The sequence below is a fragment of the Mycobacterium talmoniae genome, assembly GCF_001854525.1.
Lineage (GTDB): Bacteria > Actinomycetota > Actinomycetes > Mycobacteriales > Mycobacteriaceae > Mycobacterium > Mycobacterium talmoniae.
In genome coordinates, this window is sequence record NZ_MLQM01000012.1 from 1 (window position 1) to 53139 (window position 53139).

At 69.8% G+C, this 53139-nt stretch carries 49 protein-coding genes and 2 pseudogenes; 19 read left to right on the plus strand and 32 right to left on the minus strand.

Going from position 1 to position 53139, the window contains the following annotated elements; genetic code table 11:
* A partial coding sequence (gene pks2 / locus BKN37_RS04265; RefSeq protein ID WP_071022063.1) for a sulfolipid-1 biosynthesis phthioceranic/hydroxyphthioceranic acid synthase occupies positions 1-4728 on the minus strand: 4728 nt, incomplete at its 3' end.
* A 271-nt stretch (positions 4729-4999) separates the two neighbouring features.
* On the opposite strand from pks2, the gene BKN37_RS04270 reads away from it, so the two are divergent.
* The 3 genes from BKN37_RS04270 (at position 5000) to BKN37_RS04280 (ending at position 6662) form a co-directional block, all read left to right on the plus strand.
* Positions 5000-5371, plus strand: coding sequence for a hypothetical protein (locus BKN37_RS04270; protein WP_071022067.1), 372 nt, complete (start codon positions 5000-5002; stop codon positions 5369-5371).
* 74 nt (positions 5372-5445) lie between these two features.
* On the plus strand, positions 5446-6186 hold the full coding sequence (locus BKN37_RS04275) for a hypothetical protein (RefSeq protein ID WP_071022071.1): 741 nt from the start codon (positions 5446-5448) through the stop codon (positions 6184-6186).
* 137 nt (positions 6187-6323) lie between these two features.
* Complete coding sequence (locus BKN37_RS04280; RefSeq protein ID WP_423212757.1) at positions 6324-6662, plus strand: hemophore-related protein; 339 nt, start codon at positions 6324-6326, stop codon at positions 6660-6662.
* Positions 6663-6679: 17 nt separating this feature from the next.
* Here BKN37_RS04280 and lipL read toward each other — a convergent pair whose 3' ends face one another.
* The 4 genes from lipL to mutA are packed head-to-tail and all read right to left on the minus strand — an operon-like array spanning position 6680 to position 13138.
* Entirely contained in the window at positions 6680-7948 is a 1269-nt protein-coding gene (lipL, locus tag BKN37_RS04285; protein ID WP_071022074.1) for an esterase/beta-lactamase LipL, read from the minus strand.
* A 52-nt stretch (positions 7949-8000) separates the two neighbouring features.
* Complete coding sequence (gene meaB / locus BKN37_RS04290) at positions 8001-8987, minus strand: methylmalonyl Co-A mutase-associated GTPase MeaB (RefSeq protein WP_071022078.1); 987 nt, start codon at positions 8985-8987, stop codon at positions 8001-8003.
* Positions 8988-11270 carry a methylmalonyl-CoA mutase gene (gene scpA, locus BKN37_RS04295; protein WP_071022083.1) on the minus strand — a complete coding sequence of 761 codons (2283 nt, stop codon included), beginning with the start codon at positions 11268-11270 and terminating at the stop codon, positions 8988-8990.
* A 5-nt stretch (positions 11271-11275) separates the two neighbouring features.
* Entirely contained in the window at positions 11276-13138 is a 1863-nt protein-coding gene (mutA, locus tag BKN37_RS04300) for a methylmalonyl-CoA mutase small subunit (RefSeq protein WP_071022086.1), read from the minus strand.
* Positions 13139-13303: 165 nt separating this feature from the next.
* Between mutA and BKN37_RS04305 the strand changes: the two genes are divergently transcribed.
* The 8 genes from BKN37_RS04305 (at position 13304) to BKN37_RS04340 (ending at position 19015) form a co-directional block, all read left to right on the plus strand.
* On the plus strand, positions 13304-14050 hold the full coding sequence (locus tag BKN37_RS04305; protein WP_071022091.1) for a TVP38/TMEM64 family protein: 747 nt from the start codon (positions 13304-13306) through the stop codon (positions 14048-14050).
* 198 nt (positions 14051-14248) lie between these two features.
* Complete coding sequence (locus tag BKN37_RS04310; protein ID WP_242657074.1) at positions 14249-14533, plus strand: FeoA family protein; 285 nt, start codon at positions 14249-14251, stop codon at positions 14531-14533.
* On the plus strand, positions 14530-16440 hold the full coding sequence (gene feoB, locus BKN37_RS04315; protein WP_071022095.1) for a ferrous iron transporter B: 1911 nt from the start codon (positions 14530-14532) through the stop codon (positions 16438-16440). Before BKN37_RS04310 ends, feoB begins: the two co-directional genes overlap by 4 nt.
* Complete coding sequence (locus BKN37_RS04320) at positions 16437-17003, plus strand: NifU family protein (protein ID WP_071022098.1); 567 nt, start codon at positions 16437-16439, stop codon at positions 17001-17003. Before feoB ends, BKN37_RS04320 begins: the two co-directional genes overlap by 4 nt.
* A gap of 141 nt (positions 17004-17144) precedes the next feature.
* Positions 17145-17765, plus strand: a complete 621-nt coding sequence (locus BKN37_RS04325) for a TetR/AcrR family transcriptional regulator (RefSeq protein ID WP_071022102.1) — start codon at positions 17145-17147, stop codon at positions 17763-17765.
* Between the two features lie 15 nt (positions 17766-17780).
* Entirely contained in the window at positions 17781-18257 is a 477-nt protein-coding gene (locus BKN37_RS04330; RefSeq protein WP_071022105.1) for a nitroreductase family deazaflavin-dependent oxidoreductase, read from the plus strand.
* A complete protein-coding gene (locus BKN37_RS04335) occupies positions 18254-18814 on the plus strand; it encodes a hypothetical protein (protein ID WP_071022109.1) in 561 nt (186 codons plus the stop codon). Before BKN37_RS04330 ends, BKN37_RS04335 begins: the two co-directional genes overlap by 4 nt.
* 48 nt (positions 18815-18862) lie before the next feature.
* On the plus strand, positions 18863-19015 hold the full coding sequence (locus tag BKN37_RS04340) for a zinc transporter permease (RefSeq protein ID WP_071022112.1): 153 nt from the start codon (positions 18863-18865) through the stop codon (positions 19013-19015).
* 22 nt (positions 19016-19037) lie between these two features.
* Here the strand turns inward: BKN37_RS04340 and BKN37_RS04345 are convergent, their stop codons facing one another.
* The 4 genes from BKN37_RS04345 to BKN37_RS04360 all read right to left on the minus strand — a co-directional run bounded on the left by BKN37_RS04345 (position 19038) and on the right by BKN37_RS04360 (position 22127).
* Complete coding sequence (locus tag BKN37_RS04345) at positions 19038-20003, minus strand: NAD(P)H-dependent flavin oxidoreductase (RefSeq protein ID WP_071022117.1); 966 nt, start codon at positions 20001-20003, stop codon at positions 19038-19040.
* Positions 20000-20359: a DoxX family protein gene (locus BKN37_RS04350; RefSeq protein ID WP_071022120.1), complete on the minus strand. Its 360-nt coding sequence runs from the start codon at positions 20357-20359 to the stop codon at positions 20000-20002. The genes BKN37_RS04345 and BKN37_RS04350 overlap by 4 nt, the downstream gene beginning before the upstream one ends.
* A gap of 96 nt (positions 20360-20455) precedes the next feature.
* Positions 20456-21667, minus strand: a complete 1212-nt coding sequence (locus BKN37_RS04355) for an SPFH domain-containing protein (RefSeq protein WP_071022123.1) — start codon at positions 21665-21667, stop codon at positions 20456-20458.
* A gap of 25 nt (positions 21668-21692) precedes the next feature.
* A complete protein-coding gene (locus BKN37_RS04360) occupies positions 21693-22127 on the minus strand; it encodes an NfeD family protein (protein WP_071022126.1) in 435 nt (144 codons plus the stop codon).
* A gap of 58 nt (positions 22128-22185) precedes the next feature.
* On the opposite strand from BKN37_RS04360, the gene BKN37_RS04365 reads away from it, so the two are divergent.
* Positions 22186-23028: a hypothetical protein gene (locus BKN37_RS04365; RefSeq protein WP_071022129.1), complete on the plus strand. Its 843-nt coding sequence runs from the start codon at positions 22186-22188 to the stop codon at positions 23026-23028.
* On the opposite strand, the gene BKN37_RS04370 is transcribed toward BKN37_RS04365, so the two are convergent.
* The 9 genes from BKN37_RS04370 to BKN37_RS04410 all read right to left on the minus strand — a co-directional run bounded on the left by BKN37_RS04370 (position 23025) and on the right by BKN37_RS04410 (position 31924).
* Positions 23025-24038 carry a ferrochelatase gene (locus BKN37_RS04370; RefSeq protein WP_071022132.1) on the minus strand — a complete coding sequence of 338 codons (1014 nt, stop codon included), beginning with the start codon at positions 24036-24038 and terminating at the stop codon, positions 23025-23027. The two genes, BKN37_RS04365 and BKN37_RS04370, sit on opposite strands and share 4 nt — an antisense overlap.
* A complete protein-coding gene (gene inhA, locus BKN37_RS04375) occupies positions 24039-24848 on the minus strand; it encodes an NADH-dependent enoyl-ACP reductase InhA (protein ID WP_071022136.1) in 810 nt (269 codons plus the stop codon).
* Positions 24849-24863: 15 nt separating this feature from the next.
* Positions 24864-25616: a 3-oxoacyl-ACP reductase FabG1 gene (gene fabG1, locus BKN37_RS04380; protein ID WP_165618289.1), complete on the minus strand. Its 753-nt coding sequence runs from the start codon at positions 25614-25616 to the stop codon at positions 24864-24866.
* 66 nt (positions 25617-25682) lie between these two features.
* Complete coding sequence (locus BKN37_RS04385) at positions 25683-26690, minus strand: VWA domain-containing protein (protein ID WP_071022143.1); 1008 nt, start codon at positions 26688-26690, stop codon at positions 25683-25685.
* 104 nt (positions 26691-26794) lie between these two features.
* Complete coding sequence (locus BKN37_RS04390) at positions 26795-27706, minus strand: DUF58 domain-containing protein (RefSeq protein WP_071022233.1); 912 nt, start codon at positions 27704-27706, stop codon at positions 26795-26797.
* A gap of 47 nt (positions 27707-27753) precedes the next feature.
* Complete coding sequence (moxR1, locus tag BKN37_RS04395) at positions 27754-28848, minus strand: chaperone MoxR1 (RefSeq protein WP_071022147.1); 1095 nt, start codon at positions 28846-28848, stop codon at positions 27754-27756.
* A 154-nt stretch (positions 28849-29002) separates the two neighbouring features.
* Positions 29003-29707, minus strand: a complete 705-nt coding sequence (ripB, locus tag BKN37_RS04400; RefSeq protein WP_071022150.1) for an NlpC/P60 family peptidoglycan endopeptidase RipB — start codon at positions 29705-29707, stop codon at positions 29003-29005.
* An 11-nt stretch (positions 29708-29718) separates the two neighbouring features.
* Complete coding sequence (gene ripA, locus BKN37_RS04405; RefSeq protein ID WP_071022153.1) at positions 29719-31134, minus strand: NlpC/P60 family peptidoglycan endopeptidase RipA; 1416 nt, start codon at positions 31132-31134, stop codon at positions 29719-29721.
* A 232-nt stretch (positions 31135-31366) separates the two neighbouring features.
* The gene (locus tag BKN37_RS04410) at positions 31367-31924 is read right to left on the minus strand and encodes an Rv1476 family membrane protein (RefSeq protein WP_071022156.1); all 558 of its coding nucleotides are present in this window, start codon (positions 31922-31924) and stop codon (positions 31367-31369) included.
* Positions 31925-32344: 420 nt separating this feature from the next.
* On the opposite strand from BKN37_RS04410, the gene acnA reads away from it, so the two are divergent.
* Together acnA and BKN37_RS04420 are read left to right on the plus strand one after the other, a co-directional pair.
* A complete protein-coding gene (gene acnA, locus BKN37_RS04415; protein WP_071022160.1) occupies positions 32345-35152 on the plus strand; it encodes an aconitate hydratase AcnA in 2808 nt (935 codons plus the stop codon).
* Between the two features lie 13 nt (positions 35153-35165).
* Complete coding sequence (locus BKN37_RS04420; RefSeq protein ID WP_071022164.1) at positions 35166-35729, plus strand: TetR/AcrR family transcriptional regulator; 564 nt, start codon at positions 35166-35168, stop codon at positions 35727-35729.
* A 118-nt stretch (positions 35730-35847) separates the two neighbouring features.
* Here the strand turns inward: BKN37_RS04420 and BKN37_RS04425 are convergent, their stop codons facing one another.
* The 12 genes and pseudogenes from BKN37_RS04425 to BKN37_RS04480 form a co-directional block, all read right to left on the minus strand.
* Positions 35848-36039: a helix-turn-helix domain-containing protein gene (locus tag BKN37_RS04425; RefSeq protein WP_071022167.1), complete on the minus strand. Its 192-nt coding sequence runs from the start codon at positions 36037-36039 to the stop codon at positions 35848-35850.
* A gap of 133 nt (positions 36040-36172) precedes the next feature.
* On the minus strand, positions 36173-37801 hold the full coding sequence (locus BKN37_RS04430; RefSeq protein ID WP_071022172.1) for an ABC-F family ATP-binding cassette domain-containing protein: 1629 nt from the start codon (positions 37799-37801) through the stop codon (positions 36173-36175).
* 19 nt (positions 37802-37820) lie between these two features.
* The gene (locus tag BKN37_RS04435; RefSeq protein ID WP_071022176.1) at positions 37821-38642 is read right to left on the minus strand and encodes an enoyl-CoA hydratase; all 822 of its coding nucleotides are present in this window, start codon (positions 38640-38642) and stop codon (positions 37821-37823) included.
* A gap of 27 nt (positions 38643-38669) precedes the next feature.
* The gene (gene trxA / locus BKN37_RS04440) at positions 38670-39035 is read right to left on the minus strand and encodes a thioredoxin (protein ID WP_071022236.1); all 366 of its coding nucleotides are present in this window, start codon (positions 39033-39035) and stop codon (positions 38670-38672) included.
* Positions 39036-39154: 119 nt separating this feature from the next.
* Positions 39155-39967 (minus strand): MBL fold metallo-hydrolase, encoded by an 813-nt coding sequence (locus tag BKN37_RS04445; protein ID WP_071022180.1) that lies wholly within the window; start codon positions 39965-39967, stop codon positions 39155-39157.
* A 35-nt stretch (positions 39968-40002) separates the two neighbouring features.
* Entirely contained in the window at positions 40003-40350 is a 348-nt protein-coding gene (locus BKN37_RS04450) for a metal-sulfur cluster assembly factor (protein WP_071022184.1), read from the minus strand.
* A pseudogene (gene sufU, locus BKN37_RS04455) lies at positions 40328-40820 on the minus strand (Fe-S cluster assembly sulfur transfer protein SufU); the annotation flags it as partial. The gene BKN37_RS04450 and the pseudogene sufU, both read right to left, overlap by 23 nt.
* Positions 40817-42055, minus strand: coding sequence for a cysteine desulfurase (locus BKN37_RS04460; protein WP_071022194.1), 1239 nt, complete (start codon positions 42053-42055; stop codon positions 40817-40819). The pseudogene sufU and the gene BKN37_RS04460, both read right to left, overlap by 4 nt.
* Before the next feature lie 2 nt (positions 42056-42057).
* Complete coding sequence (sufC, locus tag BKN37_RS04465; RefSeq protein WP_071022197.1) at positions 42058-42840, minus strand: Fe-S cluster assembly ATPase SufC; 783 nt, start codon at positions 42838-42840, stop codon at positions 42058-42060.
* Complete coding sequence (gene sufD / locus BKN37_RS04470; protein ID WP_071022200.1) at positions 42837-44033, minus strand: Fe-S cluster assembly protein SufD; 1197 nt, start codon at positions 44031-44033, stop codon at positions 42837-42839. Before sufD ends, sufC begins: the two co-directional genes overlap by 4 nt.
* A complete protein-coding gene (sufB, locus tag BKN37_RS04475; protein WP_071022204.1) occupies positions 44030-45475 on the minus strand; it encodes a Fe-S cluster assembly protein SufB in 1446 nt (481 codons plus the stop codon). Before sufB ends, sufD begins: the two co-directional genes overlap by 4 nt.
* Before the next feature lie 66 nt (positions 45476-45541).
* Positions 45542-46309: a helix-turn-helix transcriptional regulator gene (locus tag BKN37_RS04480; RefSeq protein ID WP_095406996.1), complete on the minus strand. Its 768-nt coding sequence runs from the start codon at positions 46307-46309 to the stop codon at positions 45542-45544.
* A gap of 55 nt (positions 46310-46364) precedes the next feature.
* On the opposite strand from BKN37_RS04480, the gene mptB reads away from it, so the two are divergent.
* The 4 genes from mptB to BKN37_RS04500 all read left to right on the plus strand — a co-directional run bounded on the left by mptB (position 46365) and on the right by BKN37_RS04500 (position 50904).
* Entirely contained in the window at positions 46365-48104 is a 1740-nt protein-coding gene (mptB, locus tag BKN37_RS04485) for a polyprenol phosphomannose-dependent alpha 1,6 mannosyltransferase MptB (protein WP_071022210.1), read from the plus strand.
* Positions 48101-49045, plus strand: a complete 945-nt coding sequence (locus tag BKN37_RS04490) for an ABC transporter ATP-binding protein (protein WP_071022213.1) — start codon at positions 48101-48103, stop codon at positions 49043-49045. Before mptB ends, BKN37_RS04490 begins: the two co-directional genes overlap by 4 nt.
* A complete protein-coding gene (locus BKN37_RS04495) occupies positions 49042-49821 on the plus strand; it encodes an ABC transporter permease (RefSeq protein WP_071022216.1) in 780 nt (259 codons plus the stop codon). The genes BKN37_RS04490 and BKN37_RS04495 overlap by 4 nt, the downstream gene beginning before the upstream one ends.
* Positions 49822-49980: 159 nt before the next feature.
* The gene (locus tag BKN37_RS04500) at positions 49981-50904 is read left to right on the plus strand and encodes a COX15/CtaA family protein (protein WP_242657077.1); all 924 of its coding nucleotides are present in this window, start codon (positions 49981-49983) and stop codon (positions 50902-50904) included.
* On the opposite strand, the gene BKN37_RS29040 is transcribed toward BKN37_RS04500, so the two are convergent.
* Positions 50860-51579, minus strand: a complete 720-nt coding sequence (locus BKN37_RS29040; protein ID WP_071022224.1) for a hypothetical protein — start codon at positions 51577-51579, stop codon at positions 50860-50862. The genes BKN37_RS04500 and BKN37_RS29040 overlap by 45 nt on opposite strands.
* A 71-nt stretch (positions 51580-51650) precedes the next feature.
* Between BKN37_RS29040 and BKN37_RS04510 the strand changes: the two genes are divergently transcribed.
* A complete protein-coding gene (locus BKN37_RS04510; RefSeq protein WP_071022239.1) occupies positions 51651-52628 on the plus strand; it encodes a quinone oxidoreductase family protein in 978 nt (325 codons plus the stop codon).
* 382 nt (positions 52629-53010) lie between these two features.
* On the opposite strand, the pseudogene BKN37_RS04515 reads toward BKN37_RS04510, so the two are convergent.
* A pseudogene (locus BKN37_RS04515) lies at positions 53011-53139 on the minus strand (WXG100 family type VII secretion target); the annotation flags it as partial.

A 53139-nucleotide genomic window follows, 5' to 3' on the forward strand; every position in this document is an offset into this window, starting at 1 on the left:
GTCAATACCCATGTTGCGCAGCAGGTCCCGCCGCTGCGGGCTACCCGCGGTGGCGTAGATCTCCGCCCCCGCCGCGCGGGCGATCGCGATGGCCGCCTGCCCCACCCCGCCGGTCGCGGAGTGGATCAACACCTTGTCGCGCGCGGAGATCCGGGCCAAGTCGTGCAGGCCGTACCACGCGGTGGCGTGCGCGCTGGGCACGGCGGCCGCCCGGTCTTCGGGTATCCCGTCGGGCAGCCGGACCGCCAAGTTCGCGTCACAGGTGACAAACGTGCTCCAGGCGCCGGTCGCGCAGATGCCGGCCACCCGGTCCCCGACCTGGTGATCGGTGATTCCCGGCCCGACCGCCGTCACCACGCCGGCGAAGTCGGCACCCAGCTGCGGCAGCCGCCCCTCGAAGCTCGGATACCGGCCGTAGGCGACCAGCACGTCGGCGAAGTTGAGGTTGGAGGCGGTGACCGCGACCTCGATCTGGCCCGGTCCCGGCGGCACCCGGGTGAACGCGGTGCATTCCAGGGATTGCAGGTCCCCCGGGGTGCGCACCTGCAGTCGCATCCCGTCACGCTGGTGGTCGACGACGGTGGTGTGCCGCTCGTCGGGACGTAAGGGGCTCAGGTTCAGCCGCGCGACAAACCAGCGGTCGCCCCGCCAGGCGGTCTCGTCCTCGTCCGATCCGGACAGCAATTGCGCCACCAGTTGCGCGGTGTCAAGGGCGTCATCGCCGTCGATCTGGGTGGCGCGCAGCGCCGGATGCTCGATCCCGATCACCCGCATCAGCCCGCGTAGCCCGGCCTGCTCCAGGTTGGCCACGTCACCGGCCAGCACGGTCTGGGTGTTGCGGGTCAGCACGAACAGCCGCGCCGGCCCGCCAGGGGTTTCCGCGACCTCGCGGGCGATGTGGGTCAGCTGGCTCACGGCCAGCTGACCCCGAACCGGGGTCGTGTCCTCGGCGGCGCTGTCGTCCGGTGCGGTCACGACCACCACACCGGTGAACGCGGTCGTGGCAAGTTCGCGCCGCAGCCGGTCGGCGGCCGCGGCGTGGTCAGCGCGCTGCGGCCAAACCATCGTGGTGACCTCGGCGTCATTGCGTTTCAACTCGTCGGCCACCGAGGTGGCCACCAGGTCCGCACTGTCGGAGCTGCCGATCACCAGCCAGGCCCCCGCGTCGGCGCCGCTGGCCTGGGGCGGCTCCTGCTGCCGCCAGTCCACCGTCAGCAGCCGCTCGTTGAGCACCCGAGCCCGGCGCCCGCTGGCCGAGGCGCCGCTGCCCAGCCGCAGCCCGGTCACCGTCAGCAGGACCGCCCCGGTCGCATCCAAGACCTCGAGGTCGGCGTCGACTTCGGTGGGGCTGATGCTGGTCAGCCTGGCGTAGCAGTAGTGGGCGTTGCGGGTGGAGGCCACGGCCCGCAGCCGACCCACCCCCAGCGGCAACAACAACTCGCCGGAGCTGTCGCCGCTCAGCTCGGGGTGCGCCGCGACGGCCTGAAAGCAGGCGTCCAACAGCCCGGGGTGGACCGTGTAGGCGCGTTGCTGTGACCGGATGGAGCCGGGCAGGGCGACCTCGGCCAGCACGGTGTCCGCGGCAGCGTCGGGGGTGTGGGCGGCGACCAGGCCGGCGAACGCGGGGGCGTACCCGATCCCGCGCTGGGCGAAGAACCCACGCATCTCGGCGCCGTCGACCCGATGGGGGTGGGCGGCAAGCAGTTCCGCGATGTCGTAGGGCGGTGGCGGGCCGTCGTCGTCGACCGGGTGCAGCACCGCGGCGGCGCGCCGGGTCACGACGCTGTCCTGATGGGTCTCGACGGCGAAGTCGACGACACCCGTAGCCGTCACCGCGGCGGTGGCCGAAACCGGCGTTCGGTCCTCCAGCAAGAGCATCTGGTCAAAGGTGATGTCCCGCACCTCGGCTGGTTCACCGAACACGGTGCGCGCCGCTGTCAGCGCCATCTCGCAGTAGGCCGCCGCGGGCAGCGCGGCCACCTGGTGCACCTGGTGGTCGGCCAGCCACGGCTGCGCGGTCGTGCCGACATCGGTTTGCCACACGTGCCGTTCCGGCTCCTCCGGCAGGTGCACATGGGCACCGAGCAGCGGATGGACGGCGACGATGGCGCCGCCGTGCGCGTGCTCGGGATCGTCCGGGATCAGCATCAGCGGGACATGGGTCCAGGTCGGCAGCGGCGCGTCCACCAGCCGCCCGGCGGGATACAGCGCGGCGAAGTCCACCGCCGCCCCGGCGCTGTGTAGGTCGGCCACAAAGCCGCGCAGCCCGTCCGGCAGCTCCACCCCGCGCCGCATGCTGGCCAGTGCGGCCAGCCGGAGGTCGAGCGCCTGGGCCGTCTGGTCGACGGCGTGGGTCAGCAGCGGGTGCGGCGCCAGCTCCCCGAACACATGGTGGCCGTCTTCCATCGCCGCCTGCACGGCCGCCGAAAACCGCACCGTGTGGCGCAGGTTGTCGACCCAGTAGTAGGCGTCGAAGTCGGCCGGGTCGCGCGGGTCGTACAGGGTGGCCGAGTAGTACGGCACCGTTGGCTCCGTCGGCGCGAGATCGGCCAGCGCGTCGGTGAGCTCGTCGAGAATCGGGTCGACCTGCGGCGAGTGGGACGCGACGTCCACGGCGACCTCGCGCGCCATCAGCCCGCGCTGCTCCCACTCCGCGACCAAAGCGCGGATCGACTCCGTCGCACCGCCGACGACCGTCGACTGCGGCGACGCGACGACCGAGAGCACGACGTCGGTCACGCCGCGGGCAGCCAGTTCCGAAAGAACCTGCTGCGCAGGCAGTTCCACCGATGCCATGGCGCCGGATCCGGCGATGCCGGCCATCAGCCGGGAGCGGCGGCAGATCACCGCCACCCCGTCGGCCAGCGTCAGCGCCTCGGCGACGACCGCCGCGGCGACCTCGCCCATCGAATGCCCGATGACCGCTCCCGGCGTGACGCCGTAGGACTTCAGCGTTGCCGCCAACGCGACCTGCATGGCGAACACCGTGGGCTGCACCCGATCGATCCCGGTGACGGTTTCGGGTGCCGACATCGCCGCGGTGACCGAGAAACCGGACTCCGCGGCGATCAGCGGCTCCAGCGCGGCCACGGTCGCGGCGAACACCGGTTCGCCGGCCAGCAGCTGTGCTCCCATCCCGGCCCACTGCGAGCCCTGACCGGAAAACACCCAGACCGGGCCCCGGTCGCCGTGGGCCACCGCGTCCTGATAGGGGGTGTCACCGTCCGCGACCTCGCGCAGCGCCGCGACCAGCTGCGGGGCGTCGCCGGCGAGCACCACGGTGCGGACCGGGCGGTGCGCCCGCCGACGCGCCAGCGTGTAGGCCAGGTCTTCGATCACCAGCTCGTCGGCGCGGCTGTCCACCCAGTCGGCCAACCGGCGCGCGGTGCGGCGCAGCTCGTCGGCGGAGGTGGAGGACAGCGGGAACAGCAGCGACTCGGCGGCCCGGGTGGGGCCCGGCCGCTCTTGTTCGGCGGTGGGCGCCTGCTCCAGGATGGCGTGCACGTTGGTGCCGGATAGGCCGTAGGACGATACCGCCGCTCGCCGCGGCCCGGCGACGTCCCCGGGCCAGTCGGTGGTGGCCTGCGGCACAAACAGTTTGGTGCTGATGCGCGCCATCTCGTCGGGCATCCGGGTGAAATGCAGGTTCCGCGGCACCGCGGCATGTTGCAGCGCGAGAACCGTTTTGATCAGTCCCACCACGCCGGACGCCGACTGCGCGTGGCCAAAGTTGGTCTTCGCCGATCCCAGCGCGCAGGGATGGTCGATTCCATAGACTTCCGCCAGGCTCGCGTACTCGATGGGGTCGCCCACCGGGGTGCCGGTGCCGTGGGCCTCCACCATGCCGACGGTGGTCGGGTCGACGGCGGCGGCGTCGAGCGCCGCCCGATACACCGCGACCTGGGCGTCCCGGGATGGTGTCGCGATGTTCACGGTGTGGCCGTCCTGGTTGGCGGCGCTACCGCGGACCACCGCCAAGACCCGGTCCCCGTCCCGCTGCGCGTCGTCCAAGCGTTTGAGCAGCAGCATGACCGAGGCTTCGCCGGGCACGAAGCCGTCGGCGGCGACGTCGAAGGCGTGGCAGCGGCCGGTGCCCGAGAGCATGCCCTGCGCCGACCCGGAGGACATTTTGCGGGGTTCCAGCATGATCGAGGCACCGCCGACCAGCGCGAGGTCGCTTTCCCCGTCGTGCAGGCTGCGGCAGCCCATGTGCACGGCCAGCAGGCTCGACGAGCAGGCCGAGTCGGCGGTGTAGGCCGGACCGTGCAGTCCCAGCGCGTAGGCGATCCGCCCCGAGGCCAGGCTGAAGTTGTTGCCGGTGAACCCGTAGGGGCCTTCGATGGCGTGCGCATCGGCAGCCACCAGTTGGTAGTCGCCGTGGGTCAATCCGATGAACACCCCGGTCCGCGATCCGGCCAGCCGCGCCGGCTCGATACCGGCGTGCTCGACCGCCTCCCACGCGGTTTCCAGCAACAGACGGTGCTGCGGGTCGGTTGCGATCGCTTCGCGCTCGCTGATGCCGAAGAACGCGGGATCGAAGCCGGCGATATCGTCGAGGAACGCGCCCCAGCGCGACACCGACCGGCCCGGCACCCCGGGCTCCGGATCGTAATACTCGTCGGCGTCCCAGCGCTCAATTGGAATCTCGGTGACGAAATCGTCGCCACGGTCCAGCGCTTCCCACAGCTGCTCGGGGGAGTCGATCCCGCCCGGGAGGCGGCACGCCATACCGATGACCGCAACGGGAGCAGCATGCGGTTTGCCCAAGACCAAATCTCCTCATCCCTTGCTCGGCAGTAAGCGAGCATGAGTCCACTTACGGCGCAGGGAAAGGGTGTCCCCGCATAGCGGCCGATGCTAGCACCGCAGTCCAACAAATTGGACCTTTGCTCCGGAACTACGGATGAAGCCACGGGAATGCAGTCATGAGCAGGGCAGACCGAGGTTCATAGCGAACCCATTGGATCAATGGGCCAAATATTCGGATATTGTTACATGCATGTATCCCGATGACACCGGCAAAGACCTCGCCGTGGTGCTGTCATATCTGGCTGGCCGGACACTCAGCAGAGAAGAGATCTGGACGGCGATGAACCTGCGCCGCTCCACCTACTACGACCAGTTGGATAAGGGAACGCTGATCACAGCGGATAACCTGCGCAAGGCCGCGACCAACCTGGGCATCAACCGCGCCGAGCTGTTGACCCGGTACCGGCTGCTCGACCCGGAAGAAATCACCGCGCTGGCCGAGGAGATCGAGGGACTGCGCTCGGCGCCGGCCGGATCCGCGACCACCGACGTCATCGTCGGCGCACCGCGGCGCAAGAAGTTGTCCGAGATGCGGCCCCGCACCGATGCGCCGCCCGTGTAACGTGACACAAGTCACCGCTCGTGTAAGGTGACACAAGTCATGGGGGGCTGAGCACTTAAGGGCAGGCTTCGTCTATGGCAGTTACCGCGCTGATCGGGTTCACCATCGCGGCCATTGCATGGAGTCTGTGGATCCGGCGGGTGACCTGGCGGTCCCGGTGGGAGGTCGCCGCCACCGTCAACGTCGCCCTACAGGGGTGCGCGGTGGTGCTGGCGTCGCCGATCGCCTCCGAGACGATCGGTACCTTCCTGCACCGGCTGACCGGCCGCTGGAATCTGGAGGACTTCCTCGCCCACGACTGCTTCATCGTCGCGGCCACCGCCATCATCTACCACGCGCTGGGCCGGCTCGCCGACGACGACACCATGCAGGAGTCATTTCGCCAGTTTGTGGAGCGCCCCGCCACGATATGCATCCCGGTGCTGCTGATCACCTTCTCGTTGAGCAACGCCGCCCAGACCTATCGGCCCGATTTCTTCCAGCTGACCACCGACGGGTGGCTCAGCCTGTATTGGGTGCTGCTGGCCGCCATGCTGATCTACCTGCTCGGCTACGCGTCGCGGGCGCTACTGATCCTGCGCAAAGACCCCCGGTCGCGGCGCGTCGCCAACATCTACGTTCTCGGCGCGACCAGCGCGATCCTGGCCTGTGTGGTCCGCGCCGTCACCGCCGTCGACAAGCAGATCCAGGCCGTGGAGGGCGGGCGGCTGGTCTGGCTGTTCGCCTGTATCGCCGGCTCGATCTGCGCGGTGGCGTCGGCGCAGGCGTGGCGACAGAAGATGCGGTGGTTCCAGCGGCCCCGGGTGCAGCTGTAAACGGTTGACCCGCCACACGCGTCTTTCGGTGTAAGCACCCCGCCGATTATCCTGCTAGCCTGGCTAACGACCAGCGACTCGGCTCGATGTCGTCGATGTCTGGGTTCGACGGCCCACTAGTTGGAAGGTGTCCAAGCATGGTGACAATCTCATTGACCAGGCTGGCCGTCGCGGTTGGCGGCTTGGCAGTGTCCTTGACCGCCGGCGCCGGGATCGCATCGGCGGACCCCGATCTGGGTCCGATCATCAACACGACCTGCAACTACTCGCAGGTGGTGTCCGCCATCAACGCGCAAGACCCGAACGCGGCCGCGCAACTCAACGCGTCACCGATGGCCCAGGGCTATCTGCGCCGGTTCCTCGCCTCGCCGCCCGACCAGCGGCAACGGATGGCCCAGCAGGTGCAGGCCATGCCCGAGGCGCAGCAGTACTTCGGGCTTGTCCAGCAGGTCGCCGGCTCCTGTAACAACTACTGAGCGGACCGGGCGGGCCCCTAGCCGGCGGCTTCGCCCGGTTCCGGGTACGGCGCTCCGAAGTCGGCCACCGGCGTGAACCCGTGTTTGCGGGCGTCGGCGGCGCCCCGGCGCAACAGCGCGCCGGTTGCGACGAACCCGGCATGGTCGGCCAACACGAACGGCGTGAGCAGCCGGTTGTGCACGAAGCCGAACGCCAGCCCGGTGGCCGGATCCGCCCAGCCCAGCGAGCCGCCCAGCCCGACGTGGCCGAAGCCGGGCAGCACCCCGGGCACCGGCACCGCGTGGTAGCCCAGATGGAACGCCAGCGGCATGACCATATTGCGGTCCAGCCGCAGGCTGCGCCGACCGGTCAGCCCGGCCACCAGTTCCGGGGACAGGAACTGGATGCCGTCGATGGCGCCGCCGTTGGCGATCGCGCCGTACATCCGGGCCAGCCCCCGGGCGGTCGCTACCCCGTTGGCCGCCGGGATTTCGGCGTCCAACAGCGGAATGTCGCCTTGCACCACGGCTCTCATCCCGGGAAAGTACGTGGCGCCGAAGATGCCGGACAGCGGCAGCGCGGCGATCCGCGGTGCCAGCGAGTTGAACACCGGGTTGGCCAGGGTGCCTTGCGGCGTGATGATCTGCGCCACCCGGGTGGGCGCGTCGACCGGGGGCCGGCCCAAATGCAGGCCGTCGGTGCCCAACGGGGCCGCGACCTCGTCGCGGATCAGCTCCCGCATGCCCAGCCTGGTGACGGCGCGCGCCAGCCCCGACAGCAGCCACCCGAAGGTCAACGCGTGATAGGCGGGTTTGCCCAGCAGCCGCCCGGGTGGGGCCGCCGCGAGCCGCTGCTCCATCGCCACGTGGTCCAGCAAGTCCGCCTTGCTGACGCCGTGCAGTTCGGACAGCCCGGCCCGATGCCGCAGCATCTCGCGCACGGTGAGGGTGTCTTTGCCGTGGACACCGAACTCGGGCCAGTAGTGCGCGACCGGCGCGTCGTAGTCGATCAGCCCGCGGTCGACCAGTCGGTGGATGACCGTGGCGGCCACGCCCTTGGTCGCCGAAAAGACCATGGTGCCGGTGTCGGCCGACCATGGGACCTCGCCGCGGCGGTCCGAGAAGCCCGTCCACACATCAACGACGGGCTCACCGTCCAGATATACGGCCAGTGCCCCACCGCCGAAGCGGCGCCCGGGGAACAGGGCGGCGAAGCTGCGCACCGCGCAGGCGAAGTGGGGATCCGCCGCACCGCGTACGCCGCGGGGCAGGTCCAGGTGGCGCTCTGCAAGGCGTCGTTGCCTCATGATTTCGAATCTACCTGCCTGGTTCGCAAACAAAACTGACGTTACCTAACTGTTAGCCTGATGCGACGTTGAGGATTTGCTGAGCGGCCAGTGCCGGCGTCAGCTCCCCGTCCCGAACCTGCCGTTCCAGCTCGGCGCGGATCTGGCGCACCGCGGGATGGGACAGCACCCGGTCCAGCACGGTGTCGCGGACCATCTGCCAGGTCCAGTCGACTTGCTGGGCCCGGCGGCGCGCCTCGAATTCGCCGGCCTCGGTCAGCACCCGACGATGCCGTTCGACGGTGTCCCACATCTCCGGCAGCCCGGTTCCTTCGAGCGCGCTCATGGTCAGAACCGGTGGCCGCCACAGGGTTTCGCGCGGATAGATCAGCCGGATCGCGCCGGCGAGTTCCCGGGCCGCCGCCCGGGCCTCGGCCAGGTGCGCCCCGTCGGCCTTGTTCACCACGACGACGTCGGCCAGTTCCAGGACACCCTTTTTGATGCCCTGCAACTGGTCGCCGGTGCGGGCCAGGGTCAAAAAGACGAAGGTGTCCACCATTTGGGCCACCGTCACCTCGGATTGCCCGACGCCGACCGTCTCCACCAGGATCACGTCGAAGCCGGCGGCCTCCAGCAACACGATGGTTTCCCGGGTGGCCTTGGCCACCCCGCCCAGGGTGCCCGAGGTCGGCGACGGGCGGATGTAGGCGTCCGGATGGACGGCCAGGCGCGGCATTCGGGTCTTATCGCCCAGGATCGAGCCGCCGGTGCGGCTCGAGGAGGGATCCACCGCCAGCACCGCGACCCGGTGCCCCTGCTCGATCAGATACATGCCGAGCGCCTCGATGGTGGTCGACTTGCCCACCCCGGGCACCCCGGTGATACCCACGTGGTGGGCGTTGCCGGCCTGCGGCATCAGCTCCAACAGCAGCTGCTGGGCCTGCTCGCGATGGTCGGCGCGGGTGGACTCGACCAGCGTGATGGCGCGCGGCAGCGCCGAACGGTCCCCGCTGCGCACCGCCGCCGCCAACTCTTCGACGGTGTTGTCCTTCGCGGTCATCTACTGCAGGTGGTAGCCGAGGCGATCGGCGAGCTTCTCCAGCAATCCGATCGCGGCGTCGGCGATGACCGTGCCGGGCGGGAAGATCGCGGTCGCGCCGGCGGCGTACAGCTCGTCGAAGTCACCGGGCGGGATCACCCCACCCACCACGATCATGATGTCGGGCCGGCCGACCTCGGCCAGCGCGTCGCGCAGCGCGGGTACCAGGGTCAGGTGTCCGGCCGCCAGCGAGGACACCCCGACCACGTGCACGTCGTTGTCGGCGGCCTGGCGGGCCACCTCGTCCGGGGTGGAGAACAGCGAGCCCACGTCGACGTCGAATCCGATGTCGGCGAACGCGGTCGCGATCACCTTCTGGCCGCGGTCGTGCCCGTCCTGGCCCATCTTGGCGACCAGGATGCGGGGTCGGCGGCCGTCGGCTTCGGCGAACTTCTCGACCAATTCGGTGGCGCTGGCGATGTTGCTGCCCTTCCCGACTTCGTCGCGGTAGACCCCGGCGATGGTACGGATCTCCGCCTGATGACGACCGTAAACCTTCTCCAACGCGTCGGAGATCTCCCCCAGGGTGGCCTTGGCCCGGGCCGCGTTGATGGCCAGCGCCATCAAGTTATTGCCTAATCCGTCGTCCCCGGCCGGGCCGGTGGCCGCGGCCGCGCGGGTCAGCTCGGCCAACGCGGCCTCGCAGGCGCCCTGATCCCGCTCGGCGCGCAGCTGCTCGAGTTTGGCCAGCTGCTCGGCGCGCACCCGGCTGTTCTCGACCTTGAGCACCTCGACCTCGTGGTCTTCGTCGACCTGATACTTGTTGACCCCGATCAGCGGTTGGCGCCCGGAGTCGATGCGTGCCTGGGTGCGGGCGGCGGCCTCCTCGATGCGCAGCTTGGGGATGCCGTCGTTGATGGCCTGCGCCATCCCGCCGTGCTCGGTGACCTCGGCGATGTGCGCCCGGGCCCGCTGCGCCAACTGGTGGGTCAGCCACTCCACGTAGTACGAACCGCCCCAGGGGTCGATCGGCCGGGTGGTGCCCGACTCCTGCTGCAGCAGCAGCTGGGTGTTGCGGGCGATGCGCGCGGAGAAGTCGGTGGGCAGCGCCAGCGCCTCATCCAGCGCGTTGGTGTGCAGCGACTGGGTGTGGCCCTGGGTGGCGGCCATCGCCTCGATGCAGGTGCGGGCCACGTTGTTGTAGACGTCCTGGGCGGTCAACGACCAGCCCGAGGTCTGCGAATGGGTGCGCAGCGACAGCGATTTCGCGCTTTTGGGGTTGAACTGGGCGACCAGCTCGCTCCACAGCAGCCGGCCGGCGCGCAGCTTGGCGACCTCCATGAAGAAGTTCATCCCGATGCCCCAGAAGAACGACAACCGCGGGGCGAACTTGTCGATGTCCAGGCCGGCGTCCAGGCCCGCCTTGATGTAGTCCACCCCGTCGGCCAGCGTGTAGGCCAGCTCCAAATCCGCGGTGGCGCCGGCTTCCTGGATGTGGTAGCCGGAGATCGAGATCGAGTTGAACTTCGGCATCTTGGCGCTGGTGTAGGCGAAGATGTCGGAGATGATCCGCATCGACGGCTTGGGCGGATAGATGTAGGTGTTGCGCACCATGAACTCTTTGAGGATGTCGTTCTGGATGGTGCCGGCCAGCTTCTCCGGCGGCACCCCCTGCTCCTCGGCGGCCACCACATACAACGCCAGGATCGGCAGCACCGCGCCGTTCATCGTCATCGACACGCTGACCGCGCTCAGGTCGATCCCGTCGAAGAGCTGCCGCATGTCCAGGATGGAGTCGATGGCCACCCCGGCCATTCCGACGTCGCCCTGCACCCGGGGGTGATCGGAGTCGTAGCCGCGGTGGGTGGCCAAATCGAACGCCACCGACAGACCCTTCTGCCCGGCGGCCAGGTTGCGCCGGTAGAACGCGTTGGATTCGGCGGCGGTGGAGAACCCCGCGTACTGGCGGATGGTCCAGGGCTGGTTGACGTACATCGTCGGGTAGGGCCCCCGGATGAACGGCGACTCCCCCGGAAAACTGTCCAACGGATAGCCATCGGCGACGACCGCGTCCCGGTCGGCGGCGATGTACACCGGTTTGACGACAATGCCTTCGGGGGTGTGCCAGTCCAGTTGGTCGGGGGTGTAGCCGTGCGCGGACGCGGCGGCGGCGACGTGATCGGCGACGGCCGCCTCGGTGGCCGGCTCGGGTGCCCGGCCAGTGCGCAGCGGGACGTCGGCGAAATTGGGTACCGCGGTGGCGGTTTGCGCGGCCGGCTGGCCGGCGACATCGTTGACGGTCATCGTCCTCAGGCCCCCAATCGGGTGAGCAGATTCGACAACGCCTCCACCGCATTGATTTTCGCGGTCAGGTAGGCGTCGGGCTTGGGCTCGGTGTCGGCGACCGCTTTTTCCGGTCCGGCGAGATAGATCTGGTCGACGCCGGCGGCGCGGGCGGCGGCCACCACCTCACCGGCCTCCGCGCCGTAGCGGGCGTCGGTGCCGCACACGACGGCGACGGTCGGCGACCCGGCCGCCGACACCGCCGCGGCCACCCCGGCCGCGTCCAGCGGGCCGGGGTTGATCGCCTCGATCCCCCCGGAGGCCAGCAGGTTGGCCGCGAAGGTGCTGCGGATGTTGTGCTCGGCCAGCGGGCCCAGCGGCAGCAGCAGCGCCTGGGGCCGGGACCCCGCCCGCTCCAGGTAGGCGTCCGAGCGGTCGCGCAGCGCTTCGAATTCCGCGGCGTAGCGCCGCACCGGGGTGGTCGACTCGGTCGGCGGCAGCGGGGGTTCGGCCAGGTTCGGGTATTCGTTGACCCCGGTGATCGCGGTGCGCCGGTGCGCGATGTCGTCGGCGCGCTGGGCGGCGACCTCGGCGATCTGCTCGGCGATGTAGGCGCGGGCGGCGTCGAATCCGCCGCGCGCCGTGCGCTGTTCGGCGGCCTGGAAGTGCTGCCAGGCCTGCTGCGCGAGCTGCTGGGTGAGGTCTTCGACGAACCACGACCCGCCGGCGGGGTCCAACACCTGGCCCAGATGCGATTCCTCGAGCAGCAGCAGCTGGGTGTTGCGGGCCATCCGGCGCGAGAAGCTGGACGCGGTGTCCGGGAAGCCGCCGGGAATGGCGGTGTCGAACGGCCACACCAGGATGGTGTCGGCGCCGCCCACCCCGGCACCGAACGCGGCCAGCGTGGTGCGCAGCATGTTCACCCAGGGATCGCGCTGGGTCATCATCGGCAGCGAGGTCTGCGCGTGCACGGTGACCGCGCCGCGGTCCGGCTCGCCGACCACCTCGGCCACCCGCGCCCACAGCTGCCGGGCGGCCCGCATTTTCGCGATCGTCATGAATTGGTCGTCGTCGGCGGCCAGCCGGACACTGATCTGCCGCAAGGCCTCCGCCACCGAGAGGCCCGATTCGCCCAGCAGCCGCAGGTAGGCGACGGCCGCGGTGAGGCAGCCGGCGAGCTCCCACGCCGCGTCGGCGCCCAGGTTGTGGAAGGCCGGGCCGTCGACGGTGAGGGTCCGCAACCCGCCCGGGTGCCCGGCCAGCCGGGCCGCGACCGCGACCACGTCGTCGATCGCGGGGGCCGGGCGCCCGCTGAGCGGCGCGGTCAGCGGGTCCGCACCCAAATCGACCGACAGCGTCTGGTGCTTGGCTTCCTCGAGGTTTTCGACCAGGCCCAACACCGCGTCGGCCGCGGCGGTGAAGTCGGCACCGCCGGCGCCGTCAAAGACCACCGGCACCAACTCCAGGTAGATGCCTTCGAACAGCCGGTCCAGGTCGGTCGGTGCCACCCCGTCGGCGCCGATACGCAGCGCCAACGCGCTGACGCCCTCGGTTAGGGCCAGCAGCAACGCGCCGTTGGTCGCCGCGACCGACGCCTGGCCGTTGATCGGAAACGCTTCGGCGACTTTCCAGCCGGTATTGACATCCCGCGTCGCGTCTCCTCCCCGGACGAACGGCCAGGTGCCCGGCAGCGGCGGCTCCGGGAGCGCGTCGAGCGCGGTGTACAGCGGCCGGATGACCAACCCATCGCTGGCCGTGTCCAGCAGCCGCTCCGGCTCGTCACCGAGGTCGACCGGATCCCGCCGCGAACTCTTGGCCAACACTCCGGCTACCGCCGTGCGCCATCGGGCGCGGGCCTGCTCCAAGTCGGCGGACACGTCGATTGACACCGGCGGCTCCTGTTGTTACTCGCGAGTAGCGGCTCCAGTGCTACCCGACACGTGTTAACCAGGCTAAATGATGGCTCTCGGCGGGTGCGGGGCGAGGGGCGCCGGGGCACGAAACTCCACGCACGTGACGCAAGTTGTTCACCCTGGGCCCGTAACCTGGAGCCCGTGACGTCCCGCCTCCCCCAGCCGCTGCGCGGCGTGTGGCCTGCGGCCGTCGCGACGGTCCGTCAACTCCCCCGCCGCCGGATCCTGGCCACGGTGGGCGGGATCGTGGTCCTGGTGGCGGTGGCGCTGCTGGTGCCGGTGCCCACGGCGGTGCAGGTGCGGGACTGGGCGACCTCGGTGGGGCCGTGGTTTCCGTTGGCGTTTTTGGCCGCGCACATCGTGGTCACCGTGTTTCCGTTTCCCCGCACCGTGTTCACCCTGGCCGCCGGGTTGCTGTTCGGGCCGGTGCTGGGCGTGACGCTAGCGGTGGTCGCCAGCGCGGCCAGCGCGGTGATCGCACTGCTGCTGGTGCGGGCGGTGGGCTGGCAGTTCAGCCGGGTGCTGCGCCACCCGCGCGTCGATTCGCTCGACGACCGGCTGCGCCAGCGCGGCTGGCCGGCGATTTTGTCGCTGCGGATGATCCCGGCGGTGCCGTTCGCGGTGCTCAACTACGCGGCCGGTGCGTCGGCGGTGCGCACCCTGCCCTACACGCTGGCCACTTTGGTCGGCCTGCTGCCCGGCACCGCCGCGGTGGTGGTCCTCGGCAATGCGCTGACCGGCGATGTGAGCCCGCTGCTGTTTTTGGTGACGCTGTGCACGGCCGCCGTCGGGGTCGCGCTGCTGGTCTACGAGGTGCGCAGCCATCGTCGGCACCGGGCGCGGGCCGACGCCATCGAGGAGCCCGCCGAGCCCGCGGTCACCCGCTGAGCGCCGTCGGGGCGGTAACCGCCCGTGGGGCGGCTGCCCCGCGTGCGTCGAGATCGACGTTTCGGAGCGCCGCACTCGAACTTTTGCACGAAAACGTCGATCTCGGTGCGGCCGAGGGGCGCCGCCAATGCCGGGTGACGACCCCCGAAGTTAGGTGTACCTTACATCGGTAAGGCGATCTAACGTTAGGGCAGGTCCATGCGCAGGGCGACGCGGCGCTCGCCGCAGCAACCGGGTTCGGCGATGGTGCTCGCCCAGCTGGCCCCCGGCCAGCGGGGCACCATCGTCGGCGCGACGCCGCAGGCCGCGGCCGCGGTGGTCACCCGGCTGCGGCAGTTGGGGTTTCGCCCGGCCAGCCGGGTCGACGTGATCCGCCGGGCTCCGCTGGGTGATCCCACCATCTACCGCGTGCAAGACACCGAGCTGTGCCTGCGTCGCACCGAGGCGCAGTTGATCGAAGTCGTCCCGGACGGCGACCGATGACCACCTGTCACGACCGGCCGGCCGGCGCTGTTGTGGCAGGGGCGCGGCGGGTGGCGCTGGTCGGCAGCCCGAATGCGGGCAAGACCAGTGTCTTTAATCACCTGACCGGGTTGCGCGCCAAGACCGGCAACTATCCGGGTGTCACCGTGGGACGCAGTGTCGGCACGCTCACCGATGAGAACGTCGCGCTGGCGATCGAGGACCTGCCCGGCACCTACAGCCTGGACCCGATCAGCCCGGACGAGCAGGTGGTGACCGACCTGCTCGCCGGCGACCTCGACGGCGTCGAGCCCCCGGACGCGATCGTGCTGGTCGCCGACGCCACCACCCTGCGCCGCTCGGTGCTGCTGGTGGCGCAGGTGCTGCGCCTGGACCTGCCCTGCCAACTGGTGCTCACCATGACCGACGAGTTGACCGCCCGCGGCGGCCGGCTCGATCTGGAAGCCCTCTCGACCGCGCTGGGCATCCCGGTGACCGCCGTCGTCGCCCACCGCGGCTCCGGGATCGCGAAGCTGCGCGCCCAACTGCGCGCCATCGACTCCTGGCCGCGGCCGCCGGTGCTGCCCCCCGACGACGCCGACGCCGTCGACGCCTGGGGCACCTCGGTGCTGGCCGCCGCCGATTACGTAGCCCCGCACCACGACCGACGCACCGGCCGCATCGATGCGGTGGTGCTGCACCCGCTGTGGGGCACCGTCATCTTCTTCGCGGTGATGTTCGGTTTCTTCCAGGTCGTCTTCACCGTCGCCGCGCCGCTGCAGGATTGGGTGGCGCGCGGACTCGGGTGGCTAGGTGAGCAAGTCGCCGGGCACGTCGGCAACCCCGTGCTGCGCGGCCTGATCGGGGACGGCGTGATCGGCGGTGTCGGCACGGTGCTGCAGTTCATCCCGCAGATTGTGCTGCTGTTCTTGCTGATCGCCCTGCTGGAGAACGTGGGCTACATGTCGCGGGCCGCGTTCTTGATGGATGCGGTGATGGCCCGCACCGGTCTGGAAGGCCGCGCCTTCGTGGCGATGCTGTCCTCGTTCGCGTGCGCGGTGCCCGGGATTATGGCGACCCGGACGCTGCCGTCGTCACGCGACCGGATCGCCACCGTGATCAGCGCCCCGCTGATGACGTGTTCGGCACGGCTGCCGGTGTACACCCTGCTGGTCGGGTTGCTGGTGGCGCCGCACACCCGGTGGTGGGGTTTCAGCGCGCAGGGCGTCACCATGTTTCTGCTGTATCTCGGCGGGGGCACCTCGGCGTTGATCGCCGCCTGGGTGTTCAAGTCGACGATCCTGCGCAGCGATCTGCTGCCGTTCACCATGGAGCTGCCGCCGTATCGTTTCCCCTCCCCCACAGCGGTTCTGGTCACGATGTGGAACGCGGCGAAGATCTTCTTGCGGAAGGCCGGCACCGTCATCCTGGCCACCTCGTTGGTGCTGTGGGTGCTGCTGAACCTGCCCACCCGCGCCGCGGAAACCGCGCAGCTGGAGCCGGCCGCGGCGGCGTCCTACGTGATGGACCACAGCTACGCCGCCGACGTCGGTAAGGCGATCGAGCCGGTGTTCGCCCCGCTGGGCTTCGACTGGCGCACCGACGTCGCCCTGGTGGGGTCGTTGTCGGCGCGGGAGGTGTTCGTGTCCACCCTCGGCCAGGTGTCGGCGGCGACCAACCCCGAGGATCCGGGTGCGGCGTTGGCCACCCTGACCGATGAGCATGGCCAGCGGGTGTTCACCGCGCCGACGGTGATCGCGTTGATGGTGTATTTCATGTATGCGCTGCAGTGCATGTCGACGGTCGCGGTGATGCGCCGGGAAACCAACTCGTGGCGGTGGCCCGCGTTCGCGTTTGGCTACATGTTTGCGCTGGCCTGGGTGATGGCGTTCGCCGCCCGGTCGATCGCGATGGGGCTGGGCGCATGATCCCGATGCATGCGGTGGCGACCGGCAACCCGCAGCAACTGCGCTGGGTGATCCCCGCCGAGCACCTGCCGGCCGGTGGCACGGTGCTCCGCGCGCCGGGCCGGCTGGGCGCCTTGCTCGACGGTGCGGTGATCGAGGAACTGGTGGTGGGCCGTGCGGAGGTGGCGATCACGCTGGGCGCCGGGCACAGCTGGCGCGCCCGCGGCGACGAGGTCCGCGCGGCGCTCGGTGACGCCCTGGGGAGTCCGGGTAGCTGGCGGGTCGACGCGTCCGGGTCTGCCGCCGACCTGGCGCAGGTGACCGGGCAGCTGCTGGCCGGACCGATCGGTGCGCTGGCCGCATCCCACGGCGGGGCGGTTGAGCTGGTGGCGGTGGGCGGGGACCAGGTGCGGGTGCGGGTGACCCGCGCCTGCCCCGGCTGCCCCGCGGCCGGCTCGACGTTGCACGACAGGCTGCAACGCGACCTGCGCCGCCGCTTCGGCGATCAGGTGTGCGTTGTTGCCGAAAACGGCTCGGCCGCCCTGTCATTGGGCAAAAAGTTGCTGACACTCGTGGTCCGCTGAGACCAGCTTCGCGCCTCATTCGCCGAACGTGCACTGACGGCGGCTTTTCCGGCTAAATCCCGCCCTGGACGCACGTTCGGCGCTGGGGGCGATCCGTCCACCCGTTGCCGAGCGACTAAACATTTGTTTACAATTGTAAACATGCATTCACTCTCCGCCGATGACCGGACCGCGCGGGCGCGGATCCGCGATGAGGCGTTGCGGCTATTCGCCGAGCACGGGCCCGACGGCGTCACCCTGCGCGACATCGCGGCCGCGGCGGGCGTTTCCCCGGCGCTGCTGGTGCGGCACTACGGCTCCAAGGACGGGCTGATCGAGGCGGTGGACAACCACGTCGTCGCCACCTTCGAAGCGCTGCTGACCGAGATGACCCAGCAGACCGGCGCCAACGGGGTGGGCCCGGCCGCGCTGCCCAGCCTGTTGGACGGCTTCGCCGCCCTGCTGCCGCCGGGCTCGGCGATTCCGGCGTACGTGAGTCGGCTGTTGGTCGGCGGTGGCGCGGTGGGAGCGGCGCTGTTTGACCGGCTGTACCGGCTCAGCCGGGACACGCTCGACGCGATGGTCGCCGCCGGGACCGCCAGCCACGGCGACGATCCCGATGTCCGGGCGGCCTTCCTGCTGGTCAACGACCTCGCGGTGCTGACCCTGCGGCCCCGGCTGACCGAGGTGCTCGGCGTCGATCCGTTGTCGGAGGCGGGCATCAGGCGCTGGGCCGGTGAGGTTTTCGCCGTCTACCGCGACGGACTCGTCGGCGACACCTGACCCAAGGAGGCACCCATGTCCACCCTCGCCACCACCACCGCGCGGATCCTGCGCTCCCGCCGGCTGATGCGCGCCCCGATCTGGCTCTACCGCGCCCGCCTCGGCGGGCTGCTCGGCCCGCGGCTGTTGATGCTCGAGCACATCGGGCGTAAATCCGGGGCGCCCCGCTACGTAGTCCTCGAAGTCGTGGACCACCACACGCCCGACAGCTATGTGGTGGCCTCCGGTTTCGGTGACCGCGCCCAGTGGTTTCGCAATATCCAGGCGAATCCGCGGGTGCGGGTCTATGCCGGAAGTCACCCGCCCCGCCCCGCCACGGCGCGGGTCCTCGACCAGCGGGAGGCCGACCGCACCCTGGGCGGCTATATCGCTCGCCATCCCCGGGCCTGGGCTAGTTTCAAGGCCGTACTCGAGCGGACCCTCGGCACCGAGGTCACCGAAACCGATACCCCGCTGCCGCTGGTCGAACTGCGACTGGACGCCGCGTCATGACCACCCGCGAAGCGCGGGTTGGGTTGGGCCGCAGCTTTTTCGGGCCCCCGCGGCCCCGGACCGAAACCCTCCTGGCGGTCGCCGGCAGCGTGATCGTCACCGCCTTGCTCGCCGGCTATGTGTGGCAACTGGGCGGGTGGCGGGACCGGTCGGCGCTGCAGATCGCGGTCCTGGCGGTCATCATCGTCGACCTGATCGCCGGCATCTTCACCACCTCGTCCCCCACCGCCAACCGCTGGTACCACCGCGCGAATGCCCGCCGGTTCCGGCTCGGGTTTGTGCTGGTCCACACGTCCTACTTCGTCGTCCCGGCACTGGTGTTCGGCACCGGGTGGGTGTGGGCGATCGCGAACTCCGGTCTGCTGCTGGGTGCGGCGGCCGTGATCGAATCCGCCCCGATCGAGCACAAACGGACCGTGGCCGTCGGCGCGGCGCTGACCGCGGCGCTGATTGGGTTGATCTGGCTGCCGCTGCCGGCCGCGCTGGGCTGGCTGCCGGTGTTGCTCTTCGTCAAGGTGCTGGTGTGCTTCCTGGTGCCGGCCGACGGCCGCCCATGATGAATGCATACATTGCTATGTACGCATTCTTTGGGTAGTGTCGCGGGCATGACTGAATCAGACCACCAGACCCACTCCCACCCCGAGCACACCCACGGCCCCGACTGCGGCCACGAGGCGATCCCGCACGGCGACCACGTGGACTACCTGCACGACGGCCACCGGCACGCCGCCCACGGCGACCACTACGACGAGCACTAACCCGCAACGGCTTTGGGCGCCGTCAATCCCCACCCGTCAGGTCGCGGCCGAGCAGCGCCGCGGCCTGACCGGCGATCCCGGCCACGATGTCGGCCGCGGACGCGGACGCGTGAATCACCCCGACCGCCTGACCCACGATGATGTTGGCGATACGGTAGTCGCCGTCGGCCACCGCCCGCTGGTATTGGGCGACAACATCATCCAGGTTCGCGCGCAGGTCGGGTTCGGCGCCGTGCCAACGGTCGGTGAAGGCGTTACGCAGCACCGCCATCGGCTGCCCCTCCGGCCACCGGTGGCCGCGGACAATGTCGTAAACGCTGGTGCGGCAGGTGCTGTCACCGTTGGCCGACGCGACGATGTCGCGGGCGTGCGCGGTCGACAATGCCTCGGCGGCGGCGTAGAAGCGGGTGCCCATCAGCACCCCGGCCGCGCCCAGCATCAGCGCCGCGGCCAGCCCGCGCCCGTCGGCAATCCCGCCGGCGGCCAGCACCGGAGTGCCGTTAGCCAGGTCGACGACCTCGGGCACCAGTGTCATCGTGGAGCGGTGGCCGTAGCCGTGCCCGCCGGCCTCGCTGCCCTGGGCCACCAGCACATCGGTGCCGACCTGCAGCGCCCGCTCGGCCTGGTCGAGGTTTTGCACCTGGCAGATCAGCGACGCGCCCGACGCCCGGATCTGGTCCGCGAATGGCGCGGGGTCGCCGAACGAAAGCATCACCGCCGCCGGGCGATACCCCAGCGCCACGTCGAGCAGCCGCGGCTGGGTCGCCAACGCCCAGGTGATGAACCCGCAGCCGACCCGGGCGCCGTCGGCCAGCGCGAATTGGTGCCGCAGCCAGGTCTCGTCGCCGTAGCCGCCGCCGATCAGGCCCAGCCCGCCCGCGGCGCTGACCGCGGCGGCCAATTCGCCTCCCCCGACTCCGGCCATCGGCGCGGACACGATGGGATAGTCGATGCCCAGCAGTTCGGTGGCCGCGGTGGGCAGCGTCATCGCGGTGCGTCCGGACCCTTCACCGTCATCGCCGCATACGTCGCCAGGAACGACGCCGCCGGAATGGTGTTCACCACCTTGTCCTTGGCCCGGATGTGCGCGCCCACCGCGAGCGCGAAATACAGCGTCAGCATCGCCGTGGTCACCCGCGCCAGCGCCGGAAAGCGGCTCGCCGCGAGCAGGCCGATCACCGACGCGGCCTTCGACACCGGCAGCACCCACCGGACATTCTCCGGGACGCCCAGTGCGTCAAGGGTTTTCGCGATGTAGGAGATCGGGATCGCGCACGCCACCGCGTCACCGGCCTGGAACGCGGCCAGTGCGGCGTAGGTTTTCGGAGAGGTCAAAGCGCCCATAATCAAACTCTACGACCCGCATTGACTCTGCGCTGAGGACGGGGGTTACTCGCACTTTTGCGCCCCCAGCGCAGAGTCAACGCCAGGCGGGCCGTCTCACTGCCCCGGCGGCGGGTAGGCGCCGGGCGCCTGCTGCGGCGGCGGCAGCGCACCGGGAACCGGCTGCTGGTGCCGGGGCGGCTGGGCCAGCGGCACCGTGCCGTCCACCGGCTTGCGGGCGTCGGCCTCGGCCTTGGCGACGGCCTCGACGATCGCCGGATCGGTTTCGGTGGAGAACCAGTCGGCGACCTCCTCGGAGTCGTCCTCCGGTCGGGGCAGGTCGTTCTCCACCGGCGACGGCTGGTAGCGGAACACCCCGTCCTCCCCGGGTGCGCCGAGCAGCTTGGTGAAACCCTGCAGTGCCGAGCCGAAGTCGCTGGGCACCACCCACACCTTGCTGGCCTCGCCCTTGGCGATCTCCGGCAGCACCTGCAGGTACTGGTAGGCCAGCAGTTCCGGGGTGGGCCGGCCGGATTTGATCGCGGCGAACGTCTTCTCGATGGCCTTGGCCTGGCCTTGCGCCTGCAGGTAGGCGGCGGCCCGCTCCCCCTGGGCGCGCAACATCCGGGACTGCCGGTCGGCCTCGGCGGCCAGGATCGCGGCCTGCTTGGCGCCCTCGGCGGCCAGGATCTCCGCCTGCTTCTGGCCCTCGGCCTGTTTGATCGCCGACTCCCGGGCGCCTTCGGCGGTCAGGATCATCGCCCGCTTCTCCCGGTCGGCCTTCATCTGCTTTTCCATCGACGCCTGAATCGACGGCGGCGGGTCGATGCTGCGCAGTTCCACCCGCGCCACCCGCAGCCCCCAGCGGCCGGTCGCCTCGTCCAGCACGCCGCGCAGCTGGCTGTTGATCACCTCGCGCGAGGTCAGCGTCTGCTCCAGCGTCATCCCGCCGACCACGTTGCGCAGCGTGGTGGTCGCCAGCTGCTCGACGCCGACGATGTAGTTGCTGATCGCGTACACCGCCGCCTGCGGGTTGGTGACCTGGAAATACACCACGGTGTCGATCGAGAGCGTCAGGTTGTCCTCGGTGATCACCGGCTGCGGCGGGAAGGACACCACCCGCTCGCGCAGATCCACCCGGGCGCGCACCCGGTCGATGAACGGCACCAGCAGCGTCAGCTGCCCGCTGACCGTGCGGCTGTAGCGGCCCAGCCGTTCGATCACCGCGGCCTCGGCCTGCGGAATCAGGGCGATCGACTTGGCCACCACGACGGCCGCGAACACCACCAAGACGACCAGCAACACCAGACCGGCAGCGGCGCCATCCATGGGAACTCCTTCTCCTTGACGTTCTCTAGACGTTCTTCCAGACCACCGCGGTGGCGCCGTCGATGTGCATGACCGTCACCTTGTCCCCGGGCTCGTAGACGTCGCCGTCGTTGAGGGGCCGCGCCGTCCACACATCGCCGTCGACCTTGACCTGGCCCTGGTGGCTGGCGACCCGGTCGAGCACCAGCGCGCTCTTGCCTTCCAGCGCCTGGATACCGGTCGTCGTATCCGGCGCGGGGGTGAGCCGCCGCCGCAGCCCGGGCCGCACCAGCACCAGTAGCAGCACCGACACCACCAGGAATACCGCGCCGTCGGCCCAGACCTGCCAGTCCAGCAGCGCGCTGGTTCCGGCGGCGGCCAGCGCGCCCCCACCGAGCATCAGCAAAAACATGTCACCGGTCAGTACTTCGGCACCAGCCAGACCCAACGCGACGATCAGCCAGATCAGGGCGGCAGGCATAACGCCAGCCTATCGCGTCGACGGGTCTGGCACGGGCGGCAATATTAGACTCGTCGTCATGTGGTGCCCAAGCGCAACCCTGTCGGTGTGGGCCAATGCCTGGCTGGCCGGACAGGCCGCGCCCGACGATGTTCTGGACGCGCTAACACTTTGGGCGCCAAGACAATCGGTGACTGCCTACGACGCCGTCGCGGCCGGCAACACCGGCCTGCCGTGGCCGGATGTGCACGAGGCGGGGGTGATGTCGCTGCTGCAGACGGTGCGCGCGGCCGCCGGCCGGCCCACGGCGCCGGCGATCGCGATGGTGTTGCCGGTGCCCGGCGACGTGCGCGGGCTCCCCGCCGGAACGCAGTTCGAACGCGACGCGCTGACCGCCGGCGAGGCGCTGCTCGTCGCCGACCCCGACGGTTCCGACACCGCGATCGGGCTGGTGCCCGACTTCGAACACGACGACGCCGACGACAACACGTCGGCGATCCAGACGCTGTCCTGGACGGTGTATGCGCTGCCCGGCGCGCCGGTCCTGGATCATCACGACCTGGGCGAGGCCGAACACGCGCTGCGCTCGGCGGTGCGGTCGGCCGCCGATGCGCTGGCCGCTATCGAGCTGGGCGGCACCGACGCCGCCGGGGACGATCCGCGGGCCTTGGTCGCGCAGGTGCTGGAAACGGCACGGCATCACCAGGTTCCCGACCACGCCCCGCCGCGCGCAGTGCGGGTATTGGACAACGCCGCGCACGTCGATGCGATCCTCACCGTCGAAGGATTGATGCCGATCGGGGCGCAATCGTCGTCGGACGCGCAACTGGCCGGCACCGCCCTGCGTCCGTTGGCCGCCGTGGTCCGCTCGGCGCGCATCGCCGCGGTCAACGCGATCGTGCAGTCCGCGTGGCGGGTTTAGGCGGGTTCGGCCACGCAATGCGGGGGTCGACACGGCGCGCCGTTGACACCAAACCCGCAGCCGGGCACCGGCTCTGGGCCACGGGACCGTGCCGGCTCCTGGCCGTAGCGCAGCTCGTCGACCAGTTCTCGCGCCAGCCGGGCGAAGCGCCGGTCGGCGTTGGGAGTGGCCGCGCGGGCGAACGCGATGCCCGCCTCCTCGGCCTGCAGCCGCAACTCGTGGTCTAGATCCCAGACCACCTCGATGTGGTCGGCGACAAAACCGATCGGGCACACGATGACGGCCGCGGTCCCGGCCAACGTGGTGAGATGGTCGGCGACATCGGGTGCCAGCCACGGGATCTGCGGCGGCCCGGAGCGCGACTGCCACACCTGGTCGTAGTCCGCATAGCCCGCCGCGGCGGCAACCAGCCGAGCGGCGTAGCCGACCTGGCGGCTGTACAGGTAAGGGCCGTGGCGTTGGTCGGCGGCCACCGGGATCGAATGGGCGGTGAACACCAGGCGTGCGTCGCCGCGCAGCGCGGCGGGCAACGTCTCGGCCGCCGCGGCGATGGCGTCGGCGAACATCGCCACGAACAGCGGATGGTCGAAGTACTGGCGCAGCTTGACCAGTTCCGGGGCGCCCGCACCGACCGCCCCGCGGGCCCGGGCGATGTCCTCGACATATTGGCTGCAGCTGGACAACCCGCCCCACGCCGAGGTGGTGAATACCGCCGCGCGCTGAACACCGTTGTCGGCCATGGCCGCAACGGCGTCTTCGACGTAGGGTTCCCAGTTGCGGTTGCCGAAGTACACCGGCAGATCCAGTTCGGCGCGCAGCTGCTCGATCAGGGCCCGGTTGATGCCGTTGATCGGCGACACGCCGCCGAAATGCAGGTAATGCTCGGCGACGGCGTCGAGTCGCTCCGGGGGCACCCCGCGTCCGCGGGTGACGTTTTCCAGGAACGGCCGCACCTGCTCGGGCCCTTCGGGCCCGCCGAACGAGAGGAGCAGGACGGCGTCGAACTGCATCTACAGCAGCTGCGTGTGGGCGCCGCCGTCGGCGTAGATGACCGTGCCGGTGGTGGACGGCAACCAGTCGGAGAGCACCGCGCACACCGTCTTGGCCACCGGGGTGGGGTCTTTCATGTCCCAGCCGACCGGGGCCCGCTGATCCCAGCCCTCCTCCAGCAGCCGCATCTGCTCGCCGGCCTCTTCACCCAGCGCGCCGCCGACGATGGCGCTCATCGCCAGCGTCCGGATCGGCCCGGCCGCAACCAGGTTGGACCGCACGCCGTGCGGACCCACCTCGCGGGCCACGAACCGGTTCACCGATTCCAGCGCGCTCTTGGCGACGGTCATCCAGTTGTAGGCCGGCATCGCGCGGGTGGGGTCGAAGTCCATCCCCACGATGGACCCGCCGTGGTTCATGATGGGCAGCACCGCCTTGGCCAGCGAGGCGTAGGAGTACGCCGAGATGTGGATGCCCTTGGCGACGTCCTCGTAGGGCGCATCGAAGAACGGGTTGATACCCATCCCGGTTTGCGGCATGAAGCCGATCGAGTGCACCACCCCGTCGAGCTTGTTGCCCTCCCCGATCACCTCGGTGACCCGGGCGGCCAGGGTGTCCAGGTGCTCGTTGTTTTGCACATCGAGTTCTAGCAGCGGCGGCTTGGCCGGCAGCCGGTCGAGGATGCGCTCGATCAGCCGCAGCCGGTCAAACCCGGTACACACCAGCTGGGCGCCCTGTTCCTGGGCGACCCGGGCGATGTGGAACGCGATCGAAGAGTCGGTGATGATCCCGGTGACCAGGATCCGCTTACCTTCCAGAAAGCCTGCCATGTCAGTCCTTTGCTCCTAGTGGCCCATGCCCATGCCGCCGTCGACGGGGATCACCGCGCCGGCGATGTAGGTGGCGTCCTCGGACGCCAGGAAGCTGACCGCCCCGGCCACCTCCTCGGCGGTGCCGACCCGCTTGGCCGGGATGAAGTCCAGCGCGCCGGCCTGGATCCGCTCATCCAGGGCGCGGGTCATCTCGGTGTCGATGTAGCCGGGCGCGACCACGTTCGCGGTGACACCGGCCTTGGACAGCTCCCGGGAGATCGAGCGGGCCATGCCGATCAGGCCGGCCTTGGCGGCCGCGTAGTTGGCCTGGTTGCCGATCCCCCAGGTGCCGGAGACCGAACCGATGAAGATGATCCGGCCGAACCGCTTGCGCTGCATGCTGCGCGAGGCGCGCTGCGCGACCCGGAATGCGCCGGTGAGGTTCGCGTTGATGACCTCCTCGAAGCGTTCCTCGGTCATCCGCATCAGGAACGCATCCTTGGAGATGCCGGCGTTGGACACCAACACCTCGACCGGCCCCTGGTGTTCCTCGACCTCTTTGAAGGCGCGGTCGACGGCGGCGTTGTCGGTGACATCGCACTCGACCCCGAACAGACCATCGGGCGCCCCGGACCCGCGGTGGGTTACCGCCACCTTGTGCCCGTCGGCGGCGAGGCGTCGCGCGATCGCCAGGCCGATCCCCCGGTTACCACCCGTGACCAGTACCGACCGGGACACGAACGGCGGTTTGCCACCCTCGGAGTTCTCGTTAGCAACGTCAGTCACGTTGCTCAACTTATCGCCTCGGCGTGGCAACGCAGAAATCGAGTCTGCGTACCGGGCGCCGAGGCGCTATTCCGGCAGCCGTCGGTTGATCAGCAGCGCCGCCAGCCCGGCCAGCGCCAGCACCAGCGAGCCCAGCCGCAGCCAGCCGGTGGAGGCGTCGCCGCGGATCGTCTCGTACCCGATCTGATCTTGCAGCGTCGAGTAGACGTCCTTGAGCTGCTCCAGGCTGGACGCGGTGTAGAAGCTGCCGCCGGACAGGTCGGCGATCTTCTTCAGCGAATCGTCGTCGACGGGCACCGGCTGCCGTTGGCCGTTGATCTCCACATACCCGTACCGGGTGCCGAACGAAATCGTCGACACCGGAACACCTTGGTCCTTGGCGGTCCGGGCCGCGGTGAACGCCCCCTTGGGGTTGTCCGGGTTGGACGGCACGGTCTCCTTGCCGTCGGACTCCAACACGATGCGCGCCGGGGGCGGGGTGTCGCCGCCGCCGATCACCGCGCCGACGGTGGCGATGGCCTGCAGCGCGGTGAAGATGCCCTCCCCGGTGGCGGTGCGGTCGGCCAGCTGCAGCTTGTCGATCGCGGCCTTGGTGGCCTCCCGGTTGGTGGTCGGGGACACCAGCACCGTCGCGGTGCCGGCGTAGGCGATCAACCCCAGGTTGATGCCGGGGGTGAGTTCGTCGGCGAACTGCTTACCCGCCTCCTGCGCGGCGGCCAACCGGCTGGGGTCGACGTCGGTGGCCCGCATGGACTGCGACACGTCGATCACCAGCATCACCACCGCGCGGTTACGCGGGATCCGGACGTCGTGCGTCGGGCCGGCCATCGCCACCGTGAGCAGCACCAACGACAACACCAGCAAAATCGCGGGCAGGTGGCGCCACTGGCTGGGCCGTTTGGGCGCCACGCTCTCCAGCAGCTCCATGTTGGCGAACCGCAGCATTCGCTTGTGCCGCGCGGCCTGCACCACCACATACAGCGCGACCAAGGCCACGACGACGAACAGGAACAGGAAAAACCAGGCGTGGGCGAAACCGGACAGTGTCATTGGCCCGAGCAGCGGCAGTGTCATTAATGGCCTGTCTCTTCGTGCGGGTCAGTGCGGCGAGCAGACGCAAAAGCCCCGATTTCGGCGAAGAAATGGGGGCTTTTGCGTCTGCTCGCCCGGGGTGGAGATCATTGGAGCCCCGCCAGGGCACCGCGCCGACGGGATTCGACGAACCGGACGATGTCGGCGATCCAGTCGCGGCCGGTGCTCAGCGACAACAGCGGCGCCCCGCAGCTGCGCAGCGTGCGGGCCACGTCGGCGCGGTGGGCCGCGGCGGCCTTGGCGAAATCGTCGCGCAGTTGCTCGTCGATGGTGAACTCGCGGGTGACCCCGGACTCGGTGTCCTGCAGGATCACGTCGCCCACGTTGGGCAGCGCGGTGTCGCGGGGATCGAGCACCTCGATGCCGAGCACCTCGTGTCGGGCCGCGATCGCCCGCAGCGGGCGCATCCAGTTGATCGGGCCCAAAAAGTCGCTGATGATGACGGCCATGCCGCGGCGCCGCTCCGGGCGGCGCAGCGCGTCGATGGCGACCGCCAGATCGCCGCGCACCCCGACCGGCGCCTTGGGCATGGTGGCGATGGTGCGCAGCAGCGTCTGCTCATGCTGGCGACCCGACCGCGCCGGCACCCGGACGATGCGTTCCCCGTTGGCGATCAGCGCGCCGAGCCGGTTGCCGCCGCCGCTGTTGAGGTAGGTGATCGCGGCCGCGGCCGCCACCGCCAGGTCCCGTTTCTCGCAGCCGGTGGTGCCGAAATCCAGGCTGGCCGACATGTCGACCACCAGCCAGGTTTCCAGCTCCCGGTCGGCGATCTCCTGCCGCACGTGCGGGTGGGTGGTGCGGGCGGTGACCGCCCAGTCCATCCGGCGCACGTCGTCGCCGGGCTGGTAGAGCCGCGACTCGCCGGGCTCGGAGCCCGGCCCCGGAATCAGGCCCAGGTGGTCGCCGTGCAGCACCCCGTCGAGCTTGCGTCGGACGGTCAGTTCCAGGGTGCGCAGCGCCGCCGCCAGCTTCGGGTCGTTGATATCGCCACGCAGCATCGACGGCGGATGCGCGGCCCCCGACTGGGCCCGGGTGCCCGGATCGCTCACCGAGCGCTGGCCGCCGCCGTCGGAGCCACCGGCGGCGCCGAACTCGGTTGCTGCGGCACGGCGTTCACCTGCGGCAGGGCCACCGTTTGCAGCACCCGGTTGATGACGATCTCCGGGGTGATCTCGTCGGCCAGCGCGTCGTAGGTCAGCACCAGCCGGTGGCGCAGCACGTCGGGGATGACCTCGATGACGTCCTGCGGGATCACGTAGTCGCGGCCGCGGACCAGCGCCAGCGCCCGCGCGGAGGCGATGATGCCCAGCGACGCGCGCGGCGAGGCGCCGTAGCCGACCCAGTTCTTCACGTCGGGCATGCCGAACTGCTCCGGGCGGCGGGTGGCCTCCACCACGCGGACCACGTAGTCGACCAGCGCGTGGTGCACGAAGTTGTTCGCCGCCCGTTCCTGCAGCCGCAGCAGGTCGCCGGTCTGCAGGATCTGCTTGGGCTCCGGCGGCTTGACCCCCATCCGGTAGATGATCTCGCGCTCCTCTTCCGAGGACGGGTAATCCACGTTGATCTTGAACAGGAAGCGGTCGCGCTGCGCCTCGGGCAGCGGGTAGACCCCCTCATGCTCGATCGGGTTCTGGGTCGCCATCACCAGGAACGGGTTGGGCAGCGGGAACGTCTTGCCCCCGATGGACACCTTGCGCTCCTGCATGACCTCCAGCAGCGCGGACTGCACCTTGGCCGGGGCGCGGTTGATCTCGTCGGCGAGCAGGAAGTTGACCACCACCGGGCCGAGCTCGGTGTCGAACTCCTCTTTGCCCTGCCGGTAGATGCGGGTACCGATGATGTCGGTGGGCACCAGGTCCGGGGTGAACTGGATGCGGGCGAACGTCCCGCCGACCACCCGGGCGAAGGTCTCCACCGCCAGGGTCTTGGCCACCCCGGGCACACCCTCGAGCAGCACGTGGCCTCGGGCCAGCAGCCCGACCAGAATCCGTTCCACCAGCTGGTCCTGGCCGACGATGATCCGTTTGACCTCGAAGATGGCCCGCTCCAGCGCGTGCACGTCGGCGGACAGCCCGTTACCGGGCGCCTCCGCTCCGGAAAATCCGCTGGCGCCCGCCGGCGCTCCATCTGCTGACGTCATCGACAACCCTCCACAAGCTCCGTGGGACACGACTGCTTACACGGCCGGCGGCCGCGGGGCAGCTGCGTGCCCTCGTTTCACTATTCCAGGCCTCTGGGATTCCGTCGACGCACGGGCCCACCCCAATCGCCCGGACCTGCTCCGCACCGCCCGATCAGTACTCGATGATCCGGGTCAGATACGGCGTCATCCCGGGTGTGCGCACCGGGCTGATGGTGACCTTGCCGGCGATGCTGGACGCCTCCAGCATCTTGCCCCCGCCCAGGTACATCGTGACGTGCTGGCTGCCGCCGGGCCCGTAGAAGATCAGGTCGCCGCGCCGGGCCTGCTCGCGCGGGATGTGCCGGCCGGCGTTGTACTGGTCACCGGAGAACCGCGGGATGAGCACCCCGACACCGGCGAACGCGTAGCGCATCAGCCCCGAACAGTCGAAGCCGACGATGTTGGCCCCGTCGTCGATGCCTTTGCTGGGGCCGGTCAGCGAGCCCCCACCCCACGAATAGGGCACCCCCATCTGGGAGCCGGCGCGCCGGATGACGTACTCGATCGCCTCGCGGCCGCGCACCCGCTGCCCGGGTTTGACGCCGGCGGCCGGGTCGTTGGGGCCGACGTTGATGCCGAGCCCGCCCAGGAACTTGCGCCCCAGGTCCATCGTGGTCTGGGTGGCCTGCGCGGTGGCCTGCAAGGACGCGTTCGCGACGGCGAGCGGGTCCCCGGGCGCGCCGGCGCTGATGATCTGCGGCAGCGTCGGGTCCCACTCGCCCTCGGCCGCGGCCGGACCGGCCAGCCCGATCATCAGCGGAATCACCGCGACGATCAGCCAGGCCACTCTGCTGAGGCGAAAACGGTTCGCGCGCATGGGTCCTTTCGTCAGTACTCGATGTAGCGGACCACGTAGGGCGTCATCCCGCTGGTGCGGACCGGCGCCACCCGCACGGTCAATCCGACGTCCGGGGCCTCCAGCATCTGGCCGTTGCCCAGGTAGATCGTCACGTGCTGGCTGCCGCCGGGGCCGTAGAAGATGACGTCGCCGCGGCGCATCTGGGCGGACGGAATCTTGCGGCCCATGTCGTACTGCGAACCCGAGTAGTGCGGCAGCTTGATGCCGACCCCGGCGAACGAGTACAGCACCAGACCGGAGCAGTCGAAGCCCACCGTGCCGGACCCGGAGCCGATGCCGCGGCTGGGCCCGGCGGCGTTCCCGCCGCCCCAGGAATACGGCACGCCCAGCTGCGACATACCGCGCCGGATCACGTACTCGGAGGCCTGCCGCCCGTACACCCGGGGGATGGCGCCGTTGGTGTAGCCGCTGCTGGTCGGTGCCAGACCGATGCTCTGCATGAACTTGTGGCCCATCTGCTGGGTCACCTGCGCCGACGTCGCCGAGTACCCCAGCAGGGTGTTCACGATGGCGATCGGGTCGCCGCTGACGAACGCGCTGGGCACCATCGGCAGCGTCGGGTCCCATTCGCCGTCCCAGTTGCCGGGGCGCTTGGGCGCCGCCGCGCCCGGGCCGCCGCCCTCCCAGCGGTCGCCGGACGGGGCGCCCGCGGTCGGTACCGGACCGCCGGCTGGGGCGGCGGCTTGGCGGGCGGCGTCGAGTTTGGCCTGGGCCTCGTTGCGCTGTGCGGCCAGCTGATTGATCTGCTGTTGCTGGTCGCCGAACGTGCGCTGGGTCTCGGTGAGCTTGGCCACCGCCGCGTCCTGGCTGGCCTGGGCGTCGGCGACGGCCTGGTCGGCCTTTTGTTTGGCCAGCCGCGCCTCGGACTCCTTATTGACCTGTTCGGTGCGGGCCCGCTGCAGCTTGGTCATCGCCTGCTCGGAGCTGGCCGACAGCGTCTGGCCGGCGCTGGCGGTGGCGATCATGTCGTCGGGGGTGGTGGCGGTCAGGTAGCCGTCCGACGGACCGTTCACGTAGGTGGCCACCGCGAATTTGTCGAACCGCCGCTGGGCCGTGGCGATCGCGGCGTTGGCGTCGGTGACCGCCTGCTGGCTGGCGTCCACGTTGCGCTGGGCGGCCTCGGCGTCCTCGCGCGCGGTCTGGACGTCCACCAGCGCCTTGTTGACGCTTTCCTTTTCGGTCTGAATCTGTGCGCCCAGGTCCTGCAGCCGCTGGTTGGCCTGGGCCACGTCGGCGATCAGCGCGGCCAGGCTGTCCGGGGCGGGATCGGCGCTGGCCAGACCGGGTGCGCACAGCAGCATGGCCGCGGTCACGGCCAGCGGAACGGCGGGTCGGGCGATCCTGGCGACCAGCGGGAGCGGAGAGCCGCGGCGGGTGCGTCTCATTCGACTCGGGTCTCCTATGGCTCAACGCGGACGGACGGCGCCAGCCCTCAGCAGCCACTGAAAGCACATACGCAACACAGGCACCTCTTGAACCGTACGTCACAATTGACTCTGCGGGAACTTTGGTCACAAACCACATTGGTGTAAGTAAAACGGTTGTGACCGAATGGTGACCTACCGAATTTGCCGTCGCGCTAGGACGGCCGCGTTAGATGAGGGAAAGACGGGCTGCTCAGTCGCCCTGCGACGGGCTCTCTGCGACCGCGGCGGATCGTTTGCTGACCTGTTGCAGCATCCGGGTGCCGATCACCACCGCCACGACCCCGATCAGCATCGCGATGGTGAATGCGGTCCACGGGAACTCGGGTTTGTGCAACTCCCCCACGAAATTCTGCGCCGAGACCACCGGGTTGCCCTTCTTGGCGTGGTCTTCGGCGGCCTCCAGCTTGGAGCGATCGAACTGCCCGCTGTAGCTGCCGACATAGGACGGGCTGAGGACCAGCACGGTGGCGTCCGGGTACTCGGCGCCCACCACGGTGGCCACATCGCGCAGCATCGTGTCGATGATCGGGTTGGCGTTGGTCACCACGATCTTGAGGTCGATGCCGTCGTGGCTGGCCTCTTGGACCACGTTGCGCAGGGCCGGAACCTGGTCCGGCGCGCTCACCGCGTCGTCGGCGACGTCTTGTTTGACCCGGTCCATGCATTCGTCGGGCGGCGTCGCCGGGTTGAGGCCGACACTCGTGCAGATGACGTCGGGGATCTCCGTCGGCGCGTGCGGGATGGTCACGGTCGGAAACGGTATCAGCGGCCGGGTGAGAATAGCCGCGGGACGGAGTCGAGCCGGTCGACTGGCGCCCCAGGGCGCCCGCACGTTGACTGTGCGTCCACGGCGGCCCTGCGCGTTGACTGTGCGTCCACGGCGGCCCCGACGCGCTCGGCGGCGCCGCTGATGCACAGTCAACGCCGCGATTACACACTCAACGTCCGGGGTGAACACGACCGCTCCGGCTGAACGCGACCGCCGACGCGCCGTCCCCGCGGTCGCATGCCGCGCCTTGGGTGACAACCCGCGCTCAACGGGGCAAGACTGGGCAGTATCGGCGCACTATCGGGAACCGCCGAATTGCAGGACAGCCGTACTGTTAGAGTGTTCCCGGCCGTCGGCTCAGCCCTGTCGACGGTGAGAACTCAATCTCGGGGAGTTGATGTGACCAGCAAAGATTCGGTGAATTCGTTCGGAGCCCGCGACACCCTCAACGTCGGGGACACCTCGTATCAGATCTACCGCCTCGACGCCGTCCCCGGGACCGAGAAACTGCCCTACAGCCTGAAGGTCCTGGCGGAGAACCTGCTGCGCAACGAGGACGGCAGCAACATCACCAAGGACCACATCCAGGCCATCGCCAACTGGGATCCGTCCGCCGACCCGAGCATCGAGATCCAGTACACCCCGGCCCGGGTGGTCATGCAGGACTTCACCGGTGTGCCCTGCATCGTCGACCTGGCCACCATGCGGGAGGCCATCGGCGACCTGGGCGGGGACCCGAGCAAGGTGAACCCGCTGGCGCCGGCCGACCTGGTGATCGACCACTCGGTGATCGCCGACCTGTTCGGCCGCGCCGACGCCTTCGAGCGCAACGTCGAAATCGAGTACCAGCGCAACGGTGAGCGCTACCAGTTCCTGCGCTGGGGCCAGGGCGCGTTCCGCGACTTCAAGGTGGTGCCGCCGGGCACCGGCATCGTGCACCAGGTCAACATCGAGTACCTGGCGCACGTGGTGATGAACCGCGACGGGGTGCTCTACCCGGACACCTGCGTGGGCACCGACTCGCACACCACCATGGTCAACGGCCTGGGCGTGCTGGGCTGGGGTGTCGGCGGTATCGAAGCCGAGGCCGCCATGCTCGGCCAGCCGGTGTCGATGCTGATCCCGCGGGTGGTCGGCTTCAAGCTGACCGGTGAGATCCAGCCCGGCGTGACCGCCACCGACGTGGTGCTCACCGTCACCGAGATGCTGCGCAAGCACGGCGTGGTGGGCAAGTTCGTCGAGTTCTACGGCAAGGGCGTGGCCCAGGTGCCGCTGGCCAACCGCGCCACGCTGGGCAACATGAGCCCCGAATTCGGTTCCACCGCAGCAATTTTCCCGGTCGACGAGGAGACCATCGACTACCTGCGGTTCACCGGGCGCGACGAGCAGCAGCTGGCGTTGGTGGAGGCCTACGCCAAGCGCCAGGGCATGTGGCACGACCCCAGCCACGAGCCGGCCTACTCGGAGTACCTCGAACTGGACCTGTCCGATGTGGTGCCGTCGATCGCCGGACCCAAGCGCCCGCAGGACCGGATCGCGCTGTCGGACGCAAAGACCGCGTTCCGCAAGGACATCCACAACTACGTCAACGAAGAGGGCGTGACCCCGCACACCCAGCTCGACGAGGCCGTCGAGGAGTCGTTCCCGGCCAGTGACCCGGCCACCCTGTCGTTCGCCGACGACGGCGCCGTGCTGCCGTCGGCGGCCAACGGCGCCGAGGGCCGCCCGTCCAAGCCGGCGCCGGTCAAATCCGAGCGGGGCGAGTTCGTCCTCGACCACGGTGCGGTGGCGATCGCCGCGGTCACGTCGTGCACCAACACCTCCAACCCGGAGGTGATGCTGGGCGCGGCACTGCTGGCCCGCAACGCCGTCGAGAAGGGCCTGACCAGCAAGCCGTGGGTGAAGACCACCATGGCCCCGGGCTCGCAGGTGGTCAACGACTACTACGACAAGGCCGGCCTGTGGCCGTACCTGGAGAAGCTCGGCTTCTACCTGGTGGGCTACGGCTGCACCACCTGCATCGGCAACTCCGGTCCGCTGCCCGAGGAGATCTCCAAGGCCGTCAACGACAACGACCTGTCGGTGACCGCGGTGCTGTCGGGGAACCGCAACTTCGAGGGCCGCATCAACCCGGACGTGAAGATGAACTACCTGGCGTCGCCGCCGCTGGTCATCGCCTACGCGCTGGCCGGGACGATGGACTTCGACTTCGAGTCCGAACCGCTGGGCCAAGACAAGGACGGCAATGACGTGTTCCTGCGCGACATCTGGCCGTCGCAGAAGGACGTCTCGGACACCATCGCCTCGGCGATCAACTCCGAGATGTTCACCAAGAACTACGCCGACGTGTTCAAGGGCGACGAGCGGTGGCGCAACCTGCCCACCCCCAGCGGCGACACCTTCGAGTGGGATGCGAACTCGACGTATGTGCGCAAACCCCCCTACTTCGACGGGATGCCGGCCAAACCCGAACCGGTGGGCGACATCACCGGGGCGCGGGTCTTGGCACTGCTGGGCGATTCGGTGACCACCGACCACATTTCGCCGGCCGGCAGCATCAAGCCGGGTACCCCGGCGGCGCAGTACCTCGACGAGCACGGGGTGCAGCGCGCGGATTACAACTCGTTCGGGTCGCGCCGCGGCAACCACGAGGTGATGATCCGGGGCACCTTCGCCAACATCCGGCTGCGTAACCTGCTGCTCGACGACGTCTCCGGCGGCTACACCCGGGACTTCACCCAGGACGGCGGCCCGCAGGCGTTCATCTACGACGCGGCGCAAAACTATGCGGCACAAGACATCCCGCTGGTGGTGCTGGGCGGCAAGGAGTACGGCTCGGGTTCGTCGCGGGACTGGGCGGCCAAGGGCACCCGGCTGCTCGGGGTGCGCGCGGTGATCGCCGAGTCCTTCGAGCGCATCCACCGGTCCAACCTGATCGGCATGGGTGTGATCCCGTTGCAGTTCCCCGAGGGCGAGTCGGCGGCGTCGCTGAAGCTCGACGGCACCGAGGTGTTCGACATCACCGGCATCGAAGCCCTCAACAACGGCAAGACGCCGAAGACGGTGCACGTCAAGGCCAGCAAAGACGGTGCGGACCCGGTCGAGTTCGACGCGGTGGTGCGCATCGACACCCCCGGGGAGGCCGACTACTACCGCAACGGCGGCATCTTGCAGTACGTGCTGCGCAACATGCTGAAGTCCAGCTAGCACGGGGCCACCCGTGCCCAGGGTCAGCGAGGATCATTTGGCGGCCCGCCGCCGCCAAATCCTCGACGGTGCTCGCCGCTGTTTTGCGGTGCACGGCTACGACAAGGCGACGGTGCGCCGACTGGAGCAGACGATCGGGTTGTCGCGCGGCGCGATCTTCCACCACTTCCGGGACAAGGACACGCTGTTCTTCGAGCTGGCCCGCGAGGACGCGCAGCGGATGGCCGATGTGGCGTCCCGCGAGGGGCTGATCCAGGTGATGCGGGACCTGCTGGCCGCGCCCGAGCAGTTCGACTGGCTGGCCACCCGGCTGGAGATCGCCCGAAAGCTGCGCAACGACCCGGCGTTCAGCCGCGGCTGGGCGGAGCGGTCCGCGGAATTGGCGGCCGCGACGACCGAGCGGCTGCGCCGGCAAAAGCAGGCCGGGCGGTTACGCGACGACGTGCCCAGCGACGTGCTGCAGTGTTACCTGGACCTGGTGCTCGACGGGTTGGTGGCCCGGCTGGCGTCGGGTGAAGAGCCGCAGCGGCTGTCCGCGGTGCTGGATTTGGTGGAGGATTCGGTTCGGCACCGCTAGTTTGGCCGGTTACCACACGTTTGGCCGATCACCGCACCGAGCGTGCACCCAGACCGAAAAATCCGCCGAAATCTCGGTCTGAGTACACGTTCGGCGCGAAGCGCGGCTGAAGCGCGGCCTACCGCGACCGGGTGCGGTGGTTGGGTCCGCCGCGGCTGCGCATGGTGGTGCCCGATTCGCGCAGCATGCTGTGAATGGATCCGTACGACCGGCCGGTGGACGCCACCAGGGTGCGGATGCTGGCCCCACCCTCGTAGGCGCTGCGCAACTCGTGGATCAGCTGGTCGCGCGGCTTCTTGGTCTTCGTCATCGACGCCTCCCCGGGTGGAACTTCGGTTCTCGACGCACTCAGGGTAGAAAGGCCGTGCGGGCGATGCGGCGCTTTGACCGAATTCGCCTGCGGCGACCGTTTTTGGCGCCGGGACCGGCGTCGGCGGCGACCCTCAGGCCAGCTCGATGAGGTCGCGGTACTCCTCGGACCAGTAGTCCTCGGTGCCGTCGGGCAGCAGCACGACGCGCTGCGGGTCCAGCGCCTCGGCCGCGCCCGGGTCGTGGGTGACCAGCACCACCGCCCCGGTGTAGCTGCGCAGCGCATCCAGCACCTGCTCGCGCGAGGCGGGATCCAGGTTGTTGGTGGGCTCGTCCAGCAGCAGCACATTCGCGGTGGAGGCCACCAGCCCGGCCAACGCCAACCGCGTCTTCTCGCCGCCGGACAGGGTGCCGGCGGGCTGGTCCAGTTGCGGGCCGGTGAACATGAACGCCCCGAGCAGGCCGCGCAGATCCTGTTCCCCGGTGTCGGGGGCGGCGTGCCGGATGTTCTCCCACACCGTGGCCGCGTTGTCGAGGGTGTCGTGTTCCTGCGCGAAATACCCCATTTTCAGGCCGTGTCCGGGTTCGATGCTGCCGGCGTCCAGGGTTTCGGCGCCGGCCAGCAGCCGCAGCAGGGTGGTCTTGCCGGCGCCGTTGAGGCCGAGCACCACCACCCGCGACCCGCGGTCGATCGCCAGGTCGACGCCGGTGAACACCTCCAGTGAGCCGTAGGTCTTGGTCAATCCGCTGGCCACCAGCGGGGTGCGCCCGCACGGCGCCGGGGTGGGGAACTTGATCCGGGCCACCTTGTCGGCGACCCGCTCGTCGTCCAGGGCCGCCATCATCCGATCGGCACGACGCAACATGTTTTGCGCGGCAACGGCTTTGGTGGCTTTAGCGCCCATTTTGGCGGCCTGGTTGCGCAGTGCGGTGGCTTTGCGTTCGGCGTTGGCCCGCTCCCGGCGGCGACGCTGCTCGTCGGTGGCGCGGGCGTCCAGGTACTTTTGCCAGCCCATGTTGTAGACGTCGGCTTCGCCGCGCACCGCATCGAGGAACCACACCCGGTTGACCACGTCGGCCAGCAGCTCGACGTTGTGGCTGATCAGCACCAGCCCGCCGGTGTGCGCCTTGAGGAAATCGCGCAGCCAGCCCAGCGAGTCGGCGTCGAGGTGGTTGGTCGGCTCGTCGAGTAAGAGCGTGGTGGCCGAGCCGGCGCCCGTGTCGGAGGCGGCGAACAGGATGCGGGCCAGCTCCACCCGGCGGCGCTGACCGCCGGACAGGGTGCGCAGCTGCTGGGTCAACACCCGTTCGGGCAGGCCCAGGCTCGCGCAGATCCGGCTGGCTTCACTTTCGGCGCCGTAGCCGCCCAGCGCGGCGAATCGCTCCTCGAGCTGGCCGTAGCGCCGCACCGCGCGGTCGCGGGCGGCGTCGTCGGCGACCTCGGCCATCAGCGCCTGCTGTTTTTCCAGCTCGGCCAGCAGGGTGTCCAGGCCGCGCGCCGACAGCACCCGGTCGCGCGCGGTCACGTCGAGGTTGCCCTCTTTGGGATCCTGTGGCAGGTAGCCGATCTCGCCGCTGCGGGTGACGGTGCCGGCGTACGGTTCGCCCTCCCCCGCCAGGATCCGCATGGTGGTGGTTTTGCCGGCGCCGTTACGCCCGACCAACCCGATCCGGTCGCCGGGCTGCACCCGCAGCGCGGGCCCGGCGGCGGAGAGCAGCGTGCGCGCTCCGGCGCGGACCTCGAGGTCCGTTGCGGTAATCACGCGCGGCTGCTCCTGGTGGTTATTTGTCGTCGGTGAACACCGGCGGCCGCTTCTCGGCGCGCGCGGCGACGGCTTCTTCAAAGTTGCTGGTCAGCAGGCGCACATACAGTTGTCCCAGCCCCTCGGCCTGCATATGCCCCTCTAGACTACCGGCGTCCAGTCCACTCCAGAGTGTGCGCTTGGTCAACTCGATTCCCGGCCGGGAGAACGCGGCGATGCGTTCGGCCAGGTCGTAGCAGGTCGCCAACAGCTCGACGTCGGGCACCGTGCGGGACACCAACCCGATCCGTTCGGCTTCGGCGGCGTCGACGTCGCGGCCGGTGAGCATGATCTCAAACGCCCGCGACGAGCCGACCGCCCGCGGCAGCAGGTAGCTCAGCCCCAGCTCGCTGGCGGTCAGCCCGTTGTTGATGCCGGCGGCCCGGAAACAGGCGCCCGCTGCGGCGACGCGGATGTCGGCGGCCAGCGCCAAACACAGCCCACCGCCGATGGCGGCGCCGTTGACCGCGGCGATCACCGGTTGGTGCAGCCGCCGTAAGCCGAGGATGACGTCGTCGAGCAGCTCCATCGACCGCAGCCCGTAGGCCGGCCGGGTCAGCCCGTCGACGTGCGGGACGCTGCCCGCGGACTTGTGGTCGGCACCCGAAGAGAAGCCGTTGCCGGCCCCGGTCAGCACCACCGCGCGGACGTCGTTGTCGTAGGTGATCTCGCTCAGCACCTGTTTGAGCGGCACCATGACGTCGAACGCCATCGAGTTCATCCGCTCCGGCCGGTTGAGGGTGATCAGCGCGACCCCGGGCCGCGGGTGGTCGACGAGGACAAAGTTGTTGGCGGGAGTCACGGGATGCACGCTATCGCGTGCGGGCCACTACACCTGGTCGGGCTTGGGCTGCTCGGCGATGGCGGCGTCGATGTCGAACTCCTTGACCTTTTGCACCAGGTCTTCCAGCGCGGCCGGCGGCAGCGCCCCGGCCTGGTTGAACACCAGGTGCCCCTTCTTGAACGCCATCAACGTCGGGATGGAACGGATCTCCGCGGCCGCCGCCAACTGCTGTTCGGCCTCGGTGTCGACCTTGGCGTGCACGACGTCGGGGTGCTTTTCCGCCGACGCCTCAAAGGTGGGGGCGAACTGCTTACACGGCCCGCACCACGACGCCCAGAAGTCGACCAGCACGATGTCGTTGCCGTTGATCGTGTCGTTGAACTGTGCGGCGGTGAGCTCTTGGGTAGCCATGCCCCGCACAACGCGCCACCGCGGCGCGGTGTTCCCGTGGTCGCCGGCGCCAAATGTGGACTTGAGCCACGCCCTCGGCCACGGAGCGTGGCACAAGTCCACGCTCGAGGCGCGAAACCTCAGGTCAGGTGGTCGTAGTCGCCGCGCACCCAGGCGGCGTGCCGGGCGGCCGACCGCTGCACCGCGGCCTGCCCGTCGGTGTCGATGACGTTGCTGAACAGGCCATAGATGCGGTCGAAGGTCAACCCGGCCAGTGTGGCGGCCATCCGCTGCACGACCGCCGCCGACAGCGGCAGCAGGTTGGGGTAACTGCGCAAGAACCCGACCGTGCGCCGGTCCGGGTTGGGAAACACGGTATCGCCGACCAGCAGCACGCCGCGCCCGTCGGCGCCGTCCCGCCAGCAGGCCACCGCGCTGCCCGGGAAATGCCCGCCGACCCGCACCACCGTCAGCGACGGGGTCAACGCCACCGTGTCCGACCACTGCCGAATCACCGGGTCGGGCCGCATCACCCAGCCCGCGTCGGCGGCGTTGACGTACACCGGCACCCCGCCGAGCCGGTGGCTCCACTCCACCTGCGCGCCGAACATGTGCGGATGGCTGGCCACAATCGCCACCACCGGGCCGCGCTCGGCCACCGCGGCCACCGCGGCGTCGTCGAGGAAGCCGGACGGATCCCAGAGCACATTGCCGCCCGCACCGCACACCAGTTTGCCGATCTGACCGATCCCGAACGCCGGGCTGGCGCCGACGCCGACCAGCCCGTCCTCGAGGACGCTGACCTGCGAACGCACCCCCTCGGCGGTCAGCTGGTCCAGCGTCGTCCACTGCTGACCGCCGCGCGGCACCCACTGCCGCTCATCGGCACAGATCGCGCAGACCTCCGGGGTGTCATGGTGCTCGACGCCGCAGGTCCGGCACAACCAAAACATGGCCCAACTCTATGAGCGCGGGCCCGTCGGGTGGGTCAGACGGTGAACCCGAGCGCGCGCAGCTGCTCGCGCCCATCGTCGGTGATCTTGTCCGGGCCCCACGGCGGGGACCACACCCAGTTGATCTGGAGTTCGCTGACCAGCCCGCCGGCGACCAGCGCGGTGCGGGACTGGTCCTCGATCATGTCCTGCAGCGGGCACGCCGGTGAGGTCAGCGTCATGTCGAGCAGCGCCACCGGTCCGGTGTCGCCGGGCTCGACCTCCAGGCGGTACACCAGCCCCAGGTCGACCACGTTGATGCCGAGTTCGGGGTCGATGACGTCGTGCATCGCTTCGTCGACATCGGCGAGCAACGCGTCGTGCGGCGTGGCTGTTTCGCTCATCGGTTACCTCCAGTTGAGGGCACGGCGCTGGTGGCTTCGACCAGCGCAGTCTTGAATGCCGTCCACCCCAGCAGCGCGCATTTCACCCGCGCCGGATACTTCGCGACCCCGGCGAACGCGATACCGTCGCCGATCACGTCCTCATCGCCGGCCACGGTGCCGCGGGAGGACACCATTTCGGTGAACGCGGCGACGGTCTGCAGCGCCTGGCCGACGGTTTGCCCGATCACCTGATCGGTGAGCACCGAGGTGGCCGCCTGACTGATCGAGCAGCCCTGCCCGTCGTAGGAGATGTCGGCGACGGTGTCGCCGTCGTCGGACAACGCGACCCGCAGCGTCACCTCATCCCCGCAGATCGGGTTGGTGTGGTGGACTTCGGCGTTGAACGGCTCCCGCAGCCCGCGGCGATGCGGATGCTTGTAGTGATCGAGGATCACCTCTTGATAGATCTGTTCCAGCCGCACGCTCACGCTCCACCGAAGAAGGTCAACGCCCGTCGCACCCCGGCCACCAGCCGGTCGACTTCGTCGAGCGTGTTGTACACCGCGAACGACGCCCGGGCGGTGGCGGCGATCCCGAACCGCGCGTGCAGCGGCATCGCGCAGTGGTGCCCGACCCGCACCGCCACCCCGTCGTCGTCGAGGACCTGCCCGACATCGTGGGCGTGCACCCCGTCGACCACGAACGACACCGGCGATCCCCGGTCGGTCAGCGACGTCGGCCCGATGATCCGGATGCCGTCGATCCCGGACAGCCCGTCCAGCGCGGCGGCCACCAACCGTGCTTCGTGGGCCTGGACCGCGTCCATGCCGATCGCGGCCAGGTACCGGGCGGCGGCGGCCAGCGCCACCACCTGCGAGGTCATCGGGGTGCCGGCCTCGAAGCGCTGCGGCGGCGGCGCGTAGCTGCTGGCCGCCATCGCCACCGTCTCGATCATCGACCCGCCGGTCAGAAACGGCGGCGCCGCCGACAGCAGCGCACCGCGGCCGTACAGCACGCCGATCCCGGTGGGGCCCAGCATTTTATGGCCGGAGAAGGCGGCGAAGTCGACGTCCAGGGCGTGCAGGTCGACCGGCTGGTGCGGCACCGACTGGCAGGCGTCCAGCACGGTCAGCGCGCCGACGGCCTTGGCCCGGGTGACCAGTTCGGTCACCGGGGCCACCGCCCCGGTGACGTTGGAGTGGTGGCTGAACGCCACAACTTTGACGCGGTCGTCGAGCTGCAGGGTGTCCAAATCGATGCGGCCGTCGTCGGTGACGCCGTACCAGCGCAACTGGGCCCCGGTGCGCCGCGCCAACTCCTGCCACGGGATCAGGTTGGCGTGATGCTCGAGTTCGGTGGTGACGATGACGTCGCCGGGCCCGACGGCGTGCGGAAACCGGTTGTCGCCCAGCACATAGGACACCAGGTTGAGCGCTTCGGTGGCGTTCTTGGTGAACACCAGCTCGTCGGGGTCGGCGCCGACGAAGGCGGCGATGGCGGCGCGGCCGTCCTCGTAGGCGTCGGTGGCCTCCTCCATCAGCTGGTGCGCGCCGCGGTGCACCGCCCCGTTGGAGGTGGTCAAGAAGTCACGTTCGGCGTCGAGGACCTGCACCGGGCGCTGGGAGGTGGCGCCGGAATCCAGGTAGGCCAGCTGGGCTCCGCCCCGCATCACCCGCTTGAGGATCGGGAAATCGGCGCGGATGGCGTCCAGGTCGAGCGTCATCGCTAGGCTCCGGCGGACGCTGCCTGGGTGAACCGCTCATAGCCGTGCTCTTCGAGTTCGTCGGCCAGTTCGGGGCCGCCCGACTCGACGATGCGCCCGCCGACGAAGACGTGCACGAACTGCGGCTGGATGTAACGCAGGATGCGGGTGTAGTGCGTGATCAACAGGATGCCGCCGTGCTCGGCCGCCGCGTAGCGGTTCACCCCCTCGCTGACCACCCGCAACGCGTCGACGTCCAACCCGGAGTCGGTCTCGTCGAGGATGGCGATCTTGGGCTTGAGCAGCGACAGCTGCAAGATCTCGTGCCGCTTCTTCTCCCCGCCGGAGAAGCCCTCGTTGACGCTGCGTTCGGCGAACGCAGCGTCGATCTCCAGCTCCCCCATCGCCGCCTTGACCTCTTTGACCCAGTGCCGCAGTTTCGGGGCCTCGCCGCGCACCGCGGTCGCCGCGCTGCGCAAAAAGTTCGACATGGACACCCCCGGCACCTCCACCGGGTACTGCATGGCCAAAAACAGCCCGGCGCGGGCACGTTCGTCCACGCTCATGTCCAGCACGTTCTCCCCGTCCAGGGTGATCGATCCCGACGTCACCTGGTATTTGGGGTGGCCGGCGATGGCGTAGGACAGGGTGGACTTCCCCGAGCCGTTGGGGCCCATCACCGCATGGGTTTCCCCGGAGCGCACCGTCAGGTTCACCCCGGTCAGGATCGGGATGTCGCGTTCCCCGGCGGCGGCGTCGGGGTTGTCGACGCTGACGTGCAGGTCTTTGATTTCCAAAGTCGTCATGAGGCTGTGGTCTTTTCCGTGAGTTCCAGTTCGTGTTCGATGGCGTCGGTCAGGCGGTCCCGCACGTGCGGCACCGCGATTTTGGAGATGATCTCGCCGAAGAAGCCGCGCACCACCAGGCGGCGGGCCTGCTCTTCGGGGATGCCGCGGGCCCGCAGGTAGAACAGCTGCTCGTCGTCGAATCGTCCGGTGGCGCTGGCGTGTCCGGCGCCGACGATCTCGCCGGTCTCGATCTCCAGGTTGGGCACCGAGTCGGCGCGCGCGCCGTCGGTGAGCACCAGGTTGCGGTTCACCTCGAAGGTGTCGGTGCCGGTGGCTTCGGCCCGGATCAGCACGTCACCCACCCAGACGGTGTGCGCGTCGGGCCGCGACGACTCCGGATCGCCTTGCAGGGCACCCTTGTACAGCACGTTGGACCTGCAGTGCGGGTGGGCGTGGTCGATCAGCAGCCGCGATTCGAGGTGCTGGCCGTCGTCGGCGAAGTACAGGCCGAGCAGTTCGGCGTCCCCGCCCGGGCCGGCGAACCGCACCGTCGCCGAGTTCCGCACCAGCTCGCCGCCCAGCGTGACCGCGACGTGGCGCAGCACCGCATCCTTGCCCAGCCGGGCGTGCTGGGAGCTGAGGTGCACGGTGTCGTCGGCCCAGTCGGCGATCCACACCACGGTGAGCCGGGCGGCGTCGCCGACCACGAATTCGACGTTGTCGGCGTAGGTTCCGCTGCCCCGCTGGTCGATGACGACGACGGCCTCGGCGAGTTCCTCGACGCGGATCTGCAGGTGCCCGTAGGCGACCGCGCCCGCGCCGGGCCCGGTGATGGTGATGTCGACCGGGTCGGCGACCTGGGTGTCGCGGCCGACGGTGACCAGCGTCGCGGAATTGAACGACGAAAACGCTTGGGCGGCAACGCGGTCGGTCGGGACTCCGCCCTGACCGAGCCGCTCGTCGCCGCGCCGCACGGTTTCCACCCGCACCCCGGGCCGCTCGGTGACGGCGATCTGCGCGCTGCCGGTGGCCGGGGCGGACCCGTCGTGCAGGCCGCGCAGCCGGCGCAGCGGGGTGAAGCGCCAGATTTCGTCGCGGTGGCCGGGCACCTCGAAGGCGTCGACGTCGAACGAGGCGAATTGCTCGCCCTTGTTGATCGCTGCCGAAGACCCCGCTGGTGTCCCCTCCACGGCCAGGTTCTGAGCCGTCATCCGACCGCGCCCTCCATCTGCAGTTCGATCAGCCGGTTGAGCTCCAGCGCGTATTCCATCGGCAGTTCCTTGGCAATCGGCTCGACGAAGCCGCGCACCACCATGGCCATCGCCTCGTCCTCGGTCAGCCCGCGGCTCATCAGGTAGAACAGCTGGTTCTCGCTGACCTTGGACACGGTGGCCTCGTGGCCCATCGTGACGTCGTCCTCGCGGATGTCGACGTACGGGTAGGTGTCGCTGCGGCTGACCGTGTCGACCAGCAGCGCATCGCATTTCACGCTGGAGCGGGATCCGTGCGCACCCTTGTTCACCTGCACCAGGCCCCGGTAGGAGGCGCGACCGCCGCCGCGGGCCACCGACTTGGACACGATGTTGCTCGACGTGTTGGGCGCCAGGTGCAGCATCTTGGCGCCGGTGTCCTGGTGCTGGCCCTCACCGGCGAACGCCACCGACAGCACCTCACCCTTGGCGTGCTCGCCGGTCATCCACACCGCCGGGTACTTCATGGTGACCTTCGAGCCGATGTTGCCGTCGATCCACTCCATGGTGGCGCCGGCCTCGGCGCGGGCCCGCTTGGTGACCAGGTTGTAGACGTTGTTCGACCAGTTCTGGATGGTGGTGTAGCGGCACCGGCCGCCGGGTTTGACGATGATCTCCACCACCGCCGAGTGCAGCGAGTCGCTCTTGTAGATGGGCGCCGTGCAGCCCTCCACGTAGTGCACGTAGGCGCCCTCGTCGACGATGATCAGGGTGCGCTCGAACTGACCCATGTTCTCGGTGTTGATCCGGAAGTAGGCCTGCAGCGGGATCTCGACGTGCACCCCGGGCGGCACGTAGATGAACGACCCGCCGGACCACACCGCGGTGTTCAGCGCGGAGAACTTGTTGTCGCCGGCCGGGATGACGGTGGAAAAGTACTGCTTGAAGATGTCCTCGTGCTCGCGCAGCCCGGAGTCGGTGTCCAAGAAGATCACCCCTTGGGCCTCAAGGTCTTCCCGGATCTGGTGGTAGACCACCTCGGATTCGTACTGCGCGGCCACCCCGGCGACCAGGCGCTGCTTTTCGGCTTCGGGAATGCCGAGCCGGTCATAGGTATTGCGGATGTCCTCGGGCAGGTCCTCCCAGCTGGCCGCCTGCTTTTCGGTGGACCGCACGAAGTACTTGATGTTGTCGAAGTCGATGTCGCCCAGGTTGGAGCCCCAGGTCGGCATCGGCTTCTTGTTGAACGTGCGCAGCGCGCGCAGCCGGCTCTCCAGCATCCACTCCGGCTCGTTCTTCTTCGCCGAGATGTCGCGCACCACCGCTTCGGACAGGCCGCGCTGCGCGCTGGCCCCGGCGGCGTCGGAGTCGGCCCAGCCGTAGCCGTAGCGGCCCAGCGAGGCGATGGCCTCTTCCTGGGACAGCGGTTCTGCGGGCTTGTGAAGCTCGGGGGTGGTCGTCATTACGACGCTCCTTGCTTGCTCGTGGTGGCTTCGGCGCGGGCTGTGCGCCGAAGTGCTATCGGGTGGCTAATGGTGGGTACCGGTCAGGGGGACGTGGGTGGTGCAGGCGCAGTCGCCGTTGACGATGGTCGCCAGCCGCTGCACGTGCGTGCCGAGTACCTCGGCCATGGCCTGTTGTTCGGTCTCGCACAGCTCCGGGAACTCCTCGGCGACGTGCGAGACCGGGCAGTGGTGCTGGCAGATCTGCACGCCGGGCAGCGGCCCGCGCACCCGCGTGGTGGTGGCGGCGTATCCGGCCCGGGTGAAGGCTTGCGCGATCTGCTCGGCGGCGGTCTCGACGTCGTCGGCCGGCTGCACCTCAGACAAAATCGTGTCGATGCGTCGGCGGGCGAAGGTGCGCACCGCGTCCTCGCCGCCGATTTCGCGGAGCTGCCGCATCGCCGCCGAGGCCAGGTCGTCGTAGTGGTGTTCGAGCTTGGCCCGCCCGGCCGCGGTCAACCGGTAGCGTTTCGCCGGCCGGCCGCGCCCCACCTGCTGCCACGCCTCGGCGGCGTGCGCCTCGGCGTCACCGAGTTCGATCAGCGCTTCCAGGTGGCGCCGCACCCCGGCGGCCGACAGTCCCAGCCGCTCGCCGATCTCCCCGGCGGTGATCGACCCGGACTCCATCAACAGCCGCACCACCGCACGGCGGGTGTGGCCGTCGTGCGTGGCGGCGGCACTGGTGGGGTCCGCCCCGGGCACGGCTTGCACGCCGTCGCCCTCACGCTCGGTCCGGATTTTCACAACACCAGTGTGACGCAATTCCGGGGACGGGTCTAGCAAGGCTACCCTCAATGACCGTTGCGCTGGTCACACCGGTCGGCCGACGGGCGGCGGTTACGCTGCTGGGATGGCTGCCCGCCAATACTCGTTGAGCACCTCGCTGGCCCGCTGGCACGGCGACGAGCGGGCGGTGGGCTCCCCGCTCAACGAGTCCGAGGTCGTCGCGCTGCGCCGCACTCGGCTGTTCGGGGCCACCGGCACCGTGCTGATGGGCATCGGCGCGCTGGGTGCCGGGGCGCGGCCGGTGGTGCAGGATCCGACGTTCGGGGTGCGTCTGCTCAACCTGCCGTCCCGAATTCAGACGGTGTCGTTGACGATGACCACCACCGGCGCGGTGATGATGGCGCTGGCCTGGCTGATGTTGGGCCGGTTCGCGCTGGGTGGCCGGCAAATGTCGCGCAGCCAGCTGGATCGCACCCTGCTGCTGTGGATGCTGCCGCTGTTGGTGGCGCCGCCGATGTACAGCAAGGACGTCTACTCGTATCTGGCGCAAAGCCAGATCTCCCGGCTGGGGCTCGACCCGTATCGGGTGGGTCCGGCGCCCGGGTTGGGGCTGGGCCACGTGTTCACCCTGTCGGTGCCCAGCCTGTGGCGGGAAACCCCGGCGCCCTACGGTCCGCTGTTCTTATGGGTCGGGCGCGGGATTTCGGCGCTGACCGGGGAGAACATCGTCGCCGCCGTGTTGTGTCACCGACTGGTGGTGCTGATCGGAGTGGGCATGATCGTGTGGGCCACCCCGCGGCTGGCCCGCCGCTGCGGGGTGGCCGAGGTCAGCGCGCTGTGGTTGGGCGCGGCCAACCCGCTGCTGCTCATGCACCTGGTCGCCGGGATTCACAACGAGGCCCTGATGCTCGGGTTGATGCTGACCGGGGTCGAGTTCGCGTTGCGCGGGGTGGATGCGACCCGACCGCTGATGCCCGCGCGGCCCTGGCACTGGCCGCAGGACCGCGCGGCCTGGCTGCAGTGGGCGCCGCTGGGCATGCTGCTGGCCGGCGCGGTGCTGATCACGCTGTCGTCGCAGGTGAAGCTGCCCTCGCTGCTGGCGTTGGGGTTTGTCGCGATGGCCTTGGCGTGGCGCTGGGGCGGCAACCTGCGGGCGTTTCTGCTGGCCGGCGGGGCGATGACGGTGCTGGCGGTGGCGGTGATCGGGCTGATCGGCTGGGCCAGCCGGCTCGGTTTCGGCTGGGTGTTCACGCTGGGCACCGCCAACGTGGTGCGCAGTTGGATGTCGCCGCCGACGCTGATCGCGCTGGGCACCGGCCAGGTGGGCATCCTGCTGGGGCTCGGCGATCACACCACCGCGGTGCTGTCGCTGACCCGTGGCATCGGCGTGCTGATCATCGCGGTGATGGTGGCCTGGCTGCTGCTGTTGGTGCTGCGCGGCCGGCTGCACCCGGTCGGGGGGCTCGGCGTCGCGCTGGGGGTGACGGTGCTGCTGTTTCCGGTGGTGCAGCCGTGGTATCTGCTGTGGGCGATCATCCCGTTGGCGGCCTGGGCCACCCGGCCCGGGTTCCGGATCGCGGCGATCGCGGTGACGTTCATCGTCGGGGTGTTCGGGCCGACCGCCAACGGTGATCGCTTCGCGCTGTTTCAGATCCTGGACGCCACCCTGGCCAGCACCATCATCGTGGCGCTGCTCATCGCGGTGACCTACGCCTGGCTGCCCTGGCGCCAGCTGCCGGCAGATTCGGCCGCGCCGGCGCCGGCCGAGCCGGCCGAGTTGGCCGATAGCACGCCCACCGCGGCCACCCCGGCCCCGACCCAGCCGCCCACCGTGCTGCCGGGCGCTTACGCTGATTCCCCGTGAACTCGTCGGCCGAAGTCCCCGTGCGGTTGCGCGGGGTGTCCAAACGGTACGGGACGGGCCCGTCGGCCACCCAGGCGGTCGCCGACCTGGATCTGGAGGTGCAGCGCGCCGAGGTGCTGGCGCTGCTGGGGCCAAACGGGGCCGGCAAGACCACCACCGTCGAGATGTGCGAGGGCTTTGTGCGCCCCGACGCCGGCAGCATCGAGGTGCTGGGGCTGGATCCGATCACCGACAACGCCCGGCTGCGGCCGCGGATCGGGGTGATGCTGCAGGGCGGCGGCGGGTACCCGGCCGCGCGGGCCGGCGAGATGCTCAACCTGGTCGCCGCCTATTCGGCGGACCCGCTGGACCCGCAGTGGCTGCTGGAAACGTTGGGTCTCACCGAGGCCGCCCGCACCACCTACCGGCGGTTGTCCGGCGGGCAACAGCAGCGGCTGGCGCTGGCCTGCGCGCTGGTCGGCCGACCCGAACTGGTGTTCCTCGACGAGCCCACCGCCGGGATGGACGCGCACGCCCGGGTGCTGGTGTGGGAGCTCATCGACGCGTTGCGCCGCGACGGCGTCACCGTGGTGTTGACCACCCACCACCTCAAGGAGGCCGAGGAACTCGCCGACCGGCTGGTGATCATCGACCACGGGGTGACGGTGGCGGCGGGCACCCCGGCGGAGCTGACCCGCACCGGCGCCAAGGACCAGTTGCGCTTCACCGCCCCCCGCCGCCTGGACCTGTCCCTGCTGGTGTCGGCGCTGCCGGAGAACTACCGCGCCAGCGAGGTGGCCCCGGGCGAATATCTGGTCGAGGGTGCCGTCGACCCGCAGGTGCTGGCCACGGTCACGGCGTGGTGCGCCCAGCTCGACGTGCTGGCCACCGATCTGCGGGTCGAGCAACGCAGCCTCGAGGACGTGTTCTTGGACCTGACCGGCAGGGAGTTACGACCATGACCGCCCCGCATTTCCCGGCGGGCACCTTCGCCCCGGACCCGCGGCCCAATACGGTGGCGCGGATGCTGACCGCGCAGTTCGGGCTGGAGTTGAAGCTGCTGCTGCGCAACGGGGAACAGCTGCTGCTGACGATGTTCATCCCGATCACGCTGCTGGTGGGGTTGACGCTGCTGCCGCTGGGCTCCTTCGGCGAGGGTCCGCGAGTGGCCATCTTCGTACCGGCCATCATGGCGCTGGCGGTGATCTCCACCGCGTTCACCGGGCAGGCCATCGCGGTCGCGTTCGACCGCCGCTACGGCGCGCTGAAACGGCTGGGCGCCACCGCGCTACCGGTGTGGGGGGTCATCGTCGGCAAGTCGCTGGCGGTGGTGGCGGTGGTGGCGTTGCAGTCAATCCTGCTGGGCGCCATCGGATTTGCGCTGGGCTGGCGACCGGCGCCGGTGGGGCTGCTGCTGGGCGCGGTGGTGATCGCGCTGGGCACCGCCGGTTTCGCCGCGCTGGGGTTGCTGCTCGGCGGCACGCTGCGCGCCGAGATCGTGCTGGCCGTCGCAAACCTGTTGTGGTTCGTGTTCGCCGGACTCGGTGCGCTGACCCTGGAGAACGACACCATCCCCGCGGCGGTGCGCTGGGTCGCGCGGCTGACCCCGTCGGGCGCGCTCACCGAGGCGTTGTCCCAGGCGATGACGCTGTCGGTCGACTGGTTCGGCTTCGCAGTGTTGGTGGTGTGGGGCGGCCTGGCCGCGGTGGGCGCGCTGCGCTGGTTCCGGTTCACCTGAGCCCGACCGCCCGCGAGATTGACCTCACGCAGGCCTGTACTCGGTCTTTTCCTGCGTGGTTGCCATCTCGGCGGAAACCCAGGCCCAGACCCCTACTACAGCGTGTAGTTCCTGGTGGCTTACCATCGGGCGGTGCCTGTCGGACGGTTCCTGCTGCGGCTGGTGGACCTGCTGCCCCTGCCCGGCCTGCGGGCCCAACGCCTGATCGCGGCGGCCGTCATTTTGACCCAGGGCGGTATCGCGTTCACCGGTGCGATCGTCCGGGTCACCGCCTCGGGGTTGGGCTGCCCGACCTGGCCGCAGTGCTTTCCGGGCAGCTACACCCCGGTGCGGGTCGCCGAGGTGCCGCACCTGCACCAGGCCGTGGAGTTCGGCAACCGGATGGTCACCTTCGCGGTGTTGATCGCCGCCGCGGCCGCGGTGCTGGCCGTCACCCGGGCCCGGCGGCGCCGCGAGGTGCTGGTCTACGCCTGGCTGATGCCGGCCTCGACGGTGGTGCAGGCCGTATTGGGCGGCATCACCGTGCGCACCGGGTTGCTGTGGTGGACGGTGGCGTTGCATCTGCTGGTGTCGATGGCGATGGTGTGGCTGGCGGTGCTGCTCTACGTCAAGGTCGGTGAACCCGACGACGGGGTGGTGCGCCGGCGGGCCCCGGCGCCGCTGCGGGCGCTGACGGCGCTGAGCGCGGTGACCCTGGCCGCGACGTTGGTGACCGGCACCCTGGTCACCGCCGCGGGCCCGCACGCCGGCGACAAAAGCGCCGACCGCCCGGTGCCCCGGCTGAAGGTCGAGATCACCACGCTGGCCCACCTGCATTCGTCGCTGCTGGTCGGTTTTCTGGCGCTGCTGGTGGGGCTGGGTTTCGGGCTGCTGGCCGTGCAGGCGACCCGGCCGGTGCTGCTGCGGCTGGGGGTGCTGATCGTGCTGGTGTGCGGCCAGGGCCTGGTCGGCATCGTGCAGTTCTTCACCGGGGTGCCGGCCGCGCTGGTGGCCACCCACGTCGCCGGGGCGGCGTTGTGCACCGCGGCCACCGCCGCGCTATGGGCGTCGATGCGAGAACGGGTCCAGCCCGAGCCGGTATAACGCCGCTTCGACGGCCAGCGCGAACTCGCGCTGCTGCAGCTCCCGGGTGCCCGGGTCCAGCGTGCCCCAGCCCAGCGTCGGCGCCACCAGATCCAGGCCGGCCAACCGTACCTCGCCGACGTCCCCGACCACGTCGGCGCGGGCATACAGCAGCTCGGCGGGCCGGATGCCGAACCGGGCGGCCACCGCGCGCAGCGCGGCGTGGCCCACCTCCCATAGTTCGAAATCCGGTTCGTCGACGGCGAGTTCGGTCGTCGGGTGGAAGGCGTGCGACGGGGCACCGCCGAGGAACACCAGCGCGGTCGCCGGCGGGTGGGCCGCGTCATGGGCTGCGCGTCGGGGCGCCAGGGTGGGGACCCCGGCCCAATCCAGGTCCCGCAGATAGTGGTGGTCGGCGTTCCAGGCGATGACGTCGCGGTTGTTCAGCAGGTGGGGGACCCGCCGCGTCCAGGCCAAGAATTCGGCCAGCCGGTCCCGGTAGTCCGCGACGGCCCGCACGATCACCAGGTCGGCGTCGCGGACCTCGGGGTCGTCCCAGGATCGCCACCGTGCGTGCAGGCCGCGCTTGCGCAGCCCGCCGACCAGTCCGGCGTCGTCGGGGTCGCCCTCGGGCGACCGGGCGCACCCGGCGAGCACGATCCGAGGGTGAAACGCGTCCGGCCGGGCCAGCTTCATACCCGGCGATGATATTGATCCGCCGCGACGCCGTCACGCGCGGCGACGGCCAGCCCTCTAAATTGGTCAGCATGCACGCTATCCAAGTCACCGAGCACGGCGGTCCGGATGTCCTGAGCTATGTGACAGTGCCGCAGCCCACCCCCGCGGCCGGTGAGGTGCTGATCAAGGCCGACGTCATCGGCATCAACTTCATCGACACCTACTTTCGGTCCGGGCTGTACGCCCGGGACTTACCGTTTGTGGTCGGCACGGAAGTGTGCGGCACGGTGGCCGCGGTCGGCGACAATGTGGCCGCGCTCAACGTGGGTGACCGGGTGGTCACCGCCAGCGCCGCCGGCGCGTATGCGGAATTCTGCACCGCGCCCGCCGATTTCGTCGCGTTTGTGCCCGACGGGGTGGATTCCGCGGCGGCCGCCGCCGTGCTGCTCAAGGGGATGACCACCCACTACCTGGTCAAGTCGGTGTATCCGGTGCAGCCGCGGGACACGTTGCTGGTGCACGCCGGCGCGGGCGGTGTCGGGCTGCTGCTGACCCAGTGGGCGACGTCGCTGGGTGCGCGGGTGATCACCACGGCGTCCACCCCGGCGAAGGCGGAGCTATCGCGGCAGGCCGGCGCCGTCGCCGTCCTCGACTACCCCGGCGACGACCCCGCCGAGTTCGCCGCCAAGGTCCGCGACCTCAGCGACGGTGTCGGGGTGGCGGCGGTCTACGACGGGGTGGGCGCCACCACGTTCGACGCCAGCCTGGCTAGCTTGGCCGTGCGCGGCACCCTGGCGCTGTTCGGCGCGGCGAGCGGGCCGGTGCCGCCCGTCGACCCGCAGCGCCTCAACGCGGCCGGATCGGTGTATCTGACCCGGCCGTCGCTGACCCATTTCATTCAGAGCGCCGACGAGTTCAACTGGCGGGCAGGCGAAGTACTCGATGCGGTGGCCGACGGCGCGATCAGCGTCACGGTCGGCCAGCGCTACCCGCTGGCCGACGCCGTGCAGGCGCACCGCGATCTGCAAGCCCGCAAGACGGTCGGCTCGATCGTGCTGGAGCCCTGAGGTTGGGGGCGTCGCCGTCGCGGGTGTCGAGCCTGCGGTGACGGCATCGAGACTGTGTCTGCGGCGTCGAGCCTGCGCTCAGGGCGCCGAGACTGCGGTGGGGGCATCGAGTCTGCGGTGGAGGCATCGAGACTGTACTCAGGGCATCGAGCCTGTACTCAGGGCATCGAGTCTGTACTCAGGGCATCGAGCCTGCGCTGAGGGCATCGAGTCTGTACTCAGGCCGTGATTTCGGCCGCGAAGACGGCCTGGTTACAGACTCGCTGCCGTAGGCGCAGTTTCGGCGCCCCCACTGCAGACTCGGCGCCCCCACTGCAGTTTCGGCGCCCCCACTGCAGACTCGATGCCGTAGACGCAGACTCGATCCGCTAACCGGCCAGAATCAGCCCCATTTGGCGGCTTCGGCGTTATCCCGAGCAAGCATGGCCAACGTGTTGGACTCATGGGTGCCCGCCATCGCCGCATACGCGCGCACCAACTCCTCCATCGCCTGATTCCACTGCGCCTGCCA

Bases quoted from the DNA above. Each gene is read 5' to 3' on its own strand.
- BKN37_RS04270 (WP_071022067.1), top strand. From the start codon at position 5,000: ATGTATCCCGATGACACCGGCAAAGACCTCGCCGTGGTGCTGTCATAT.
- BKN37_RS04275 (WP_071022071.1), top strand. From the start codon at position 5,446: ATGGCAGTTACCGCGCTGATCGGGTTCACCATCGCGGCCATTGCATGG.
- BKN37_RS04280 (WP_423212757.1), top strand. From the start codon at position 6,324: ATGGTGACAATCTCATTGACCAGGCTGGCCGTCGCGGTTGGCGGCTTG.
- lipL (WP_071022074.1), bottom strand. From the start codon at position 7,948: ATGAGGCAACGACGCCTTGCAGAGCGCCACCTGGACCTGCCCCGCGGC.
- meaB (WP_071022078.1), bottom strand. From the start codon at position 8,987: ATGACCGCGAAGGACAACACCGTCGAAGAGTTGGCGGCGGCGGTGCGC.
- scpA (WP_071022083.1), bottom strand. From the start codon at position 11,270: ATGACCGTCAACGATGTCGCCGGCCAGCCGGCCGCGCAAACCGCCACC.
- BKN37_RS04310 (WP_242657074.1), top strand. From the start codon at position 14,249: ATGCGCAGGGCGACGCGGCGCTCGCCGCAGCAACCGGGTTCGGCGATG.
- feoB (WP_071022095.1), top strand. From the start codon at position 14,530: ATGACCACCTGTCACGACCGGCCGGCCGGCGCTGTTGTGGCAGGGGCG.
- BKN37_RS04320 (WP_071022098.1), top strand. From the start codon at position 16,437: ATGATCCCGATGCATGCGGTGGCGACCGGCAACCCGCAGCAACTGCGC.
- BKN37_RS04325 (WP_071022102.1), top strand. From the start codon at position 17,145: ATGCATTCACTCTCCGCCGATGACCGGACCGCGCGGGCGCGGATCCGC.
- BKN37_RS04330 (WP_071022105.1), top strand. From the start codon at position 17,781: ATGTCCACCCTCGCCACCACCACCGCGCGGATCCTGCGCTCCCGCCGG.
- BKN37_RS04335 (WP_071022109.1), top strand. From the start codon at position 18,254: ATGACCACCCGCGAAGCGCGGGTTGGGTTGGGCCGCAGCTTTTTCGGG.
- BKN37_RS04340 (WP_071022112.1), top strand. From the start codon at position 18,863: ATGACTGAATCAGACCACCAGACCCACTCCCACCCCGAGCACACCCAC.
- BKN37_RS04345 (WP_071022117.1), bottom strand. From the start codon at position 20,003: ATGACGCTGCCCACCGCGGCCACCGAACTGCTGGGCATCGACTATCCC.
- BKN37_RS04350 (WP_071022120.1), bottom strand. From the start codon at position 20,359: ATGGGCGCTTTGACCTCTCCGAAAACCTACGCCGCACTGGCCGCGTTC.
- BKN37_RS04355 (WP_071022123.1), bottom strand. From the start codon at position 21,667: ATGGATGGCGCCGCTGCCGGTCTGGTGTTGCTGGTCGTCTTGGTGGTG.
- BKN37_RS04360 (WP_071022126.1), bottom strand. From the start codon at position 22,127: ATGCCTGCCGCCCTGATCTGGCTGATCGTCGCGTTGGGTCTGGCTGGT.
- BKN37_RS04365 (WP_071022129.1), top strand. From the start codon at position 22,186: ATGTGGTGCCCAAGCGCAACCCTGTCGGTGTGGGCCAATGCCTGGCTG.
- BKN37_RS04370 (WP_071022132.1), bottom strand. From the start codon at position 24,038: ATGCAGTTCGACGCCGTCCTGCTCCTCTCGTTCGGCGGGCCCGAAGGG.
- inhA (WP_071022136.1), bottom strand. From the start codon at position 24,848: ATGGCAGGCTTTCTGGAAGGTAAGCGGATCCTGGTCACCGGGATCATC.
- BKN37_RS04385 (WP_071022143.1), bottom strand. From the start codon at position 26,690: ATGACACTGCCGCTGCTCGGGCCAATGACACTGTCCGGTTTCGCCCAC.
- BKN37_RS04390 (WP_071022233.1), bottom strand. From the start codon at position 27,706: ATGCTGCGTGGCGATATCAACGACCCGAAGCTGGCGGCGGCGCTGCGC.
- moxR1 (WP_071022147.1), bottom strand. From the start codon at position 28,848: ATGACGTCAGCAGATGGAGCGCCGGCGGGCGCCAGCGGATTTTCCGGA.
- ripB (WP_071022150.1), bottom strand. From the start codon at position 29,707: ATGCGCGCGAACCGTTTTCGCCTCAGCAGAGTGGCCTGGCTGATCGTC.
- ripA (WP_071022153.1), bottom strand. From the start codon at position 31,134: ATGAGACGCACCCGCCGCGGCTCTCCGCTCCCGCTGGTCGCCAGGATC.
- BKN37_RS04425 (WP_071022167.1), bottom strand. From the start codon at position 36,039: ATGACGAAGACCAAGAAGCCGCGCGACCAGCTGATCCACGAGTTGCGC.
- trxA (WP_071022236.1), bottom strand. From the start codon at position 39,035: ATGGCTACCCAAGAGCTCACCGCCGCACAGTTCAACGACACGATCAAC.
- BKN37_RS04445 (WP_071022180.1), bottom strand. From the start codon at position 39,967: ATGTTTTGGTTGTGCCGGACCTGCGGCGTCGAGCACCATGACACCCCG.
- BKN37_RS04450 (WP_071022184.1), bottom strand. From the start codon at position 40,350: ATGAGCGAAACAGCCACGCCGCACGACGCGTTGCTCGCCGATGTCGAC.
- BKN37_RS04460 (WP_071022194.1), bottom strand. From the start codon at position 42,055: ATGACGCTCGACCTGGACGCCATCCGCGCCGATTTCCCGATCCTCAAG.
- sufC (WP_071022197.1), bottom strand. From the start codon at position 42,840: ATGACGACTTTGGAAATCAAAGACCTGCACGTCAGCGTCGACAACCCC.
- sufD (WP_071022200.1), bottom strand. From the start codon at position 44,033: ATGACGGCTCAGAACCTGGCCGTGGAGGGGACACCAGCGGGGTCTTCG.
- sufB (WP_071022204.1), bottom strand. From the start codon at position 45,475: ATGACGACCACCCCCGAGCTTCACAAGCCCGCAGAACCGCTGTCCCAG.
- mptB (WP_071022210.1), top strand. From the start codon at position 46,365: ATGGCTGCCCGCCAATACTCGTTGAGCACCTCGCTGGCCCGCTGGCAC.
- BKN37_RS04495 (WP_071022216.1), top strand. From the start codon at position 49,042: ATGACCGCCCCGCATTTCCCGGCGGGCACCTTCGCCCCGGACCCGCGG.
- BKN37_RS29040 (WP_071022224.1), bottom strand. From the start codon at position 51,579: ATGAAGCTGGCCCGGCCGGACGCGTTTCACCCTCGGATCGTGCTCGCC.
- BKN37_RS04510 (WP_071022239.1), top strand. From the start codon at position 51,651: ATGCACGCTATCCAAGTCACCGAGCACGGCGGTCCGGATGTCCTGAGC.